The organism is Streptomyces sp. Ru71, assembly GCF_002920535.1.
Classification (GTDB): Bacteria; Actinomycetota; Actinomycetes; order Streptomycetales; family Streptomycetaceae; genus Streptomyces.
Genome location: NZ_PQSS01000045.1, coordinates 1 through 55,387 on the forward strand (window position 1 = coordinate 1; position 55,387 = coordinate 55,387).

Annotated in this window: 57 protein-coding genes and 1 pseudogene (1 of these 58 cut by a window edge); 36 read left to right on the plus strand and 22 right to left on the minus strand. The window is 72.2% G+C overall.

Features of this window, described 5'->3' with window-relative positions; genetic code table 11:
- From C3489_RS24110 to C3489_RS24120, 3 genes are all read left to right on the plus strand, one after another.
- The coding region (locus C3489_RS24110; RefSeq protein WP_258054928.1) for a hypothetical protein at window positions 1–1,009 on the plus strand (1,009 nt) is incomplete at its 5' end.
- On the plus strand, window positions 1,006–2,223 hold the full coding sequence (gene mycP, locus C3489_RS24115; protein ID WP_103784139.1) for a type VII secretion-associated serine protease mycosin: 1,218 nt from the start codon (window positions 1,006–1,008) through the stop codon (window positions 2,221–2,223). The genes C3489_RS24110 and mycP, both read left to right, overlap by 4 nt.
- 35 nt (window positions 2,224–2,258) lie before the next feature.
- Complete coding sequence (locus tag C3489_RS24120; protein ID WP_103784192.1) at window positions 2,259–2,990, plus strand: SseB family protein; 732 nt, start codon at window positions 2,259–2,261, stop codon at window positions 2,988–2,990.
- Window positions 2,991–2,994: 4 nt separating this feature from the next.
- On the opposite strand, the gene C3489_RS24125 is transcribed toward C3489_RS24120, so the two are convergent.
- A complete protein-coding gene (locus tag C3489_RS24125) occupies window positions 2,995–3,369 on the minus strand; it encodes a DUF1844 domain-containing protein (protein WP_103784140.1) in 375 nt (124 codons plus the stop codon).
- Between the two features lie 338 nt (window positions 3,370–3,707).
- Between C3489_RS24125 and infC the strand changes: the two genes are divergently transcribed.
- The 10 genes from infC (at window position 3,708) to C3489_RS24180 (ending at window position 14,673) form a co-directional block, all read left to right on the plus strand.
- Window positions 3,708–4,382, plus strand: coding sequence for a translation initiation factor IF-3 (gene infC, locus C3489_RS24135; protein ID WP_181139818.1), 675 nt, complete (start codon window positions 3,708–3,710; stop codon window positions 4,380–4,382).
- 132 nt (window positions 4,383–4,514) lie between these two features.
- Window positions 4,515–4,709 (plus strand): 50S ribosomal protein L35, encoded by a 195-nt coding sequence (rpmI, locus tag C3489_RS24140; protein WP_004933563.1) that lies wholly within the window; start codon window positions 4,515–4,517, stop codon window positions 4,707–4,709.
- A 97-nt stretch (window positions 4,710–4,806) separates the two neighbouring features.
- A complete protein-coding gene (rplT, locus tag C3489_RS24145; protein ID WP_016642495.1) occupies window positions 4,807–5,190 on the plus strand; it encodes a 50S ribosomal protein L20 in 384 nt (127 codons plus the stop codon).
- A 192-nt stretch (window positions 5,191–5,382) separates the two neighbouring features.
- On the plus strand, window positions 5,383–6,231 hold the full coding sequence (locus C3489_RS24150) for an RNA methyltransferase (RefSeq protein WP_103784141.1): 849 nt from the start codon (window positions 5,383–5,385) through the stop codon (window positions 6,229–6,231).
- A gap of 53 nt (window positions 6,232–6,284) precedes the next feature.
- The gene (locus tag C3489_RS24155) at window positions 6,285–7,427 is read left to right on the plus strand and encodes an ATP-binding protein (RefSeq protein WP_103784142.1); all 1,143 of its coding nucleotides are present in this window, start codon (window positions 6,285–6,287) and stop codon (window positions 7,425–7,427) included.
- 127 nt (window positions 7,428–7,554) lie between these two features.
- Window positions 7,555–8,676: a phenylalanine--tRNA ligase subunit alpha gene (gene pheS / locus C3489_RS24160; protein ID WP_103784143.1), complete on the plus strand. Its 1,122-nt coding sequence runs from the start codon at window positions 7,555–7,557 to the stop codon at window positions 8,674–8,676.
- On the plus strand, window positions 8,676–11,189 hold the full coding sequence (gene pheT, locus C3489_RS24165) for a phenylalanine--tRNA ligase subunit beta (RefSeq protein ID WP_103784144.1): 2,514 nt from the start codon (window positions 8,676–8,678) through the stop codon (window positions 11,187–11,189). The genes pheS and pheT overlap by 1 nt, the downstream gene beginning before the upstream one ends.
- Before the next feature lie 231 nt (window positions 11,190–11,420).
- Window positions 11,421–12,488, plus strand: coding sequence for a PP2C family protein-serine/threonine phosphatase (locus C3489_RS24170; RefSeq protein WP_103784145.1), 1,068 nt, complete (start codon window positions 11,421–11,423; stop codon window positions 12,486–12,488).
- Between the two features lie 223 nt (window positions 12,489–12,711).
- Entirely contained in the window at window positions 12,712–14,052 is a 1,341-nt protein-coding gene (locus C3489_RS24175) for a transcriptional regulator (RefSeq protein WP_103784146.1), read from the plus strand.
- Between the two features lie 84 nt (window positions 14,053–14,136).
- Window positions 14,137–14,673 (plus strand): NUDIX hydrolase, encoded by a 537-nt coding sequence (locus tag C3489_RS24180; RefSeq protein WP_103784147.1) that lies wholly within the window; start codon window positions 14,137–14,139, stop codon window positions 14,671–14,673.
- Here C3489_RS24180 and C3489_RS24185 read toward each other — a convergent pair.
- Together C3489_RS24185 and C3489_RS24190 are read right to left on the minus strand one after the other, a co-directional pair.
- Window positions 14,670–14,927 carry a hypothetical protein gene (locus C3489_RS24185; RefSeq protein ID WP_103784148.1) on the minus strand — a complete coding sequence of 86 codons (258 nt, stop codon included), beginning with the start codon at window positions 14,925–14,927 and terminating at the stop codon, window positions 14,670–14,672. The genes C3489_RS24180 and C3489_RS24185 overlap by 4 nt on opposite strands.
- Window positions 14,928–15,121: 194 nt before the next feature.
- Window positions 15,122–15,997 (minus strand): 3-hydroxybutyryl-CoA dehydrogenase, encoded by an 876-nt coding sequence (locus C3489_RS24190; protein WP_103784194.1) that lies wholly within the window; start codon window positions 15,995–15,997, stop codon window positions 15,122–15,124.
- 170 nt (window positions 15,998–16,167) lie between these two features.
- Here C3489_RS24190 and C3489_RS24195 point away from each other — a divergent pair, with 170 nt between their 5' ends.
- Entirely contained in the window at window positions 16,168–17,415 is a 1,248-nt protein-coding gene (locus tag C3489_RS24195) for a glycoside hydrolase family 10 protein (protein ID WP_103784149.1), read from the plus strand.
- Between the two features lies 1 nt (window position 17,416).
- Here C3489_RS24195 and C3489_RS24200 read toward each other — a convergent pair whose 3' ends face one another.
- On the minus strand, window positions 17,417–17,632 hold the full coding sequence (locus C3489_RS24200) for a DUF1918 domain-containing protein (protein ID WP_103784150.1): 216 nt from the start codon (window positions 17,630–17,632) through the stop codon (window positions 17,417–17,419).
- Between the two features lie 176 nt (window positions 17,633–17,808).
- Between C3489_RS24200 and C3489_RS24205 the strand changes: the two genes are divergently transcribed.
- A complete protein-coding gene (locus C3489_RS24205; protein WP_103784151.1) occupies window positions 17,809–18,246 on the plus strand; it encodes a GNAT family N-acetyltransferase in 438 nt (145 codons plus the stop codon).
- Between the two features lie 66 nt (window positions 18,247–18,312).
- Entirely contained in the window at window positions 18,313–18,906 is a 594-nt protein-coding gene (locus C3489_RS24210) for a histidine phosphatase family protein (protein ID WP_103784152.1), read from the plus strand.
- Here the strand turns inward: C3489_RS24210 and C3489_RS24215 are convergent.
- Window positions 18,888–19,334, minus strand: a complete 447-nt coding sequence (locus C3489_RS24215; RefSeq protein ID WP_103784153.1) for a DUF6314 family protein — start codon at window positions 19,332–19,334, stop codon at window positions 18,888–18,890. The genes C3489_RS24210 and C3489_RS24215 overlap by 19 nt on opposite strands.
- Before the next feature lie 131 nt (window positions 19,335–19,465).
- Between C3489_RS24215 and C3489_RS24220 the strand changes: the two genes are divergently transcribed.
- On the plus strand, window positions 19,466–21,940 hold the full coding sequence (locus tag C3489_RS24220) for an alpha-L-arabinofuranosidase C-terminal domain-containing protein (RefSeq protein ID WP_103784154.1): 2,475 nt from the start codon (window positions 19,466–19,468) through the stop codon (window positions 21,938–21,940).
- On the opposite strand, the gene C3489_RS24225 is transcribed toward C3489_RS24220, so the two are convergent.
- The 4 genes from C3489_RS24225 to C3489_RS24240 all read right to left on the minus strand — a co-directional run bounded on the left by C3489_RS24225 (window position 21,927) and on the right by C3489_RS24240 (window position 24,801).
- On the minus strand, window positions 21,927–22,373 hold the full coding sequence (locus tag C3489_RS24225; RefSeq protein WP_103784155.1) for a carboxymuconolactone decarboxylase family protein: 447 nt from the start codon (window positions 22,371–22,373) through the stop codon (window positions 21,927–21,929). The genes C3489_RS24220 and C3489_RS24225 overlap by 14 nt on opposite strands.
- Before the next feature lie 44 nt (window positions 22,374–22,417).
- The gene (locus tag C3489_RS24230) at window positions 22,418–23,008 is read right to left on the minus strand and encodes a hypothetical protein (protein ID WP_103784195.1); all 591 of its coding nucleotides are present in this window, start codon (window positions 23,006–23,008) and stop codon (window positions 22,418–22,420) included.
- Between the two features lie 23 nt (window positions 23,009–23,031).
- Window positions 23,032–24,237, minus strand: coding sequence for an SMI1/KNR4 family protein (locus C3489_RS24235; RefSeq protein WP_258054929.1), 1,206 nt, complete (start codon window positions 24,235–24,237; stop codon window positions 23,032–23,034).
- A gap of 81 nt (window positions 24,238–24,318) precedes the next feature.
- Window positions 24,319–24,801: a hypothetical protein gene (locus tag C3489_RS24240; protein WP_103784157.1), complete on the minus strand. Its 483-nt coding sequence runs from the start codon at window positions 24,799–24,801 to the stop codon at window positions 24,319–24,321.
- A gap of 96 nt (window positions 24,802–24,897) precedes the next feature.
- Here C3489_RS24240 and argC point away from each other — a divergent pair, with 96 nt between their 5' ends.
- The 7 genes from argC to C3489_RS24275 all read left to right on the plus strand — a co-directional run bounded on the left by argC (window position 24,898) and on the right by C3489_RS24275 (window position 31,166).
- Window positions 24,898–25,926, plus strand: a complete 1,029-nt coding sequence (gene argC / locus C3489_RS24245; protein WP_103784158.1) for an N-acetyl-gamma-glutamyl-phosphate reductase — start codon at window positions 24,898–24,900, stop codon at window positions 25,924–25,926.
- On the plus strand, window positions 25,923–27,074 hold the full coding sequence (gene argJ, locus C3489_RS24250; protein ID WP_103784159.1) for a bifunctional glutamate N-acetyltransferase/amino-acid acetyltransferase ArgJ: 1,152 nt from the start codon (window positions 25,923–25,925) through the stop codon (window positions 27,072–27,074). The genes argC and argJ overlap by 4 nt, the downstream gene beginning before the upstream one ends.
- The gene (gene argB, locus C3489_RS24255; protein ID WP_103784160.1) at window positions 27,071–27,979 is read left to right on the plus strand and encodes an acetylglutamate kinase; all 909 of its coding nucleotides are present in this window, start codon (window positions 27,071–27,073) and stop codon (window positions 27,977–27,979) included. The genes argJ and argB overlap by 4 nt, the downstream gene beginning before the upstream one ends.
- Window positions 27,976–29,172: an acetylornithine transaminase gene (locus C3489_RS24260; protein ID WP_103784161.1), complete on the plus strand. Its 1,197-nt coding sequence runs from the start codon at window positions 27,976–27,978 to the stop codon at window positions 29,170–29,172. The genes argB and C3489_RS24260 overlap by 4 nt, the downstream gene beginning before the upstream one ends.
- Window positions 29,173–29,179: 7 nt before the next feature.
- On the plus strand, window positions 29,180–29,722 hold the full coding sequence (locus C3489_RS24265) for an arginine repressor (RefSeq protein ID WP_103784162.1): 543 nt from the start codon (window positions 29,180–29,182) through the stop codon (window positions 29,720–29,722).
- 96 nt (window positions 29,723–29,818) lie between these two features.
- Window positions 29,819–30,406, plus strand: a complete 588-nt coding sequence (locus C3489_RS24270) for an RNA polymerase sigma factor (RefSeq protein WP_103784163.1) — start codon at window positions 29,819–29,821, stop codon at window positions 30,404–30,406.
- The gene (locus C3489_RS24275) at window positions 30,396–31,166 is read left to right on the plus strand and encodes a hypothetical protein (protein WP_103784164.1); all 771 of its coding nucleotides are present in this window, start codon (window positions 30,396–30,398) and stop codon (window positions 31,164–31,166) included. The genes C3489_RS24270 and C3489_RS24275 overlap by 11 nt, the downstream gene beginning before the upstream one ends.
- Window positions 31,167–31,182: 16 nt before the next feature.
- Here C3489_RS24275 and C3489_RS24280 read toward each other — a convergent pair whose 3' ends face one another.
- The 8 genes and pseudogenes from C3489_RS24280 to C3489_RS24310 all read right to left on the minus strand — a co-directional run bounded on the left by C3489_RS24280 (window position 31,183) and on the right by C3489_RS24310 (window position 38,816).
- Complete coding sequence (locus C3489_RS24280) at window positions 31,183–32,061, minus strand: serine/threonine-protein kinase (RefSeq protein ID WP_103784165.1); 879 nt, start codon at window positions 32,059–32,061, stop codon at window positions 31,183–31,185.
- The gene (locus tag C3489_RS24285) at window positions 32,058–33,893 is read right to left on the minus strand and encodes an ABC transporter ATP-binding protein (protein WP_103784166.1); all 1,836 of its coding nucleotides are present in this window, start codon (window positions 33,891–33,893) and stop codon (window positions 32,058–32,060) included. The genes C3489_RS24280 and C3489_RS24285 overlap by 4 nt, the downstream gene beginning before the upstream one ends.
- 81 nt (window positions 33,894–33,974) lie before the next feature.
- Window positions 33,975–34,118 carry a hypothetical protein gene (locus C3489_RS38780; RefSeq protein ID WP_181139819.1) on the minus strand — a complete coding sequence of 48 codons (144 nt, stop codon included), beginning with the start codon at window positions 34,116–34,118 and terminating at the stop codon, window positions 33,975–33,977.
- 146 nt (window positions 34,119–34,264) lie between these two features.
- The gene (locus tag C3489_RS24290) at window positions 34,265–35,047 is read right to left on the minus strand and encodes an FAD:protein FMN transferase (RefSeq protein ID WP_181139820.1); all 783 of its coding nucleotides are present in this window, start codon (window positions 35,045–35,047) and stop codon (window positions 34,265–34,267) included.
- Between the two features lie 10 nt (window positions 35,048–35,057).
- A pseudogene (locus C3489_RS24295) lies at window positions 35,058–35,516 on the minus strand (FMN-binding protein); the annotation flags it as partial.
- 17 nt (window positions 35,517–35,533) lie between these two features.
- Complete coding sequence (locus C3489_RS24300) at window positions 35,534–36,916, minus strand: ferric reductase-like transmembrane domain-containing protein (RefSeq protein WP_181139821.1); 1,383 nt, start codon at window positions 36,914–36,916, stop codon at window positions 35,534–35,536.
- A gap of 60 nt (window positions 36,917–36,976) precedes the next feature.
- Window positions 36,977–37,426, minus strand: a complete 450-nt coding sequence (locus tag C3489_RS24305) for an FMN-binding protein (RefSeq protein ID WP_103784169.1) — start codon at window positions 37,424–37,426, stop codon at window positions 36,977–36,979.
- Window positions 37,427–37,463: 37 nt separating this feature from the next.
- The gene (locus tag C3489_RS24310; protein ID WP_103784170.1) at window positions 37,464–38,816 is read right to left on the minus strand and encodes a ferric reductase-like transmembrane domain-containing protein; all 1,353 of its coding nucleotides are present in this window, start codon (window positions 38,814–38,816) and stop codon (window positions 37,464–37,466) included.
- A gap of 153 nt (window positions 38,817–38,969) precedes the next feature.
- On the opposite strand from C3489_RS24310, the gene C3489_RS24315 reads away from it, so the two are divergent.
- Entirely contained in the window at window positions 38,970–39,713 is a 744-nt protein-coding gene (locus tag C3489_RS24315) for a response regulator transcription factor (RefSeq protein ID WP_103784171.1), read from the plus strand.
- Window positions 39,710–41,173, plus strand: a complete 1,464-nt coding sequence (locus C3489_RS24320; RefSeq protein WP_103784172.1) for a cell wall metabolism sensor histidine kinase WalK — start codon at window positions 39,710–39,712, stop codon at window positions 41,171–41,173. The genes C3489_RS24315 and C3489_RS24320 overlap by 4 nt, the downstream gene beginning before the upstream one ends.
- Window positions 41,174–41,226: 53 nt before the next feature.
- On the opposite strand, the gene C3489_RS24325 is transcribed toward C3489_RS24320, so the two are convergent.
- Both C3489_RS24325 and C3489_RS24330 read right to left on the minus strand, forming a co-directional pair.
- The gene (locus C3489_RS24325; RefSeq protein ID WP_103784173.1) at window positions 41,227–41,928 is read right to left on the minus strand and encodes a L,D-transpeptidase; all 702 of its coding nucleotides are present in this window, start codon (window positions 41,926–41,928) and stop codon (window positions 41,227–41,229) included.
- Window positions 41,929–41,931: 3 nt separating this feature from the next.
- Window positions 41,932–42,519 carry a pyridoxamine 5'-phosphate oxidase family protein gene (locus C3489_RS24330; RefSeq protein ID WP_103784174.1) on the minus strand — a complete coding sequence of 196 codons (588 nt, stop codon included), beginning with the start codon at window positions 42,517–42,519 and terminating at the stop codon, window positions 41,932–41,934.
- Window positions 42,520–42,661: 142 nt separating this feature from the next.
- Between C3489_RS24330 and C3489_RS24335 the strand changes: the two genes are divergently transcribed.
- From C3489_RS24335 to C3489_RS24360, 6 genes are all read left to right on the plus strand, one after another.
- Complete coding sequence (locus tag C3489_RS24335; RefSeq protein ID WP_103784175.1) at window positions 42,662–43,855, plus strand: argininosuccinate synthase; 1,194 nt, start codon at window positions 42,662–42,664, stop codon at window positions 43,853–43,855.
- Between the two features lie 103 nt (window positions 43,856–43,958).
- Window positions 43,959–45,392 (plus strand): argininosuccinate lyase, encoded by a 1,434-nt coding sequence (argH, locus tag C3489_RS24340; RefSeq protein WP_103784176.1) that lies wholly within the window; start codon window positions 43,959–43,961, stop codon window positions 45,390–45,392.
- A gap of 195 nt (window positions 45,393–45,587) precedes the next feature.
- Entirely contained in the window at window positions 45,588–46,415 is an 828-nt protein-coding gene (locus C3489_RS24345; RefSeq protein ID WP_103784177.1) for an alpha/beta fold hydrolase, read from the plus strand.
- Between the two features lie 60 nt (window positions 46,416–46,475).
- Entirely contained in the window at window positions 46,476–47,447 is a 972-nt protein-coding gene (locus C3489_RS24350) for an aldo/keto reductase (protein WP_103784178.1), read from the plus strand.
- A 94-nt stretch (window positions 47,448–47,541) separates the two neighbouring features.
- The gene (locus C3489_RS24355) at window positions 47,542–48,108 is read left to right on the plus strand and encodes a TetR/AcrR family transcriptional regulator (RefSeq protein ID WP_219821975.1); all 567 of its coding nucleotides are present in this window, start codon (window positions 47,542–47,544) and stop codon (window positions 48,106–48,108) included.
- Window positions 48,105–49,622 carry an MFS transporter gene (locus tag C3489_RS24360; RefSeq protein ID WP_103784180.1) on the plus strand — a complete coding sequence of 506 codons (1,518 nt, stop codon included), beginning with the start codon at window positions 48,105–48,107 and terminating at the stop codon, window positions 49,620–49,622. Before C3489_RS24355 ends, C3489_RS24360 begins: the two co-directional genes overlap by 4 nt.
- A 171-nt stretch (window positions 49,623–49,793) precedes the next feature.
- Here C3489_RS24360 and C3489_RS24365 read toward each other — a convergent pair whose 3' ends face one another.
- A complete protein-coding gene (locus C3489_RS24365) occupies window positions 49,794–50,468 on the minus strand; it encodes a 1-acyl-sn-glycerol-3-phosphate acyltransferase (RefSeq protein WP_103784181.1) in 675 nt (224 codons plus the stop codon).
- 344 nt (window positions 50,469–50,812) lie between these two features.
- Here C3489_RS24365 and C3489_RS24370 point away from each other — a divergent pair, with 344 nt between their 5' ends.
- The 3 genes from C3489_RS24370 to C3489_RS24380 all read left to right on the plus strand — a co-directional run bounded on the left by C3489_RS24370 (window position 50,813) and on the right by C3489_RS24380 (window position 53,109).
- Window positions 50,813–51,994 (plus strand): glycerophosphodiester phosphodiesterase, encoded by a 1,182-nt coding sequence (locus tag C3489_RS24370; RefSeq protein ID WP_103784182.1) that lies wholly within the window; start codon window positions 50,813–50,815, stop codon window positions 51,992–51,994.
- Between the two features lie 68 nt (window positions 51,995–52,062).
- Window positions 52,063–52,554, plus strand: coding sequence for a sigma-70 family RNA polymerase sigma factor (locus C3489_RS24375; RefSeq protein WP_103784183.1), 492 nt, complete (start codon window positions 52,063–52,065; stop codon window positions 52,552–52,554).
- Window positions 52,555–52,611: 57 nt separating this feature from the next.
- Complete coding sequence (locus C3489_RS24380; RefSeq protein ID WP_103784184.1) at window positions 52,612–53,109, plus strand: GNAT family N-acetyltransferase; 498 nt, start codon at window positions 52,612–52,614, stop codon at window positions 53,107–53,109.
- Between the two features lie 4 nt (window positions 53,110–53,113).
- Here C3489_RS24380 and C3489_RS24385 read toward each other — a convergent pair whose 3' ends face one another.
- Together C3489_RS24385 and C3489_RS24390 are read right to left on the minus strand one after the other, a co-directional pair.
- A complete protein-coding gene (locus C3489_RS24385) occupies window positions 53,114–53,527 on the minus strand; it encodes a hypothetical protein (protein ID WP_103784185.1) in 414 nt (137 codons plus the stop codon).
- Between the two features lies 1 nt (window position 53,528).
- The gene (locus C3489_RS24390; RefSeq protein ID WP_103784186.1) at window positions 53,529–53,888 is read right to left on the minus strand and encodes a hypothetical protein; all 360 of its coding nucleotides are present in this window, start codon (window positions 53,886–53,888) and stop codon (window positions 53,529–53,531) included.
- Between the two features lie 576 nt (window positions 53,889–54,464).
- Between C3489_RS24390 and C3489_RS24395 the strand changes: the two genes are divergently transcribed.
- Window positions 54,465–55,387, plus strand: partial view of a methionine ABC transporter ATP-binding protein gene (locus C3489_RS24395; RefSeq protein ID WP_374936774.1) — the 5' portion only. The gene runs 112 nt beyond the window's last position; 923 of the gene's 1,035 nt are visible here — the first part of the coding sequence; its start codon is at window positions 54,465–54,467; its stop codon lies off the right edge, out of view.

Consider the following 55,387-nt stretch of genomic DNA (forward strand, 5'->3'; position numbering starts at 1 on the left):
TCCGGCCCGGCAGCCGGCCGGAGCCCGGCGTTCCGGGCGCGCGCGCCGGGGCCGCCCGGCCCCGGAGGTCCGTCGGCCCCCCCGCATCCCCCGGCCCGTCCCCGTCGCCCACCGACCCCGCACCGCGCCCCCGCCCCCGGCGCCCCCCGGCCTCCCGCCCGGCCCCGGCCAGGTCTGGGGCGCGACGGGGGAGGCGCGGCCCCGGGTGTCGCTCGGCGAGCCCGAGTTCTTCGACGACCGTGCCTACCGCGGCCGTCCACGGCCCCGGCGGCACGCGGTCGCGGCCACCGTCTGTCTCGTCCTCGGCCTCGGGCTCATCGGCGGGGCCGTCACCGGCGCCTGGCTGACCGGGGACTCCGAGGAGGAGGGCGCCGCCGCCACCTACGTCGCGGCCTCCGGCCTCTGGCACAACGTGCCCGTCGACACCCTCTTCCCGCCCACCGTGACCGGCCCCGACGCCGGCCCCGGCGGCGCCGACCGCACCTGGACCCGGATCGCGGTCGCCCCCGACGGCGACTGCGCCGACGCCTTCGACCCGCTGCTGCGCAAGGCCCTCGACCCCGTCGGCTGCGCCCGCCTGCTGCGCGCGACGTACACCGACGCCACCCAGAGCCATGTCACCACCGTCGGCCTGCTGTTCACCAAGGCCGACCCGGCCGCCATGCGCGCGCTGAGCACCCGGTTCCGTACCGAGGGCCTCGGCACCCGCCCCGACCTGCTGCCCCGCCCCTACGCCCAGGCCGGCACCCCCGCCGCGGGCTTCGGCGACCCGCAGCGCGCCGCATGGACGATCACCGTGCTCACCGACGTCCCCGTGGTCGTCTACGCCGTCACCGGCTGGGCCGACGGCCGCACCGTCGACACCCCGCAGCCCGCCGGGGCCACCGGTTCCGGCGCCACCACGGCCCCCATCCAGGCCGGCCTCGGCAACGAGGCGCAGGGTCTGGCCGACCGCATCGAGAAGAACCTGCGCGGCAGCGCCGTAACGCCCACGGAGAAGACGTCATGAGCCGCCCCACCACCGTCGCGCGCGCGAGCCGCACGGGGCTGCTGGCCTGCCTGCTCGCCGGCTCCCTCGCACTGCTGCCCGCCACCCCCGCGCAGGCCGACGGCATACGGAGCCGGCAGTGGGCCCTGGACGCGCTGCACGCCCAGCAGGTCTGGCGCACCACCCAGGGCCGGGGCGTCACCGTCGCTGTCCTCGACACCGGCGTCGAGGCCGACCACCCCGACCTCGCCGGCAACGTCCTGACCGGCACCGACCTCGTCGGCTTCGGCGCCCGGGAGGGCAGCCGCTCCTGGGCCCGGCACGGCACCGCGATGGCGTCGATCATCGCCGGGCACGGCCACGGCCCCGGCGGTGCCGACGGCGTCATGGGCATCGCCCCGAAGGTGAAGATCCTTCCCGTGCGGGTGATCCTGGAGGACAGCGACCCCGACCGCGACCGGGCCCGCCGCACCCGCGGCAACGCCCTCGCCGAGGGCATCCGCTGGGCCGCCGACCACGGCGCCGACGTCATCAACCTCTCCCTCGGCGACGACTCCGCCTCCGCGCACCCCGAGCCCGCCGAGGACGAGGCCGTGCAGTACGCCCTGAAGAAGGGTGCCGTCGTCGTCGCCTCGGCCGGCAACGGCGGCGAGAAGGGCGACCACATCTCCTACCCGGCCGCCTACCCCGGCGTCATCGCCGCCACCGCCGTCGACCGGTTCGGCACCCGCGCCTCCTTCTCCACCCGCCGCTGGTACGCCACCGTCAGCGCGCCCGGCGTCGACATCGTCATCGCCGACCCCGACCACCGCTACTACCAGGGCTGGGGCACCTCCGCGGCGTCCGCGTTCGTCTCCGGATGCGTCGCCCTGATCAAGGCGGCCCACCCCGGGCTGACCCCGGCCCAGATCAAGCAGCTGCTGGAGCGGACCGCCCGCAGCGCCCCCGTCGGCGGCCGCGACGACTCCCGCGGCTTCGGCTTCGTCGACCCGGCGGCCGCCATCAAGGCCGCCGCAGGACTGAGACCCGAGGGCCTGCACTCGGCGGCCTACGGGCGGAAGTACTTCGGGGACGGGCCCGAGGCCGTGCGCGAGGAGAGCGGCACCAGCGACTGGGCGGCCCCGCTCGCGGGCAGCGTCGGCGGAGTGCTGCTGGTCGCCGCCGCCGTCCTGTGGCGCGGCCGCCGCCAGGAGTACGACGTGCGGGGCCGCCACGAGGAGCACGACGCCCTGTGAGCAGCGGCGCGGCCGCACCGCGTAGGGTCGGGGCCGTGGCGAACAAGAACATCCCCGATCCCGGCTTCTCCGACGACGACGGCTCCGCCGACCCCCGCCTGAGCGCCGCGCTCGCCGCCTGGGCCGAGGACCGCACGGCCGTCGGGCCCGTCCTGGCCGCGCTCAAGGGCGCCCGGCTGCTCGTCCCCGTCGTGGCCGTGCTCGGTGAGGTGGAGGAGGACGAGAACGGGCTGCGCCGCGAGAAGACCTCCGACATGGCCGTGCCCACGCTGAAGGCCGGCCACCGCACCGCGCTGCCCGCCTTCACCTCCACGGACTCGCTGGCCCGCTGGGACCCGGCCGCCCGCCCCGTCGCCGTACCCCTGCACCAGGCGCTGCAGGCCGCCGCGCACGAGAAGGCCGACACGGTCGTGCTCGACCTGGCCGGGCCCGTCCCGTTCGAGCTGACCGGACCCGCGCTGCTCGCGCTCGCCGAGGGCCGCACCTCGACCGACCCGCTCACCGACCCCGCGGTGATCGAGGCCGTGCGGGCCGCCGTCGCCGCCGAGCCACGGGTGCTGCGCGCCCATCTCGGACCGGGACAGGCCGACGGCACCCTCGCCCTCGTCCTCGGCCCGGACGCCGCGCCCGCCGAGGCCGCCCGCGCGGTCGCCGAGCGGCTCGCCGCCGACGAGACACTCAGGGCCCGCCTGGTGCGCGGCCTCGACCTGGCAGTGCTGCCGGCCGAGGCGACGCCCCCGGGCGAGCCCCTGTATGTACGCGGATGAGCTGCTAGCCGTAGACCGGGCCGGTGTACTTCTCGCCCGGCCCCTGGCCCGGCTCGTCCGGGACGATCGACGCCTCGCGGAAGGCCAGCTGCAGCGACTTCAGGCCGTCGCGCAGCGGCGCCGCGTGGAAGGAGCTGATCTCGGTCGCGGACGCGTCCAGCAGACCGGCGAGGGCGTGCACCAGCTTGCGGGCCTCGTCCAGGTCCTTGTACTTGTCGCCCTCCTCGGTCAGGCCGAGCTTCACGGCGGCGGCGCTCATCAGGTTGACGGCGACCGTCACGATCACCTCGACGGCGGGGACCTCGGCGATGTCGCGGGTCATCTCGTCGAAGTCGGGAGCCTCGGGCGATTCGGGGGACTCAGGAGGGGTGTCACTCATGTCCCACACGATAGGCCCCGGACCACGGCGGTTCGCACCACCCCCGGGCAGCTGCTAACCTTGTGTGACGACCGGCCGGACACCCCCATGTGTACGGCCCACAAGTGGAGGCTCCGAACTCCCACCTGACCGTCCTCCGGGACGGCGGGTCATCCGGTCAGGCGGCCACCATCGTTCCGTACGGACGATGGAGTCGCCCGATAGTGCGCCCCGCGGTCACCGCGATGGTGCTCCGGTAGTGCGAGGAGCCCCGCCTGTGATCGTCCGGGGCATTTTTTCTGCTTCGGCGCGGTTAGGTCTCACGAAAACAGACGTACGCGGCTGTCCGCCAGACGGTCGTGTGGTGCTACCGAGGAGGATCCATCAGCGCCGAGCCCCGCATCAACGACCGGATTCGCGTTCCCGAGGTGCGACTTGTCGGTCCCAGTGGCGAGCAGGTCGGCATCGTGCCGCTCGCGAAGGCACTGGAGCTTGCTCAGGAGTACGACCTCGACCTGGTTGAGGTCGCGGCGAACGCCCGTCCGCCCGTGTGCAAGCTCATGGACTACGGGAAGTTCAAGTACGAGTCGGCCATGAAGGCCCGTGAGGCGCGCAAGAACCAGGCGCACACGGTCATCAAGGAGATGAAGCTCCGGCCGAAGATCGACCCGCACGACTATGACACCAAGAAGGGTCACGTCGTCCGGTTCCTCAAGCAGGGCGACAAGGTCAAGATCACGATCATGTTCCGTGGTCGCGAGCAGTCCCGGCCCGAACTGGGCTACCGACTGCTGCAGCGGCTCGCGGAGGACGTCCAGGACCTCGGTTTCGTCGAGTCGAACCCGAAGCAGGACGGCCGCAACATGATCATGGTTCTCGGTCCGCACAAGAAGAAGACCGAGGCGATGGCCGAGGCCCGCCAGGCGCAGGAGGCCCGCAAGGCTTCTGCGAAGGCCAACCCCGGCCGGTCGCAGAACCCCGCCGATGCCGAGGTCGAGGCCGAGGCGTCCGCCGAGGAACCTGCCGAGGCGTGATCCCGGGGACTGTGCCCGGGGACACCCGGGACGTACGTCCCAGGAAGTAACCGAAACAAGAGCGACGTTCCGATCGTGCCCGGTTTTCGCGACCGGGCACCGGAGCGCCACCGACGAGGAGAGAACGGCGCTATGCCGAAGAACAAGTCGCACAGCGGTGCCAGCAAGCGCTTCAAGGTCACCGGCTCCGGCAAGGTGCTCCGTGAGCGCGCCGGCAAGCGCCACCTGCTCGAGCACAAGTCGTCCCGCGTGACGCGTCGCCTCACCGGCAACGCCGAGATGGCCCCGGGCGACGCCGCGAAGATCAAGAAGCTTCTCGGCAAGTGACGTACGGGCGCCACTGAGCGCCGTACGGCACAACCGGGACCCAATCGATTCCGGGCCGTGTGAGGACACCCACGGCCCCGCTACAAGGAGTTAAAAAGTGGCACGCGTCAAGCGGGCAGTCAACGCCCACAAGAAGCGCCGGGCGATCCTGGAGCAGGCCTCCGGCTACCGCGGTCAGCGTTCGCGCCTGTACCGCAAGGCCAAGGAGCAGGTCACCCACTCGCTGGTCTACAACTACAACGACCGCAAGAAGCGCAAGGGTGACTTCCGCCAGCTGTGGATCCAGCGCATCAACGCCGCTGCCCGCGCCAACGGCATCACCTACAACCGCTTCATCCAGGGTCTGAAGGCCGCGAACATCGAGGTCGACCGCAAGATCCTGGCCGAGCTGGCGGTCAACGACGCGAACGCCTTCGCGGCGCTCGTCGAGGTCGCGCAGAAGGCGCTGCCTTCGGACGTCAACGCGCCGAAGGCCGCGTGACGCTGCGCTGGCTTTAGCCGACGTTCACCGCAGGACCCGCAGGCTTTCAGCTTGCGGGTCCTGTCGTTGGGCCGGTTCTGTCGTCGGTCGGCTGCGGGTTCGTCGTGGCTGGTCGCGCAGTTCCCCGCGCCCCTGTCGGGGCGCGACCCCCCGGCGTTCCACAGACAAGACTTCCTGAAGGTGAAGAAGAGCATGCCTCCCGTCAGCCCCGAGCTGATCTCGGCCCGGTCCCCCCGTGTCTCCGCCGCTCGGCGGCTGGCCAAGCGGAACTTCCGGGGGAAGGAGCGGCTGTTTCTCGCCGAGGGGCCGCAGGCCGTGCGGGAGGCGGCCGGGCACGCGGACACGCTGGTCGAGCTGTTCGCCACCGTCGAGGCCGCGGAGCGCTACGCCGACATCATCGGTGAGGCCCGCACCGCGGGGGCCCGCGTCCACCTCGCCTCCGAGCAGGTCATCGAGGACATCTCCACCACCGTGACCCCGCAGGGGCTGGTGGGTGTGTGCCGGTTCCTCGACACGCCGTTCGAGGACATCCTCACGGCCCGGCCGAAACTCGTCGCCGTGCTCGCCCACGTCCGCGACCCCGGGAACGCCGGCACCGTGCTGCGCTGCGCCGACGCCGCCGGCGCCGAGGCCGTCGTGCTCACCGACGCCTCCGTCGACCTGTACAACCCCAAGGCCGTGCGCGCCTCCGTCGGCTCGCTCTTCCACCTGCCCGTGGCCGTCGGCGTCCCCGTCGAGCAGGCCATCGACGGCCTCAAGGCGGCCGGCGTGCGCATCCTCGCCGCCGACGGAGCCGGGGACCGGGACCTGGACGAGGAACTGGACAAGGGCAGCATGGGCGGGCCGACCGCCTGGGTCTTCGGCAACGAGGCCTGGGGCCTGCCCGAGGAGACCCGCGCGCTGGCCGACGCCGTCGTGCGCGTGCCCATCCACGGCAAGGCCGAGAGCCTGAACCTCGCGACCGCCGCGGCCGTATGTCTGTACGCGTCCGCGCGTGCACAGCGCGCCTCCGGAGGGTGCCGCTCCGTCACCGGGAGCTAGTAGGGTGACCAGCTCGGGGGCCTACTCAGTCGCCTGAGAGGTGGGATACGGGGATGAGCGTCGGCACCAGCAACGCACCGGGAGCAGGGGACGTGCGGCGGCGACCGCCCGCGCCCCGGCCGTCCGGTGACCCCGCCGCGCTCGGCATCGACCCCGACGACCTGCCCGACGGCCTCGTCGTCGCCGACGAGCACGGACACGTCGTCTGCTTCAACAGCGCCGCCGAGCGCATCACAGCCGTCCGCGCCGACGACGCCCTCGGGCAGCCGCTGGAGAAGGTCCTGCCGTTAGAGGACCTGGAGGGGCGGCGCTGGTGGCAGCTGACCGACCCCTACGGCGGCCTCGCCACCCGCACCCGGCAGCCCGAGCGCAATCTGCTCCTGCCCGGCGGGCGCGAGGTGCTGGTCACCGTGCGCTATGTGCGCACCGAGCCCACCGGGCCCGTCCACCGCCTCGTCGTCCAGCTGCGCGACACCGAGGCCCGGCGCCGCACCGAGCGCAGCCACGCCGAGCTGATCGCCACCGTCGCCCACGAGCTGCGCTCCCCGCTCACCTCGGTCAAGGGCTTCACCGCGACCCTGCTCGCCAAGTGGGAACGCTTCACCGACGACCAGAAGCGGCTGATGCTGGAGACCGTCGACGCCGACGCCGACCGGGTCACCCGCCTGATCGCCGAGCTGCTGGACATCTCCCGGATCGACAGCGGGCGGCTTGAGGTGCGCCGCCAGCCCGTCGACATCGGCGCCGCCGTCGGACGGCACATCCAGGCCTACGTCGCCGCCGGCCAGCCCGCCGACCGCTTCCTGCTGCGCCTGGAGCAGCCGCTGCCCGCCCTGTGGGCGGACCCCGACAAGATCGACCAGGTGCTCAGCAACCTCATCGAAAATGCCGTGCGGCACGGCGAGGGAACCGTCACCATTGGCATCACGGCCACGGCGTCCCCCCGCGAAGGGGAGGAGACCGGCACGTCGGTCACGGTGAGCGACGAGGGGCCCGGCATCCCGGAGGAGTCCATGAACCGCGTCTTCACCCGCTTCTGGCGGGGCAGCAAGCGCGGTGGCACCGGCCTCGGGCTGTACATCGTCAAGGGCATCGTCGAGGCCCACGGCGGGACGATCACGGTCGGCCGCGCCCAGCAGGGCGGCGCCGAGTTCCGATTTACCCTGCCCGTGGCAGCGCCGGCGTATCTCGCCTGACGGCCCACGGGCTCTTCGTATACCTCCACCCCGTTAGACTCGGCCTTTGGCACCTTTGCGTCCTCACGCGGCCCACACGAGTCGGTGACGGGGACCGTCAGCCAGCCAATCGGAAGCACGGGAAGAGATGTCGGCACCGAATAAGTCGTACGACCCTGTCGAGGTCGAGGCGTTGAAACCGGAAGAGATCGAGCGCATGCGGGACGAGGCGCTCGCCGCCTTCGCCGCCGCGGACTCCCTCGACGCGCTCCAGGAGGCCAAGGTCGCCCACACCGGCGGCACCTCCCCGCTGGCGCTCGCCAACCGCGAGATCGGCGCGCTGCCCCCGCACGCCAAGGCGGCCGCGGGCAAGCTGGTCGGCCAGGCCCGAGGCGCCGTGAACAAGGCCCTCGCCGCCCGCCAGGTGGAGCTGGAGGCCGAGCGGGACGCGCGCGTGCTGGTCGAGGAGGACGTGGACGTCACCCTGCCGTACGACCGCGTGCCGGCCGGCGCCCGCCACCCGCTGACCACGCTCTCGGAGCGCATCGAGGACATCTTCGTGGCCATGGGCTACGAGGTCGCCGAGGGCCCGCAGGCCGAGGCCGAGTGGTTCAACTTCGACGCGCTCAACATCGGCCCGGACCACCCGGCCCGCGGTGAGCACGACACGTTCTTCGTGGCCGGCCCCGAGGGCGGCACCGAGTCCGGCGTGGTGCTGCGCACCCACACCTCGCCCGTGCAGATCCGCTCCCTGCTGGAGCGCGAGCTGCCGGTCTACGTGATCTGCCCCGGTGTCGTCTACCGCACCGACGAGCTGGACGCCACGCACACCCCGGTCTTCCGCCAGGTCGAGCTGCTCGCCGTGGACGAGGGCCTGACCATGGCCGACCTCAAGGGCACCCTGGACCACATGGTCCAGTCGCTGTTCGGCGAGGGCATGAAGACGCGGCTGCGCCCGAACTTCTTCCCGTTCACCGAGCCGTCCGCCGAGATGGACATGGTGTGCTACGTCTGCCGCGGCGAGTCCGTCGGCAACCCGGACCGCCCCTGCCGCACCTGCTCCTCCGAGGGCTGGATCGAGCTGGGCGGCTGCGGCATGGTCAACCCGCGGGTGCTGACCGCCTGCGGTGTCGACCCGGAGAAGTACAGCGGCTTCGCCTTCGGGTTCGGCATCGAGCGGATGCTGATGTTCCGCCACAACGTCGAAGACATGCGAGACATGGTCGAGGGTGACGTCCGGTTCACCCGGCCCTTCGGGATGGAGATCTGATGCGGGTCCCGCTTTCTTGGCTGCGGGAGTACGTCGACCTGCCGGCGACGGAAACCGGCCGTGACGTCCAGGAGAAGCTGGTCTCGGCCGGTCTTGAGGTGGAGACCGTCGAGCGGCTGGGCGCCGACCTCAAGGGCCCCCTGGCCGTCGGCCAGGTGCTGACCATCGAGGAGCTGACGGAGTTCAAGAAGCCGATCCGCTTCTGCACCGTCGACGTCGGCCAGGCCAACGGCACCGGCGAGCCCCAGGAGATCATCTGCGGCGCCCGCAACTTCGCCGTCGGCGACAAGGTCGTCGTCGCGCTCCCCGGCGCGGTGCTGCCCGGCGACTTCCAGATCGCCGAGCGCAAGACCTACGGCCGGATCTCCCGCGGCATGATCTGCTCCAGCGACGAGCTGAACATGGGCGACGACGGCAGCAAGGGCATCATCGTGCTGCCGCCGGAGACCGAGGTCGGCAAGGACGCCGTCGAGCTGCTGGAGCTGGTCGACGAGGTGCTGGACATCGCCGTCACCGCCAACCGCGGCGACTGCCTGTCCATCCGCGGCGTCGCCCGTGAGACCGCCATCGCCTACGGCCTGCCGCTGCGCGACCCGGCGCTCATCGACGTGCCCGCCCCGAACGCCTTCGGCTACCCGGTGCAGGTCGGCGACCCGGTCGGCTGCGACCGCTTCACCGCGCGCACCGTCACCGGCCTGAGCCCCGAGGCCCGCTCCCCGATCTGGCTGCAGCGCCGTCTGCAGAAGGTCGGCGTGCGCCCGATCTCGCTCGCCGTCGACGTCACCAACTACGTGATGATGGAGCTCGGCCAGCCGCTGCACGCCTACGACCGCAAGCTGGTCCAGGGCACCATCGGCGTGCGCCGCGCGGAGCCGGGCGAGAAGCTCGTCACCCTCGACGGCGTGGCCCGCACGCTGGACGCCGAGGACCTCGTCATCACCGACGAGCGCGGCCCCATCGGCCTGGCCGGCGTCATGGGCGGCGCCAACACCGAGATCGCCGACCACGACGACGTCGAGAACGCCACCACCGACGTGGTGATCGAGGCGGCCCACTTCAACGCGGTCTCCATCGCGCGCACCGCCCGTCGCCACAAGCTGTCCTCCGAGGCCTCCCGCCGCTTCGAGCGCGGCGTCGACCCGGCTGCTGCCGCCGCGGCCGCACAGCGCACGGTCGACCTGCTCGTGATCCTCGCGGGCGGCACCGCCGAGGCCGGCGTCACCGAGATCGCCGCCCCGTCCGCGCCGCGCACGATCACCATTCCGGCCGACCACCCGGACAAGGTCGCGGGCGTCACCTACGGCCGCGAGACCGTGGTGCGCCGCCTGCAGGAGATCGGCTGCGACGTCTACGGGCAGGACGAGCTGGTCGTCACCGTCCCGTCCTGGCGGCCCGACCTCACCGACCCGAACGACCTGGCCGAAGAGGTCATCCGGCTGGAGGGCTACGAGAACCTGCCCTCCACGCTGCCCAAGCCGCCGTCCGGCCGCGGCCTCACCCACCGCCAGCGCCTGCACCGCCGCGTCGGCCGCGCGCTGGCCGGGGCGGGCTACGTCGAGGCGCCGAACTACCCGTTCATCTCCGAGCAGGTCTTCGACCAGCTCGGCCTGGACGCCGACGACCCGGCCCGCCGCGTCGTCAAGCTCACCAACCCGCTCAACGACGAGGAGCCCGCGCTCCGCACGTCGCTGCTGCCGGGCCTGCTGGGCGCCCTGCGCCGCAACGACGGCCGGGGCTCGCACGACCTCGCGCTGTTCGAGACCGGCCTGGTCTTCCACCCGCGCGCGGAGCAGAAGACCGCCGCCGCGCTGCCCGTCGACCGGCGTCCCACCGACGAGGAGATCGCCGAGCTCGACGCCGCGCTGCCCGAGCAGCCGCGCCACGTCGCCGTCGTCCTCGCGGGCGCCCGCGAGCGGGCCGGCTGGTGGGGCAAGGGCCGCCCGGCCGACTGGGCCGACGCCGTCGAGGCCGCCCGGGCCGTCGCCCGCGAGGCCGGTGCCGAGCTGATCGTCCGCAAGGGCGCGTACGGCCCGTGGCACCCCGGCCGCTGTGCCGAGCTCGCCGTCGTGGCCGACGGCGAGGAGCAGGTCATCGGGCACGCGGGCGAACTGCACCCGCGTGTGCTGAAGGCCCTCGGCCTGCCCGAGCGCACCTGTGCGATGGAGCTGAACCTCGACGTGGTGGAGCGGGTCGGCGACGACACCCCCCAGGCGCCGCGGATCTCCACGTTCCCGGTCGCCACGCAGGACGTCGCCCTCGTCGTCGACAAGCCGGTCCCGGCCGCCGAGGTCGAGGCCGCGCTGCGCGAGGGCGCGGGTGAGCTCCTTGAGTACATCCGGCTGTTCGACGTGTACGAGAACGACGATCAGCTCGGTGAGGGCAAGAAGTCGCTGGCGTATGCGCTGCGCTTCCGCGCGGGTGACCGGACGCTGACGGTTGACGAGGCGTCGGCTGCTCGGGATGCGGCGGTGGCGCTGGCCGCTGAGCGTACGGGGGCTGTGTTGCGCGGCTAGTCGCTGCGCGGCTGGTCGCCGTGGGGGGACTGCTTGTTCGACGGGTGCGGATTGTGCCTGGTTGAGCGCGCAGTTCCCCGCGCCCCTTTCGGGGCGCTTCAGTCCCGTCACTCATCCGGGTGAGGTATCCGGCGGACCCCGTTCTTCCGGGGCTTGCGGCGACAGAATCGGACCGGCCTTTCGGGGCCGGTCCGTTCTGCGCTGTCAGGGCCTGATTGGGGGGCCGAGGACATGTTCCGCATCAGGCTGCCGCTGCGCCGGGCCGCCGCGCTGGGGCTGCCCACCGCCTGGGGCGCCGTGGCGGTCACCTACAAGCTGGCGTGTCCGCTGGCCCAGCAGGACGGGCTCGGGGCGCGGGTCGCCACCAGTGCCGTCTTCTTCGCCGTCGGCTCCGGGATCGTGGCGCATGTGCGCGGGACCCTGCTGAAGGAACTGACGCAGGTGCGCCGTGTCGCCCGCGCCGCGCAGCGGGTCCTGGTCCGGCCGCTGCCGCCGTGCATCGACGGCCTGCACCTCGCGGCGGCGCACCTGTCCGCCGAGCGCGGCGCCTCGCTCGGCGGCGACCTGTACGAGGTGGTCGCCACGGAGCACGGCGTACGTGCCGTCATGGGTGACGTCCGCGGTCACGGGCTCGCCGCGCTCGACACCGTCGCCGCGGTCCTCGGCAGCTTCCGCGAGGCCGCCCACGACGAGCCCGACCTGGCCGGCGTCCTGCGCCGCCTGGAACGGGCGCTGGCCCGGCGTCTGCGCGAGCGGGCCATCGCCGAGCATCCCTCCGCGGGTCAGGCGGCCCTGGAGCCGCCGGTCGCCGAGGAGTTCGTCACCGTACTGCTGCTGGAGATCGCCCGCGACGGCCGGGTACACGCCCTGAACTGCGGCCACCCGTGGCCGTACCGCCTCAGCGGCCCGCGCGTCGAGCCCCTGGCCCGGACCGATCCTTTGCCACCGCTGGGCCCTTTCCCGCTCCCGGCCACTCTCCCGGCCCTGGACTGCGGCCATCTGGTGCCGCGCGAGATGCTCGTCCTCTTCACGGACGGCGCGGAGGACGCCCGCGACCGCCAGGGCCGCTTCTTCCCGTTACGGGCAGCCTTGGCCGGAGCGGTTCGGGCATCGCCCATCACTCCCGAGAAGGTCCTGCGTACGGTCCTCGCAGCGCTCCTACGCCACACAGCGGGGACCCCAACGGATGACATCGCCCTACTGGTCCTGCGCAACGAGCGTGTGCACAAACGCTCTGAAGGGGCGCGGGGAACTGCGCGACCAGCCACGAAGTACCCGCAGCCGACGAACCAGCCGTAGTCCAGCGGCGCCGATTCGCAACGCCAAGCCGCCGGAGGCCGGGCCGCCGCTGTATGAGGGGGAGCCGGCGGCCCGGCCGGCCCTCTTGCGAGGGGGTCAATTCAAGCCGCCGGACACGCGGAGCGACACCGCGCGCACACCCTGAATACGCGTACTCCGAACACACCCCGTGTGAAGCGGGACACACTACTCTGTCGGGCACCGAGCCACCGGGGGGCCACCCATGCAGCCCAACACACTGCTCGACGCGATCCTGGACGAGGCGGGGATCTCGCACGCCGGCCTGGCCGCGCACGTCAACCAGGCGGGCCGCCGCCGCGGACTCGCCCTGCGCTACGAACACACCGCCGTGGCCCGCTGGCTGAAGGGCCAGCGGCCGCGCGGCCAGGTCCCCGACCTGATCTGCGAGGTGCTCGCCGCCCGGCTGCGGCGCCCCGTCACCCTGGACGACATCGGCCTCGGCGTGCCGGGCGAACCGCAGACCCCGCACGCGGGCTCCCTGTCCGGCTTCGTGGAGCGGGCCACCGCCCTGTGGCGGTCGGACGAGCAGCAGCGCCCGCATCTGCTGGGCGCTCCCGCGGTGACCGGCACGCCCGCCGTGATGCCCGTATGGGAGTGGGAGAACCCGCCGGAGGACGTGGACGTCTCGCGCGGCGGCCGGCACCGGGTCACCCCGGCGGACATCGAGATGCTGCGGGCCGCCCGCGCCCACTACGAGCAGATGTACCGCAAGACGGGCGGTGTGGCGACCCGCTCCCGGATCGTCGGGTTCCTCAACGCCGAGGCCGCGCCGCTGCTGCGCGGCGGCTACACCGACGCCACCGGCCGCCAGCTGCACCGCGCGACGGGCGGACTGGTGGCGATCGCGGGCATCTGCGCGTACGACTCCGACGCGCACGGCCTGGCCCAGCGCTACTTCCACCAGGCGCTCAGGCTCGCCAAGGCCAGCGGCGACCGGGGGCTCGGCGCGTATGTCATAGCGCTGCTGGTCAACCAGGCGCTGTTCATGCGGGAGTACCGGCAGGCCGTCGCCTTCGCGGAGGCCGCGCTGCGCACCGCCGGCCGGCACATCACTCCGGCGCTCGCCTCCGATCTGTACGCGATGCAGGCCAAGGCGTACGCGCACCTCGGTGACGGCGGCAGCGCCCTGTCCTGCATCCGCCGGGCCGAGCAGGCCGCCGAACGCATCCGGCGGGGCCATGAGCCCGACGAGACCGGCTATGTCCAGCCGGGCCTGGTCAACGTGCAGGTGGCGGAGGCGCTGCTGAGCCTCGGCGAGCTGCGGGCGGCGGGTGAGCACGCGGCGGCGGCCGTGGACAACCCGGCGCACGACCGGGGCCGGGTGCACCGGCTGGCCATGCTGAGCACGATCGAGCTGCGCCAGGGCAACGCGGACAAGGCGGTGGCCGCGGCCGTGCAGATGGCCGAGCAGGCCCGGGGGATGGAGTCGCAGCGGCTGCGCGACCGGCTCAGAGCGGTGCGCGAGCATCTGGTGCGCAGCGGCTGTGCGGGTACGGCCGAGGCGGCGGAGCTGATCGACGGGGCGCTGCGCGTGCCGCTGTGACCCGGGGCCGGGTTCTCCGGCGCGGTGGGCCGGACAAGTCCCTGCTGCGATATTGCCACTTACTCGACGGAAGGTGGCAGAACCGTGCAGTGGACGAAACAAAGCGAACAAACCGTGTATGCGAACCGCTGGTTCAGTGTGAACCTCGCCGATGTCGAACTGCCGGACGGCCGGCACCTGGACCACTTCCTGATCCGGCTGCGGCCCGTCGCGGTGGCCACGATCGTCAACGAGGCGGACGAGGTACTGCTGTTGTGGCGCCACCGCTTCATCACCGACAGCTGGGGATGGGAACTGGCGGCCGGGGTCGTGGAGGACGGTGAGGACATCGCCCGGGCGGCGGCCCGGGAGTTGGAGGAGGAGACCGGCTGGCGGCCGGGGCCCCTGCACCACCTCATGAGCGTGGAGCCGTCCAACGGCCTCACCGACGCCCGGCACCACATCTACTGGTCCGCCGGCGGCGAGTACGTCGGGCATCCCGTGGACGACTTCGAGTCCGACCGCCGGGAATGGGTTCCGCTCAAGCTCGTCCCCGACCTGATCGCCCGTGGGGAGGTCCCGGCCGCCAACATGGCGGCCGCGTTACTCCTGCTGCACCACCTCAGGCTCGCCGACGCCTAACGGGCCAGCGCCTGCCAGATCGCTGTGACGAGTGACCCGAGGGCGACGAGCGCGGCCACCGAGGGCAGGGGCCAGCGGGTGTGCTCCAGGCCGGTGAGCCGGGAGTTCAGCTCGTCCACCTCCTTCGCGGTCTCCTCGGTGCGATGACTGAGCAGGGCCAGCCCGCCCTCGACGCGGGCACAGGCCACGTCGAGCCGGCGTCGTAACTCTGCGAGTTCTCCTTGGGCGACGGGATGGCCGGAGTCGGCGCTCACGTGTCCACTCCTTTCCGTGGTCGAAGGGAGGCGGGGTGCGTCCCTTGCATGCGCATGAAGAGTGAACTCGCCTGGTCGGCGCCTGGGGAGAGTGTGCGAGGGGCATATGCGTGCCCGGGGCGCACACGGTGTGTGAAACGGGCGGGCCCGGCACTCCTCGAAGTGCCGGGCCCGCTCGGGGTCGCGCAGAGTAATCAGCTGTAGGTGTAGAAGCCCGAGCCGGTCTTGCGGCCCAGCCGGCCCGCCTCCACCATGCGCTGGAGCAGCGGGGGAGCGGCGTACAGCGGCTCCTTGTACTCGGCGTACATCGAGCCCGCGATCGAGACGATGGTGTCCAGGCCGATGAGGTCGGCCAGCTTCAGCGGGCCCATCGGGTGGGCGCAGCCCATCTCCATGCCGTTGTCGATGTCCTCGCGCCCGGCGATGCCCGACTCGAACATCCGGATCGCGGACAGCAGGTAGGGCACCAGCAGCGCGTTGACGATGAAGCCGGAGCGGTCCTGGGCCCGGATGGTGTGCTTGCCGAGGACCTTCTCCGCGAACAGCTGGGCGCGGCTCAGCGTGCCCTCCGACGTGGTCAGCGCCGGCACCAGCTCGACCAGCGCCTGCACGGGGGCCGGGTTGAAGAAGTGGATGCCGACCACGTGGTCGGGCCGCGAGGTGGCGACGGCGAGCTTGACCAGCGGGATCGAGGACGTGTTGGACGCCAGGATCGCGTCCGGGCGGGTCACGACCTGGTCGAGCACCTGGAAGATCTCGGTCTTCACCTGCTCGTTCTCCACGACCGCCTCGATCGTGAGGTCGCGGTCGGCGAACTCGCCGAGGTCGGTGGTGAAGCTCAGACGCGCCTGGGTCGCGTCCCGCTCCTCCTCGCTGATCTTGCCGCGCTCGGCGGCCTTGGCCAGGGAGTTGAACAGCCGGGTACGGCCGATCTCCAGGGCCTCGCCGTTGGTCTCGGCGACCTTCACGTCCAGTCCGGCGCGTGCGCACACCTCGGCGATGCCCGCGCCCATCTGGCCGCAGCCCACGACTCCGACGCGCGAGATGTCTCCCGATGGGAAGTCCGTCACATCGACCCCTTCGCTGATCCACGGCACTGGCAGGTTTCCCCGGGTCGGGTCCCTGCTCCGATCGTGCACGTTACCGCGAAGTATCGATGATCGATCGACGGGGTGCGGCATCCTGAATGGTCGGTGACGATCTGTGACCGAACGGATTCAGGACGTAGGGGGTGCCCCGGATGGGACGACTCACCAGGCGGGCGTTCGCCGCGGCGGCGCTGTCGACACTGACGCTGGGCGCGGCACCGGCACGGGACGGGCGGAGCACCGCCGCCGGGCCGCGGGGCGACCGGCGGGCCGCCGCCGAGCTGCGGGGCGTCTGGGTGGCGACGGTGGAGAACCGCGACTGGCCCTCCCAACCGGGGCTGAGCGCGGCACAGCAGCGGGCGGAGCTGCTCGCCCACCTGGACACGGCGGTGCGGCGGCGCCTGAACACGGTGATCCTCCAGGTCCGGCCGACCGCCGACGCCCTGTGGCCCTCCCCGTTCGAGCCGTGGTCGCAGTACCTCACCGGGACCCAGGGCCAGAACCCCGGCTGGGACCCGCTGGGCACCGCGGTCACCGAGGCCCACGCCCGGGGCCTGCAGCTGCACGCCTGGTTCAACCCGTACCGCGTCGCCAACCACACCGACCCCGGCCGGCTGGTCGCCGGGCACCCGGCCCGCAGGCACCCCGACTGGGTGGTGAGCTACGGCGGCAGGCTCTACTACAACCCGGGGCTGCCCGAGGTCCGCGCCTTCGTGGAGGAGGCCATGCTCGACGCGGTGCACCGCTACCCGCTCGACGCCGTCCACTTCGACGACTACTTCTATCCCTACCCCGTGGCCGGCCAGACCTTCGACGACGACGACGCCTACGACCGGTACGGCGGCGACTTCCCGAGCCGCGCCGCCTGGCGCCGGCACAACATCGACACCCTGATCCGTGAGATGGGCTCACAGATCAAGGCGATCCGGCCCACCACCCGGTTCGGCGTCAGCCCGTTCGGCGTGTGGCGCAACTCCTCCACCGACCCGCTCGGCTCCGGCACCGAGGCCGGTGTGCAGTCGTACGACGACCTGTACGCCGACACCCGCACCTGGGTCCGCCGGAACTGGGTCGACTACGTGGTGCCGCAGCTGTACTGGAACATCGGCCTGGAGGCCGCCGACTACGCCGTGCTGGTGCCCTGGTGGGCCGAGGCCGCCAAGGGCACGGCGACCCGGCTGTACGTGGGCGAGGCGCTGTACAAGGCGGGAGACCCCGCGCAGCCCGCGGCCTGGCAGGACCCGGCGGAGCTGTCCCGCCATCTGACGCTGGCGAAGAAGTACCCGCAGGTGTGCGGGCACGTCTTCTTCGCCGCGAAGGAGGTCGCCGCCGATCCGATCGGCGCGATGACACGGGTGGTCGCCGACCACTACGGGCAGCCGGCGAGTCCCCCGCGCTGAGTTACTGCATCTTCGGCATGTCCGGCATGCTCGTCGCCCGGTGGCGGATCTCGGTGTCCGGGCCGGGCGAGCACACGCCCTCGTGGCCGTCCTCGAAGCGGACGCGGTAGGGCGGGTTGCCCTCCTGGCCCATGACTTCGACGATCTCGCCGACCTTGTCGTGTTGACCGACCACCCTGCCGTGCTGGACAAGCTGGTCGCCCACGGTTGCACGCATCTGTGGGGCCTCCTCACCAAGTGCGCAAGCAGCGGTCCGTGGCCTCGAATCGGGCGCTCGCCGCGCAGCGGCACCGACGACACCAGTGTGGGCAGCGGCCGGGCCGACTGCAACCGGCTCACGGGCACCGCGAAACTCCCAGGCGGCCGCCCGTGCGGTTCTGCGAGGATCCCGGCATGACCGACACCCCGCCGCTCGCCGACGGCTACGAAGTCTCCACCGACCCCTCCCGCCTGGACACCGCGCGCGTGCACCAGTGGCTGTCCACGGACGCCTACTGGGCGCTCGGCCGCCCGCGCGAGAAGCAGGAACGGGCCATCGCCGGCTCGCTGAACTTCGGCGTCTACGACACCGCCTCGGGGGAGCAGGTGGCGTACGCCCGGGTCATCACCGACCGGGCGACCTTCGCCTGGCTGTGCGACGTGTACGTCGACCGCTCGGTGCGCGGCAAGGGCATCGGCACGGCGCTCGTGGGCGCCGTACGCGACCAGCTGCGCCCCCACGGGCTGCGGCGCATCCTGCTGGCCACGCACGACGCGCACGGCGTGTACGAGAAGCTCGGTTTCGGGCCGCTGGAGCGGCCCGACCAGTGGATGGCGCTCAGCTTCGAGTGAGACACCCTGGGTAACTGCCCGGTAACACCTCTTGACCTGGCCACTCGCACGGCTCACGATCCCGGCATGCCACTTCGGGTCACGTTCGTCGCAGCCGCCCGCAGCGCGCCGCTGCTGGCGGAGCGGTTCCAGGACGACCGGCCGCTGGACCAGGCCGGCTGGGAGGAGGTGACGCGCGTCGCCGGCGAGCTGCTGCCCCTCGCGGCCGCCGAGCTGCGCTACTGTTCGCCGACCCCGCGCAGCCGCGCCACCGGCGACGCCCTCGGCTACGCCCCGCTGGTGCAACTCGCCCTGCGCGACTGCGACATGGGCCGCTGGCGCGGGCTGACCCTGGGCGAGGCCATGGCCCGTGAGCCGCAGGCCGTGGACGCCTGGCTCGCCGACCCGCGCCACACCCCGCACGGCGGGGAGTCGCTGCTCGCGTTCATCACCCGCGTCGGCGGCTGGCTCGACACCAGGCCCGTCGAGGACGGGGGCCGGATCGTCGCCGTGGCCGAGCCGTCCGTGATCCGCGCCGCCCTGGTGTACGTGCTCAAGGCGCCGCCGTCGACGTACTGGAACATCGACGTCCGCCCGCTGTCGACGACCACGGTGACCGGGCGGCCGGGCCGCTGGAACCTGCGCCTCGACGCGGAGCGCGCTCACCCCTCGCGGGTGTAGTCCGTCGTCAGCACCAGGTCCTTGGCGGGGCCGCGCACCCGCCACACCGTCCGCCAGTGGCCGGCGTCCCGGACCGTGAATTCGCCCCGGTAGAGGTCGGCCGCGCACGGGTGGTCGGCGATGTACCGGCCGCTGCCCAGGTCCAGGTCGTGGAACGGGCGGCCGTCCGCGAAGCGCACGTCGGCGGTCCCGGGCGGGTCGCCGGGAAGAAAGCGCAAGGTGCGCTCGGCGGGCCGGGCGACGCCCTGCCAGACGAACGTGCCGGACTCGGTGTGCAGCAGCCCGCCGCCCTCGCCCAGCGGGGCGAAGTCCGTGACGCCGGTGAACCGGCCCTCGTCGCCGCTCGCCAGGTCGCGCACCGACCGCTCGACCTGCCAGCTTCCGGCCAGGTAGGCCAGGACGTCCGGAACCGGCCAGAACTCACCCATCACGCCGTTCTCCGTGGTTGCCGCTTGACCCATTGACGCGTACGCGCCCCCTCCCTATCTTGCCGTTCGAAGTGCTGACCATTGTCCGACATTTCGAACAGCTCCTCTGGAGCAAGAGCCGCGGAGTTCTCATGTCACGCACCCGCCTCAGACTCGGTCTGGGCGCCACCGCCCTGCTGACCGCGACCGCCGTGCTGCCCGTCCCGGCGCACGCCGCGCCCGTCGCCGACTACACGATCACCGTCGACCCCACCGCACGGGGAGCGGCGATCGACGACACGATGTACGGCGTCTTCTTCGAGGACATCAACCGCGCCGCCGACGGCGGCCTGTACGCCGAGCTCGTGCAGAACCGGTCCTTCGAGTACTCCACCGCGGACAACCGCTCCTACACCCCGCTCACCGCCTGGACGGTCGACGGCAGCGCGCAGACGCTGGACGACGACGGCCGCCTGAACGACCGCAACCGCACCTATCTCTCCCTGGCCGCCGGCTCGTCGGTCACCAACGCCGGCTACAACACCGGCATCCGCGTCGAGGCGGGCAAGGCGTACGACTTCTCGGTGTGGGCCCGCGCCGAGGGCGGCACCACCCTCACCGTCGGCCTCCAGGACGCCGCCGGCCCGCTGGCCAGCGCCCGCAAGGTCGCCGTCCGGGGCGGCTGGGCCAAGTACACGGCCACCTTCACCGCCGGCCGCACCAGCAGCTACGGCCGGCTCACCGTGGGCACCTCGGCCGCCGCAGCGCTCGACATGGTCTCCCTCTTCCCCCGCGACACCTACCGGCACGAGCCCAACGGCCTGCGCAAGGACCTCGCCGAGAAGATCGAGGCCCTGCACCCGGGCTTCGTCCGCTTCCCCGGCGGCTGCCTGGTCAACACCGGCTCCATGCAGGACTACAGCGAGGCATCCGGCTGGCAGCGCACCCGCGCCTACCAGTGGAAGGACACCGTCGGACCGGTCGAACAGCGCGCCACCAACGCCAACTTCTGGGGCTACAACCAGAGCTACGGCCTCGGTTACTACGAGTACTTCCGGCTCGCCGAGGACATCGGCGCCATGCCGCTGCCCGTCGTACCGGCCCTGGTGACCGGCTGCGGCCAGAACAAGGCCGTCGTCGACGACGCGCTGCTCAAGCGGCACGTTCAGGACACCCTCGACCTGATCGAGTTCGCCAACGGCCCGGCCACCTCTACCTGGGGCAAGGTGCGCGCGGCGATGGGCCACCCCAGGCCCTTCCACCTCACCCACATCGAGGTCGGCAACGAGGAGAACCTGCCGAACGAGTTCTTCGCCCGCTTCCAGCAGTTCCGCACCGCGATCCAGGCGAAGTACCCGGACGTCAGGGTCATCTCCAACTCCGGCCCCGACGACAGCGGCACCACCTTCGACACCGCGTGGAAGCTGAACCGCGAGGCGGGCGTCGACCTGGTCGACGAGCACTACTACAACAGCCCGCAGTGGTTCCTGCAGAACAACGACCGCTACGACTCCTACGACCGCAACGGGCCGAAGGTCTTCCTCGGCGAGTACGCCTCCCAGGGCAACGCCTGGAAGAACGCCCTGTCCGAGGCCGCGTACATGACCGGCTTGGAGCGCAACGCGGACGTCGTCAAGCTCGCCTCCTACGCCCCGCTGTTCGCCAACGAGGACTACGTGCAGTGGCGGCCCGACCTGGTGTGGTTCAACAACCACGCGTCCTGGGGCTCGGCCAACTACGAGGTCCAGAAGCTGTTCATGAACAACACCGGCGACCGGGTGGTCCCGTCGACGGCGTCCGGCACGCCGAGCGTGAGCGGGCCGATCACCGGTGCGATCGGCCTGTCGACCTGGGCGACGAGCGCGGCGTACGACGACGTGAAGGTCACCTCGGCCGACGGTACGGCCCTGTTCGGCGACGACTTCTCCGCCGGCGCCTCGCGGTGGACCCACACCGGCGGCGGCAGCTGGAGCGTCCAGGACGGCCAGTACGTCCAGACCGACGCGAGCGCCGAGAACACCATGGTCCAGGCCGGCGACCCCGCCTGGCACGACTACGACCTGCATGTGAAGGCCACCAAGAAGTCCGGCAAGGAGGGCTTCCTCGTCGCCTTCGGCGTGAAGGACACCGGGAACTACTACTGGTGGAACCTGGGCGGCTGGAACAACACCCAGTCGGCTGTCGAGCAGGCCACCGACGGCGGCAAGAGCACGCTGCTCACCAAGGCCGGATCGATCGAGACCGGCCGCGCCTACGACATCGACATCAAGGTGCGCGGCCGCCAGGTCACCCTCTACCTGGACGGGCAGCAGTGGGGCAGCTTCACCGACGACAAGCCGGCCGAGCCGTTCCGCCAGGTGGTGACCCGGGACGCGGCCACCGGTGACCTGATCGTGAAGGTGGTCAACGCCCAGGACACCGCGGCCCGCACCGCGGTCGACCTGGGCGGCGCGCAGGTCGCCTCCCGGGCGACGGCGACGACCCTGGCCGCCGCGGCGGACGCGGTGAACAGCGAGACGAACACCCCGGTCACGCCCGTGACCTCGACGGTCACCGGGATCGCCGCGAAGTTCAGCTACACCTTCCCGGCGAACTCGGTCACCTTCCTGCGGATCAGGCAGAGGTAGCCGGGGGCTCCTGCGCGGGCTGCTGTCCCTGCGGCAGCAGCCCGCGCTCGGCGAAGACCTTCTTCGCCACGAACGTGGCGTTCAGGGCCCTGGGGAAGCCGCAGTACCCGGCGGAGTGCAGCAGCGCCTCGACGATCTGCTCGGGGGTGAGGCCCACGTTCAGGGCCGCGTTGACGTGCACCTCCAGCTGCGGCTCGCAGCCGCCGAGCGCGGTGAGCATCCCCAGGGTCACCAGCTGGCGGTCGCGGGGGGCGAGCTGGGGCCGGTCGTAGATCTCCCCGAAACCCCAGGCGACGATCTGGTGGCCGAGCTCGGGGCTGATGTCGGCGAGCGAGTCGATGACCCGCTGCCCGGCCTCGCCGTCCACACGCCGGAGGACCTCCAGGCCATGGGCGAAGCGCTCGTCACGGGTGGTGCTGTGCTGATCGGTCATGACCGCAACCGTAGGAGTTGGAGCGTGCTCCAACGCAAGGCGCGTCAGGCGAAGGCCGGGAGCGCCTTGAACTGCTCGTGCAGCGTGACGGTCGGGGTGATCCGGTGCAGCGCCGCGCGCACGAGCGTGAGCGGGTGGTCGGGGAAGTGGGCGTCCCACTCCTCGTGGTCGGCGACGTGGTACGGCAGGGGGCCGCGCAGCGCGGGCGCGTAGGGGTGCGGCCGGAAGTAGGCGGCGGGGCCGACCCGCGCCATCACCGCCGCCTCGCGCACACCGGTGGTCGCGCCCTCGGCCGCCTGCACCTTGAGCACGGTGCTGCATCCGGCCCTCGGTATCGTCCAGGACCCCAGGAAGACCTGCCCGTGCGGTCCGCCCGGCCGCGGCACCTTGATCAGCTGGCGCAGCGCGGGCACGCCGTCCACCGCTCCGGTCACGGCCTCGACGAGCCCCGCGCCGGCCTGCGCGGCGCCCTGCGCGAGCCCGTGCCGCAGCGGTTCCAGCTGGTGCAGCGGGGCGGGCAGGTCGGGCACCAGGGGGAAGAAGTGCACCGAGAGCACCAGCCCCCGCTCGTCGGTCCACACCCCGGGCTCGCGCTCGGTGAAGCCGGTCAGATCCATGCCGGTGATCGGAGTCATGGAGATCATCATGCCGCCCGGCGTCACCAGTGGGCGCGGTCGTCCCAGGACTCGAACTCCGCGCTGTCCAGCGGGTCGTCGTATTCGTCCTCGATCAGGACGCACAGGCCGGGCGTGACCAGCCGGCCGCGCAGCCAGGCGAGGAGGGTGTCGACGAGACCGCCTTCCAGCGGGGGTTCCTGGTCGGCGTGGCGGGGCCAGAAGACCAGCGGCCAGGCGTCGGGGTCGGCGCCCTCGGTGAGCCAGCCCAGGTAGTCGCCGTCGATGGAGTTGGCGAAGGGCAGGAAGCCGCCGGGTTCGGGCCAGCAGGTGAGCGGGTGGTACTCCGGGTGGTGTTTCTTCAGGCTGCGGTAGGCGTCCAGGGTCTCGTGGACGTGTGTGGCGAAGCGCGGCTCGCCGGTCCTGAGCGGGGTGTGGAAGCGCAGCCAGTCGCTCCAGATGCCGGCGCCGTACACCTCCATGACCCGCACGTACTCCCCGGGGAGCCGGGTGCCCAGCTCGGTGAAGAGGCCCTCCCAGGTGCCGTCGCCGAGATACGGCCGCGGGGGTGGCGGGCACAGCAGGCGCAGCGCGTCGAGCCCGGTGCCGGTCTCCAGGGCGAGGCGGCGCTCGGCGCCGGACAGGCGGGGCGGGACCGGTGTGGGGGGCGGCCAGGGGCGGGCGGAGGTCAGGTCCTCGGGGCGGGCGAGGGTGCCGGGCAGCGGGCCCATGAGGGGGCCCGGCGGATCGGGGGTCTCCCAGCCGTCGCGGACGGTGTGCCGGAGATAGCCGGTCATCGTCAGGTCGTAGGCGTGCCAGGGGCGCAGGCCGCTGCCGGGGACGGCGCCGCAGTGGTGGACGACCACGGTCCAGGCGTCGGGGTCGTCGGACACCGAGGTGTCCCAGAACAGGATGTCGTCCCCGTGGCTGACACCCCAGGCCAGCAGCCCGCCCGGCGCGGGATGCACGAGGGGCCGCTCGCCGTCCGCCACCGCCTGCGCCGCGATCCGCGCCTCGCGGTGCGTACGGCCGAGCCAGTCGCCGTAGTCGAAGACGCCGTCCTGCACGCACGGCGCCGGGATGGTGAGGAACTCCCCGAACTCCACGCTCCCGTACCGCTCGGCCAGCGCCTTGTACTCACGGGGCAACCGCACCCCGAGCCACGCCTCGACGACACCCCAGTCGACGGGCACGGGGGAGGGCGGACAGCCGGGGTCCACCGTGGCGAAGTCACCGGGACCGAGGATCACGGGGTCCTTCCGGGAAGATCGAAAACAGGGCCGCCGCGATTCTGCCACCGCCCCGGAAGGCCGTGCGTCCCCCATGCCACCTCACCGGTGGCAGAACACGCACCCTTCCCAGTACGGCAGCGCACTGAACACCCGATGCGCCACACAGCAGGCGACGACCCCGCCCTCGGGCAGCACCCCGGCCTCCGGTTTGTCTCCCGCCGGCTCGAAGCCCTCGACGATCTCCCGGTACCGCCGCAGATACGCCGGCGCGTACGGCGGCTCGTACCCGAGCTCCTCCCAGCGGTACCGCCGAGCCGCGAGCGCGAGCACTCGCAGCACGAAGTCCTTGGCCGCGTCCCGCTCCGCCGCCGAGTCGCCCCAGTCGATGTCAGCGAGGTCGAATCCGACGGTGCCGCGTCCCATCACACTCTGGTCCTGCAGGGCCACCAGCGCCGCGAACCGGTACTCCCACGGGCGCCGGGCCAGGGCCGAGACGGCCAGGGTCAGTACCTCGACGAAGACCTCGGTGCCGCCGTTGGACAGGTAGAGGCTGTCGTCCCCCGCCCCGAACGTGTTGCCCATGGCCGGTCATGCTAAGGCCGGGTCCGCATACTGATCCGCAGGATTGCATAAACGTGCAGCGATACGTATAGTCATGCCATCCACGAGGAGGATTCCATGGCAGTACGCGCGGCAGTCGCCGGAGCGAGCGGATATGCAGGTGGGGAGCTGCTGCGGCTGCTCCTGGCTCATCCCGAGGTCGAGATCGGTGCCCTCACCGGCAACTCCAACGCCGGTCAGAAGCTGGGCGCGCTCCAGCCGCACCTGCTGCCGCTGGCCGACCGCACCCTGCAGGAGACCACCGCCGACGTGCTCGCCGGGCACGACGTCGTCTTCCTCGCGCTGCCGCACGGCCAGTCCGCCGCCGTCGCCGAGCAGCTCGGCCCGGACGTCCTCGTCGTCGACATGGGCGCCGACTTCCGGCTCAAGGACGCCGCCGACTGGGAGGCGTTCTACGGCTCCCCGCACGCCGGCACCTGGCCCTACGGCCTTCCCGAACTTCCGGGTGGCCGCGCCGCGCTGGAGGGGTCCAAGCGCATCGCGGTCCCCGGTTGCTACCCCACCGCCGTCTCCCTCGCCCTCTTCCCCGCCTACGCCGCCCAGCTCGCCGAGCCCGAGGCCGTGATCGTCGCCGCCTCCGGCACCTCCGGCGCGGGCAAGGCGCCCAAGCCGCACCTGCTGGGCAGCGAGGTCATGGGCTCCATGTCGCCGTACGGCGTCGGCGGCGGCCACCGGCACACGCCGGAGATGATCCAGAACCTCAGCGCGGCGGCCGGCCGGCCCGTGAGCGTCTCCTTCACGCCCACCCTCGCGCCGATGCCCCGAGGCATCCTCGCCACCTGCAGCGCCAAGGCAGTCCCCGGCGTCACCGCCGAGTCCGTGCGTGCCGCCTACGCCAAGGCCTTCGCCGACGAGCCCTTCGTCCACCTGCTCCCCGAGGGCCAGTGGCCCGCCACGGCGTCCGTCTACGGCTCCAACGCCGTCCAGGTGCAGGTCGCGTACGACGAGGCCGCCGGGCGGATCATCGCGATCAGCGCCATCGACAACCTGACCAAGGGCACCGCGGGCGGTGCCGTCCAGAGCATGAACATCGCCCTGGGTCTCGACGAGACCACCGGGCTGACGACGATCGGAGTTGCGCCGTGAGTGTGACGGCAGCGAAGGGATTCACGGCGGCGGGCATCGCCGCCGGGATCAAGCAGAACGGCAACCCCGACCTGGCCCTCGTGGTCAACACCGGCCCCCGCCGCGCCGCCGCCGGCGTCTTCACCTCCAACCGCGTCAAGGCCGCCCCGGTCCTGTGGTCCGAGCAGGTCCTCAAGAGCGGGCAGCTGACCGCCGTCGTCGTCAACTCCGGCGGCGCCAACGCCTGCACCGGCCCCAAGGGCTTCCAGGACACCCACGCCACCGCGGAGAAGGTGGCCGAGGCGCTGAACATCGGTGCCGGCGAGGTGGCCGTCTGCTCCACCGGCCTCATCGGCACCCTGCTCCCCATGGACAAGGTCCTGCCCGGCGTCGAGACCGCCGCCGCCCAGCTCTCCGAGCACGGCGGCGAGAAGGCCGCCATCGCCATCAAGACCACCGACACCGTCCACAAGACGTCCGTCGTGACGAAGGACGGCTGGACCGTCGGCGGCATGGCCAAGGGCGCCGGCATGCTCGCCCCCGGCCTCGCCACCATGCTGGTCGTCATCACCACCGACGCCGACCTCGACAGCGCCACCCTGGACCGGGCCCTGCGCGCCGCCACCAAGGTCACCTTCGACCGCGTCGACTCCGACGGCTGCATGTCCACCAACGACACCGTGCTGCTCCTCGCCTCCGGCGCCTGTGGCATCACCCCCGAGTACGCCGAGTTCGCCGAGGCCGTCCGCACCGTCTGCGACGACCTCGGCCGGCAGCTCATCGGCGACGCCGAGGGTGCCAGCAAGGACATCAAGGTCGAGGTGATCAACGCCGCGACCGAGGACGACGCCGTCGAGGTGGGCCGCTCCATCGCCCGCAACAACCTCCTCAAGTGCGCCATCCACGGCGAGGACCCCAACTGGGGCCGGGTGCTCTCCGCGATCGGCACCACCAAGGCCGCCTTCGAGCCCGACCGGCTCAACGTCGCGATCAACGGCGTCTGGGTCTGCAAGAACGGCTCCGTCGGCGAGGACCGCGACAAGGTCGACATGCGCTACCGCGAGGTGCACATCGTCGCCGACCTCGCCGCGGGCGAGCAGACCGCCACCATCTGGACCAACGACCTCACCGCCGACTACGTCCACGAGAACAGCGCCTACTCCTCATGACCACGACGCGCAAACACACGGCCCTGCCCAAGGCCCAGATCCTCATCGAGGCGCTGCCCTGGCTGACCCGGCACCACGGCAAGATCGTCGTCATCAAGTTCGGCGGCAACGCCATGGTGAACGAGGACCTCAAGGCCGCCTTCGCCCAGGACGTCGTCTTCCTGCGCCACGCCGGCCTCAAGCCGGTCGTCGTGCACGGCGGCGGCCCCCAGATCAGCGCCGCGCTCGAAACCCACGGCATCGTCAGCGAGTTCAAGGCCGGCCTGCGGGTCACCACCGAGGACGCCATGGACGTCGTACGGATGGTGCTGGCCGGGCAGGTGCAGCGCGAGCTGGTCGGCCTGCTCAACCAGCACGGCCCGCTCGCCGTCGGCCTGACCGGCGAGGACGCGCACACCATCACCGCCACCAAGCACACCCCCGAGATCGACGGCGAGCTGGTCGACATCGGCCGGGTCGGCGAGATCACCGGCATCGACACCGGCGCGATCGAGGCGCTGCTCGCCGACGGCCGCATCCCGGTCGTCTCGTCGATCGCCCGCTCCCAGGACGACGGACATGTCTACAACGTCAATGCTGATACGGCGGCTGCGGCACTCGCTGCGGCACTGGGCGCCGAGACGCTGATGGTCCTCACCGACGTCGAGGGCCTCTACGAGGACTGGCCGAACTCCGACGAGGTGATCAGCCGCCTCACCGCTTCCCAACTGGAGAAGCTGCTGCCGGAGTTGAGCTCCGGCATGGTCCCGAAGATGGAGGGCTGCCTGCACGCCGTGCGCAACGGCGTGACCACCGCCCGCGTCATCGACGGCCGCGTCCAGCACTCGATCCTGCTGGAGATCTTCACCGACGAGGGCATCGGCACCATGGTCGTGCCCGACACGGACACCGAGGGGGAGTCATGAGCAACCAGGAGATGACCGCGCGGTGGCAGGGCGCGCTCATGAACAACTACGGCACCCCCCGCCTGCCCCTCGTGCGCGGCGAGGGCACGCGGGTGTGGGACGCCGACGACAACAGCTACCTGGACTTCGTCGGCGGCATCGCCACCAACGCGCTCGGCCACGCCCACCCCGCCATCGTCGAGGCCGTCAGCCGGCAGATCGGCTCCCTGGGCCACATCTCCAACTTCTTCATGGCCGAGCCCACGGTCGCGCTCGCCGAGCGGCTGCTGACGCTGTTCGGCCGCGAGGGCCGGGTCTTCTTCTGCAACTCCGGCGCCGAGGCCAACGAGGCCGCCTTCAAGATCGGCCGGCTCACCGGGCGCACCCACGTCGTCGCCACCGACGGCGGCTTCCACGGCCGCACCATGGGCGCCCTGGCCCTCACCGGCCAGCCCGCCAAGCAGGACCCCTTCCGGCCGCTGCCCGGCGACGTCACCCACGTGCCCTACGGCGACGCGCAGGCGCTCGCGGCGGCCGTGACCGAGGAGACCGCCCTCGTCGTCATCGAGCCCATCCAGGGCGAGAACGGCGTCGTCGTCCCGCCCGCCGGCTATCTGAAGGCGGCCCGCGCGATCACCGCGGCCACCGGCGCGCTGCTCGTCCTGGACGAGGTGCAGACCGGCGTCGGCCGCACCGGCCACTGGTTCGCCTACCAGGCCCACGAGGGCGTCCTGCCCGACATCGTCACCCTCGCCAAGCAGCTCGGCGGCGGCCTGCCGCTCGGCGCGACCGTCGCCTTCGGACGGGCCGCGGAACTGCTCCAGCCCGGCCACCACGGCACCACCTTCGGCGGCAACCCGGTCGCCTGCGCCGCCGGCCTCGCCGTCCTCGACACCATCGCGGACGAGGGCCTGCTGGAGAACGTCAAGCGGCAGGGCGAGAAGCTGCGCACCGGAATCGAGGCGCTCGGCCACCCCTTGATCGGTCATGTCCGGGGAGCGGGACTCCTCCTGGGTATCGTGCTCACCGGGCCGCACGCGCAGCAGGTGCAGCAGGCGGCCCAGGAGGCCGGGTTCCTGGTGAACGCGCCCGCCCCCGACGTCGTACGGCTGATGCCGGCTCTGAACCTGGGCGACGACGAGGTGGAGGCGTTCCTCGGGGCGTTGCCCGGCATCCTCGCGCAGGTGAACGGGGACGGACGAGCCGGAGAATGAGACGACGATGAGCCAGGCGCAGGACCACGGGAACGGGCTCGCCGGGCCTGCCGTGCCGCAGACCCGCACCGCCCGCCACCGACGGATCGTGGACATCCTCAACCGGCAGCCGGTGCGCTCGCAGAGCCAGTTGGCGAAGCTCCTCGCGGACGACGGGCTGAGCGTCACGCAGGCGACGCTCTCCCGCGACCTCGACGAGCTGAACGCGGTGAAGATCCGCAACACCGACGGCGACCTGATCTACGCGGTGCCGAGCGAGGGCGGCTTCCGCACGCCCCGCGCCCCGCTGGGCGAGTCGGCGAAGGAAGAGCGGATGCGGCGGCTGTCGCAGGAGCTGCTGATCTCCGCGGAGGCCTCGGCGAACCTCGTGGTGCTGCGCACCCCTCCGGGGGCGGCCCAGTTCCTGGCCTCGGCCATCGACCAGGCCGAACTGCACGACATCCTCGGCACCATCGCCGGTGACGACACCCTGCTGCTGATCAGCCGCGACCCGACCGGGGGCCAGGCACTGGCGGATCATCTGCTGAGGCTGGCACAGAACGGGCACTGAGCCCCTGCAGCCGGGGGCCCGTCGGCGGAGAATGGTCATGTGATCTTCCGCGGCGGGCGGGCAATCTCCTGGCGGCGGCCGGCCGTATACAGAGGTGTGTCGGGTTTCCGGTTCCCCGTGGGCCGCCTCCCGGACGAGGCCCTGCTGTCCGGGCTGGCCACCGGTGATCCGGAACTCGCCGTCACCTTCGTACGGAGGTTCCAGCACCGGGTCTTCGGTGTGGCCATGGCCGTCACCAGGGACCCACAGCTCGCGGAGGACATCGCCCAGCAGACGTTCGAGCGTGCGTGGCGTCATGCGCAGATCTACGACTCGCGCCGCGGATCGGTCACGACCTGGCTGACGACCATCGCGCACAACCTCGCCATCGATGCCGTCCGTGCGCGGCGGACGGAGCCGGTGGCACCCGAGGACCTCGACGCCCTCCTCGGCGTCGTCACCGAGACCCCCGAGCGCTGGGCACTGGTCGACGAGGCCTCGGCCCAGCTGAGGGCCGCCGTGGCGCGGCTGCCGCGGGAGCAGGCCCGTGCGCTGGTGATGGCGGGCATCTACGGAATGACGGCCCAGCAGATCGCCGACGCGGAGGCGATCCCGCTCGGCACGGCCAAGACGAGGATCAGGGCAGCGATGGCGAAGCTGCGCACCACACTCGGGTCTCCGGAGCGAGGCGGCCATGGCCAGTGACACCACCTGCGACATGCTGCGGGAGTACGACGCCGAACTGGCGCTCGGCATACTGTCCGGCCGGCAGCGGGCGGAGGCGGTCGGCCATCTGGAGCGGTGCGCCGGCTGCCGGGAACACGTGCGGCAACTGACCCTCGTCGGCGACCGGCTGGTCGGCCTGCTGCCGGACTGTGAGCCGCCGCTCGGCTTCGAGACCCGTCTGGCGCGCAGGCTGCCGCAGGAGGCGACGGCGTACGAGGGCCGGCCGAGCGCCCGCGGGGACCCGCACCGCCTGCGGGGGCGCGTGCGCCGGACCCGGCTGCGGCTCCTGGCGGTCGCGGCGGCGTTCGCGGTCGCCTTCGGATTCGCCGGCTGGGCGGTCGGCACGACCGTGGACCAGGGCACGGCCACCGCCCCGATCGCCACCGAGTCCGAGGCGGTGCTGGTCGGGGACATGACCTCGGCCGACGTGGCGCGGGGCGATCAGCCCGTCGGCGAGGTCTACGCCCATCCCGGCTCCCCCGGCTGGATCTTCGTCTCCGTCGATCTCGGCGGCCGGGCCGGCGCGTACGACGGCCGGGTCGACTGCCTCCTGGAGCGGTCGGACGGCACGGCCGTCAGGGTCGGTGCCTTCACCCTGCGCGACGGACGCGGATACTGGGGCGTGGCCGCCCACGTCGACCCCACGGTCCTCTCCGGCGCCCGCCTGACGTCCCCGGACGGCACGGTCCTCGCCACCGCCCACCTGCAGACACGCCACGTCGTGGTCCCCGCGGACTGAGACACGGCCGCCCGGCTCAGCCGGGGGGCTGCCCCTCGCCCACGACCGACTCCAGCGCGGCGGCCAGCTCGGCGACCGTCGGCCGGGCGGCCGGGTCCGGCCGCAGACAGGCGTCGACGGCGGCGGCGAGCGGGGCCGGCAGCCGCCGCCGGGAGCGGACCGGTGGGGCGCTCAGCTCCGCCTGCGGATACCACTCGTCCTGGCTGTCCGCGTCCCGGCCGTCCGCCGCGCCCGCTCGCTTGCCGCAGTCGAACGGCAGGTCGTCGCAGGCCACCTCGAACAGGGTGACGCCGATGCCCCAGACATCGGCGGCGGCCGTGAGCGGCCCGCCGCGCGCCTGTTCCGGGGACAGATAGCAGCAGGTGCCGAGCCCGGCGGGGGCGGGCCCGGGCGGCCGGGCGACGCTCAGGTCCAGCACCTTGGCATGACCGCGGTCCACCACCACGTTGGACGGCTTGAGGTCCAGGTGCAGCAGGCCCCGGCCGTGCAGATAGTGGACGGCGGAACACAGCTGGACGCCGAGGAGCGCCACGTCGGTGGCGGCCGGCCGGCGCCGCAGCCGGTCCAGCAGGTGGGACAGCGTCTCCCCGGTCAGCGTCTCCAGGACGACCAGGGGCTCGGGCGACTCGAAGGTCTCGTAGCCGCGCACCAGGTGCGGATGCGTGAAGTCCCGCAGCCACCGGCCCTCCCGCAGCAGCCGTGCCCGCAGCCGCTCCTCGCCCCGCCGGTCGGGACGCACCACCTTGATCACACACCGGCAGGCCCGCTCCTCGCTCCAGGCGTCGTACACGTCGAGCCAGCCCGTGCGGGTCAGCGGCGCCAGGATCTCGTAGCCCGGGACCGGCCGGGTGCCCGGTGCCAGGGGCGGGGCCTCGCCGGGCGCGGTGACGCTCATGACGGCACCGTCCCCGCCGGGTGGGTGCCGGTCACGGCACTGAGCCGGTGCAGCCGTGCGTACGTCCCGTCGCGCGCGAGGAGGTCGTCGTGGGCGCCGAGTTCGACGACCCGGCCGTGGTCGAGCACCACGATGCGGGTGGCGTCGCGGACGGTCAGCAGGTTGTGCGAGATGACGATGGTCGTGCGCCCGGCCATGAGCCGGCGCAGCGGGTCCATGATCCGCCGGCCCGAGCGGGCGTCGAGCCCGGTGGTCGGTTCGTCCAGCAGCAGTACGGGAGCGTCCCTGATCATCGCCCGGGCGATCGCCAGACGCTGGCACTGCCCGCCGGACAGGGTGCGGCCGCGCTGGCCGACCATCGTGTCGTAGCCCTCCGGGAGCCGTTCGACGAACTCGTGCGCGTCCGCGGCGCGCGCCGCCGCGACGATGTCCGCATCCGTCGCCCCGGGCCGGCCGTAGGCGATGTTCTCCCGCACGGTGCCGTGGAAGACCAGCGTCTCCTGCAGCACCACCGCGACGCTCTCCCGCACGTCGGACAGGCGCAGCCGGCGCAGGTCGACGCCGTCGAGGCGGACCGCGCCCCGGTCGGGGTCGTAGAACCGCAGCTGGAGCTTGGCGATGGTCGACTTGCCGGCGCCGCTGGCCCCGACCAGCGCCAGCGTCTCCCCGGGCGCCACATGGAAGGACACCTCCGACAGGGCCGGGCAGGAGGTGCCGGGGTAGCTGAAGCAGACGCCGTCGAACTCCACCTCGCCCCGCGCCCGGCCGATGTGCCGGGGATGCGCGGCGTCGGCGACCTGCGGCCGCTGGTCCAGCAGTTCGATGATCCGCTCGGCCGAGGCGGACGCCGTGTAGAAGGTGGTGCCGAGGCGGGACAGGCCGCGCACCGGGCTGTACATCTTGCCGATCAGCGCCAGGAAGACCAGCAGCTCGCCCAGCGTGAGGTGCCCCTGGGCGAGCTTCCAGGTGCCCAGGCCCATGACCGCGAGGCCGCCGGACACCTCGATGATCTCCACCACGGGCCCGTACACGGCGCGGATCCGGGCCGACGCCATCGACGCCCGGAACCTGCCGAGGTTCTCCCGCTCGAACCGCTGCTGCTCCCAACCCTGCCGGTTGTACGCCTGCACCAGGGCGACGTTGCCCAGCGACTCCTCGGCGATCGCGCTGATCGAGCCGCTGCGGCGCCTGCGCTCGCGCGAGGCCTTCTTGATCAGCCGTGAGAAGTGCCGCGCGGCGCCCCAGAACAGCGGCACGATGACCAGGGCGAGCAGGGTCAGGTCCCATTGCAGGTAGAACAGCAGGCCGAGGAAGACGCCCAGGCGGATCACGTAGTACAGGGCGTCCGCCACCCCGGACAGCAGGAAGGTCTCGACCGCGTCGACATCGCCCGTGACCCGGGACAGCACGTCTCCGAGCCGCCGCCGCTCGAAGAAGCCGAGCGACAGCCCCTGGACGTGCCGGAAGACATCGGCGCGCAGCGAGAGCAGAAACCGTTCGCTGACCCAGGTGGACGTGACGCCGTCGGCGAATCCCAGCACGCCGGAGCAGATGATCAGGCCCAGATAGGCCGGTGCGATCCACAGGAACGGCTTCAGGTCCCGGGGAACGAGCACATCGTCCACGACGATCTTGAACAGCCAGATCTCGGCGGCGTCGACGACGGGGCCGACCAGGCTGAACACGACCATGGGCACGAGCCAGCGCCGGCCACCGCGGGTGTACGGCCAGAACCGCCGGAACACCTCCAGCGGAGGCAGGGCGGGTGCGGCCGCGACCACGGCGTCGGAGGACTCGCTCACCGACAGCAGACGCCGCAGGACGTGCACCATGGCAGGCGTACCCAGGGGCCGGACGGTGGAGCGGACCGGGTCCTTGGATCTCCGGTCCGCTCGACCGCCGTAGGGAATCGGTTACTTGCGGCCGTGACCGTGGCTGCTGGTGCTGCTGCTCTTGTGGCCGTGACGGTGCCCATGCCGCGTGGAGGTGGTGGTGGTCGAGGTGTCCTTCCTCTTCTTGTGGTGCTTGGCGGGCATGAGAGCGGTGAAGATTGCCATTCCGTTCCTCCTGAAAAGTGCTCACTGGGGATACGGCCCAGGGCGGACGGTGGATGGCGTTCCTCGGTAAAAGATGGCGTTCTGCGGCAAAAAAGGAAAAAGTCGTTTCCCGATGCCCGTGCCCGGCGGACGATGGGGACCCGGCGTCAGCCCAGCCGCGCCGCCAGCCCCCCGGTGCAGCGGACCTCGTCGCCCGACGTGATCAGCAGCGCCTCCACCTCCGGCAGGGACTCCAGCCACTCCAGGGCCGCCTGCGACCCCATCGCGAACGCCGCCGTCGCCCAGCAGTCCGCCCAGGTCAGGGACGGGGCGGTCACCGTCACCGCGACCAGGTCCGTGACCGCCGGGCGGCCGGTGTGCGGATCGACGATATGGGCACCGCGTTCCGCAGTGCCGGACGTGGCGACCGCCAGCCGCTCGGTGCCCGCCGCCGAGATCACCGCGGCCAGCCCGCCGGGGCGCAGCGGGTCCGCGATACCGACCCGCCAGGGACGCTGCGGGCCCGGCGAGCCGTACATCTGCACATCACCGCCGCCGTTGACGCTCACGCCGCTCGCCCCCGCCTCGGCCAGCAGCCGGGCCGCCCGTTCGGCCGCCCAGCCCTTGACGATGCCCGTCGGGTCGAGCCGCCCTCGGTAGCGCGGGCTGAACCAGCCGTCGCTGACCAGCTCCGCCTGCGCCGCCAGCTCCAGCACCGAGGCGACCTCGGGATCGCAGGCGTCGACGGTCACCTCGCCGCGGGCCAGCCGGGAGAGCTGGCTGTCCTCGCGGTAGGTGCTGAACACGGCGTCCGCCCGGTGCAGCCCGGCGACGGCCTCGTCGAGCGCCGCCCGGACGGCTTCGGGGTTCCCGCCGCGGACGTCGAAGGAGAAGACCGTCCCCATGACCTCCTCCGTCCGGCGCACCGCGGCGGGAGTCTGTTCGGCCATCGGCTCAGCCACCGGCCCGGCCGGCCTGGTCCAGGGCCGACTGCAGTGACTTCCGGTAGCCCTCGCTGGTGTACGTGGCACCGGACACGGCGTCGATGTCCGCGCTGCCCGCGGCGACGGCCTCCTGGTTGAGCCGGGGCACGGCCAGCGCCGTCTTCTGATCGCTGCGCCCGCCCTTGGGCGCCTGGACCGCCTCGGCCCGGACGATCCTGCCGTCGCTCACGGTGATGCGGACCTGGACCGGCCCGTACTGGGTCCGCGCCACATCTCCGGTCAGCGTCCTGCTGCCGGGAGCGGCGGCGCCGCCCTGCGGGCCCTTGGGCGCGGCCGCGGAGGGCGGCGGCGCGACCGCGTCCGCGGCCGCTGAGGCCGGGTCCGTGGCGGGTTTCAGGGTCAGCAGCAGGACGACACCGGACACGGTGGCCGCGGTGGCCAGCACGATCCGCCGTACGGGGTGGCTCTTCCTCATGTGTGTGCGGCTCCCGGTCACATCTCGAACGACTCGTGGTGGATACGGCGGGCCGGCACCCCGGCGCCGCGCAGCGCCTCGTACACCGACTGCGCGAACCCGGGCGGGCCGCACAGGAACACGTCGTGCCGGTCCAGGTCCGGGATCTTGCGGCGCAGCGACTCGGGCGAGATGTCGGGTCGTTCGCCGTCGGGACTGTTCACGGCGTACATCAGCCGCGCCCCGCGCTCGTCGGCGATCTTCGCCAGCTCGTCCCACAGCGCGAGGTCCTGGGTGCTGTTGGCCCGGTACAGCAGCGTGAGGTCGCCGGCCGCGCCGGGCAGCGTCTCGAACAGGGCCCGCATCGGCGTGATGCCGACGCCGCCGGCGACCAGCAGCACCTTGCCGCGGCTGCGGCGCTGCGCGGTCAGCGCGCCGTACGGCCCCTCGGCCCACACCCGGGTGCCGGGCTGCAGCTCGCGCAGCCGGGAGCTGTGGTCGCCGATCGCCTTCACAGTGATCCGCAGCATGCCGGGGCGCGGCGCCGCCGACAGCGAGTACGGGTGCGAGCTGAACCGCATCCCGGGCGCCAGGAACCGCCAGCGGAAGAACTGCCCGGCCTCCGCGCCCATCCGGTGCAGCTTGGTGCCGCTGATCAGGACCGACACGATGCCCGGCGTCTCCTCGATCACCGCCTCGACCCGCATGCGGTGCCGCAGGTTCAGCCGGACCGGGGTGAGGACGCGGTACCACAGCACCAGCGCGGTGACCGTGCCGTACAGCCCGTACCAGAAGGTCTGCGCGGCCGGTTCGACGGCGAAGTCGTTGCCGTCGCTGATCTGGTGCCAGAAGGTCAGGAACACCGCCGCGTACGTCAGCAGATGGATGTGGTACCAGGTGTCGTACCCCAGCCGGCGGCGCACGCCGCCCACCGACAGCAGCCCGATGACCAGCAGCAGCCCGGTGCCGATGGCGGCCTTGCCCAGATCGGGCAGCTCGGTGACCGAGTCGATGGTCTGCCGCACGATGTCCGTGACCGGCCGGCCCGCCTGCAGGGTGTAGCCCCACATGGTCAGGACGATGTGCGCGAGCACCAGGCAGAGCGTGTAGCGGCCGCTCATCGCGTGCCAGCGGGCCACCCGGTCGGAGCCCACCCGCCGCTCCAGCGCGGGCACCCGGGCCATCTGCAGCACCACCAGCGCCATCAGATAGCCGGCGAGCAGGCCGGTGATCCGGCCCGCGCCCAGAACCCTTCCGGTGTCGTCGGCGATGGACGGGGTGTTGCGCCACCACAGCCACAGCACGCCCGCCGCGCCCGCCCCCACGGCGAGCAGCAGCACGGCGGCGGGGGAGCGGCGCGGTCGGATGCGGCGCATCGTCTGGCGGCGGGCGGCACGGCCGCCGGCGAGCGTGGTGCTCACGGTTCCTCCGGGGGGACGGGACCCTGTGGCCCACAGATACGGGCCGCCCCGCGGGAGTGTTCAGAGGCCCGCCGAGTCCAGCGCGGACTGCAGCGACTGCTTGTACCCGTCGCTGGTGTAGGTGGCGCCGGAGACGGAGTCGATGTCCGCGCTCTGCGCGTCCAGTGCCTCACGCCGCAGCTGGGGTATCGCGTAGCTGTTGATCTCCTGGTCGCGGGGGTTCTCCGTCGGGTAGACCACCGCGGTGATGTCGGTCAGCCTGCCGCCGCTCACGGTGACCCGGACCTGGACGGGACCCCAGCGGGTGTCGACGGAGTCGCCGGTGACGGTCCTGGTGCCGGTCGCGCCGGGAGCGGCGGACGAACTCACCGACGGGCGGGGCGAGTTCGCGGTCGCCGGCGCCGGGGTGGCGTGCGGCTTCAGCGACAGCAGCAGCACCATCCCGGAGACGGTGGCGGCGCTCGCCAGCACGATCCGGCGCAGCGGGCGGTTCTTCCTCAACGCGTGCACGTCGACGGCCTCACAGTTCTCGCTCTTGTCGCTGTTCTCACAGTTCGAACGACTCGTGGTGGATACGCCGGTCCGGCACCCCGGCGGCGCGCAACTGCCCGTACACGTACGCGGCGAAGCCGTGCGGGCCGCACAGGTACACGTCATGCCCCGCGAGGTCGGGGAACGCCGCGCGCAGGGCGGCGGCCGACAGGTCGGGACGCTCGCCGTGCGGGCCGTTGAGCGCGTACCGCACCCGGGCGCCGCGCCAGCGCGCCAGCGCCTCCAACTCCGTGCCCAGCGCCAGGTCCTCGGCGCGGCGGGCCCGGTACAGCAGCGTCACCTCGCCCGGCAGCGTCTCGAACAGGGCGCGCAGCGGGGTGATGCCGACACCGCCCGCGATCAGCAGCGACTTCGCCGCCGTGCCCCGCTCGGCGGTCAGCGAGCCGTAGGGGCCCTCCGCCCACACCCGGGTGCCCGGCCGCAGCAGCGCCACGGCCGCGCTGTGGCCGCCCAGCGCCTTCACCGTGATCCGCATCCGGTCCGCGCGCGGCGGCGCCGACAGGGAGTACGGCGTCGACGTGCGGCCCAGCCGAGCGTCGAGGAACCGCCACCGGAAGAACTGCCCCGGCCGCGCCCCCAGTTCGTCCAGGTGCCGCCCCCGTACGACGACGGAGTACACGCCCGGCACCTCCTGCTGCACGGACTCCACCCGGAGCCGGTGCCGGGCGTTGAGCCGCCACGGGGTCAGCAGGCGGAACCACACCACCAGTGCCGCGACCCCCAGGTACAGCGCGTACCAGAAGGCCGTGGCGGCCGGCTTGCCGTTGAAGTCGTTGCCGAGGGCCAGCTGGTGGCCGAACGCCAGGAACACGGCGGCGTACGTCAGCAGGTGGACGTGGTACCAGAACTCGTAGCTGGTGCGGCGCCGCACCGCGCGCACCGAGGTGACGCCGACCGCCAGCAGGATCACCGTGCCCGCGGTCGCCTTCAGCATCTCCGGGTAGTCCAGGACCACCGTGACCGTCTCGTGCAGCAGCGAGGCGCGGTCCTGCGCCGCGTACCCGGCGAGGATCAGCACGATGTGCGCGAGCAGCAGGCAGATCGTGTACCGGCCGGCCATCGCGTGCCAGCGCGCCACCCGGTCCGAGCCGATCCGCCGCTCCAGCAGCGGCACCCGGGCCATCAGCCCCACCACCACCGCGCACGCGTACCCGCACAGCAGCCCGGCGATCCGCCCGGCACCGGTCAGCCAGCCCGCCGTGCCGACCACGGAAGCGGTGTCCGACCACCACAGCGCGATCACCGCCGCGGCCCCCGCCCACACCGCGGCCAGCACACCGGCCGCCGGGGAGGGCCGGGCGGGCGGCGCCGCGTGCGGGGCGAGCCGCCGCTCGTCCACCGTCGTCATCAGTCGTGTTCCTTTCGCCTGTCCGAAGAGCAACTGTGCGGGGCGAACCTCTGAGGACCCTCTGAAACGGCTCCCCTCAGCGCGGACTCAAAGGAAACTCAGAGCCGCCGGCGTCACCCGCGCCCCGCACCAGGGGCGATCCTGGAGGCAGCCATGAACACCACCACCCGCTCCGGCCGCCCCGCCCTCACCCGCCCCGACGGCACGCCCCTGCGCGTCCTCGTCGTCGACGACGACCCCGACCTCGCCGAGGTCCTCTCCGGCGCCCTGCGCTACGAGGGCTGGCGGATCCGCACGGCCGGCGACGGCGCCTCCGCGCTCACCGCCGCCCGCGAGCTGCTGCCCGACGCGGTCGTCCTGGACGTGATGCTCCCCGACACCGACGGCTTCGCCGTGCTGCGCGGGCTGCGCGAGGTCCGCCCGGACGTGTGCGTGCTGTTCCTCACCGCACGCGACGCCGTGGAGGACCGCATCGCCGGCATCACCGCCGGCGGGGACGACTACGTCACCAAGCCGTTCAGCCTGGAGGAGGTCGTCGCCCGGCTGCGCGGACTGCTGCGCCGCGCCGGCATGGCCGGCCGGGCCGACGAGGGCCCGCGGCTCGTCGTCGGCGACCTGGTCATGGACGAGGAGGCCCGCGAGGTCACCCGCGCCGGCGAGCTGATCGAGCTGTCGCCCACCGAGTTCGAACTGCTGCGCTTCCTCATGCGCAACCCGCGCCGGGTGCTGAGCAAGGCCCGGATCCTGGACCGCGTGTGGTCCTACGACTTCGGTGGCCGCGCCCATGTCGTCGAGCTGTACATCTCCTACCTGCGCAAGAAGGTCGACGCGGGCCGCGAGCCGATGATCCACACCGTGCGCGGCGCCGGGTACGTGCTCAAGCCGGTGACACCGTGAGCCGGCCGGGGCGGCGTCTGCCGTGGCCGCGGACGCTGCGGGCCCGCCTCACCGCCGGTCTGGTGGTGCTGCTGGCGATCAGCTGCGCCGCGGTGGGCGTGGCCGCCGTCGTCGAACTGGACGGCTTCCTGACCCGCCGGGTCGACCAGCAGCTCACCGACGTCGGCCCCCGGTTCCCGGCCAGCCTGGAGCACGCCGGGAAGCTGCCCGACGACAACGACGGCGACGAACACGGCGACACCCGCCGCCAGGCCACCGGCACCTTCGGCGCCCGCCTGGTGGACGGCACGGTCACCAACGCGGCCGTGGTCCGCTCCGGCGACGTGACGACCGACCTGGGCGTCACCCTCTCGCCCCGCGACGAGCGGACGCTGGCCGCCGTCCCGGCCGACGGCCACGGCCACAGCGTCCACCTGTCCGCCCTGGACGACTACCGGGTGCTGGCCGGCCGCGGCCGGGACGGCGACGTGCTGATCACCGGGCTGCCGCTGGAGCCCGTGGAGGCCGCCGTGCACCGGCTGGAGGCGGTCGCCGCGATCGTCTTCGGCGTCGCGCTCGCCGCCACCGGCGTGGCCGGGGCGCTGTGGGTGCGCTGGTCGCTGCGGCCGCTGAGCCGGGTCGCCGCGACCGCCACCCGGGTCAGCGAGCTTCCGCTGGCCAGCGGGGAGGTGGCGCTGCCGCCCAGGGCGCCGGAGTCCGACCCGCGCGGCGAGGTGGGACGGGTCGCCGCCGCCTTCAACCGCATGCTCGGCCATGTCGAGGACGCGTTGACCAAGCGGCACGCCAGTGAGGAGCGGCTGCGGCGCTTCGCCGCCGACGCCAGCCACGAGCTGCGCACTCCCGTGGCCTCCGTGCGCGGCCACGCGGAGCTGGCCCTGCTGCACCCCGGGCCGGTGCCGCCGGAGGTCACGCGCGCCCTGGAGCGGATCGCCGCCGAGTCCTCCCGGATGGGCGAGATGGTCGATGAGATGCTGCTGCTGGCCCGGCTGGACGCGGGCCGCCCGCTGGAGAGCCGCCCGGTCGACCTCACCCGCCTGGTGCTGGACGCGGTCACCGACGCCGGTGCGGCCGGCCCCGGCCACCGCTGGACCCTGGACCTGCCGGAGGAACCGGTCACGGTCCCCGGCGACGCCCACCGGCTGCAACAGGTGCTGGCCAACCTGCTGGCCAACGCGCGGGGCCACACGCCCGCCGGTACCGAGGTGACGGTGTCCCTGGCCACCGACGGCCCGGAAGCGGTCCTCACCGTCCAGGACGACGGCCCCGGCATCCCCGCGGACATCCAGCCCGACGTCTTCGAACGCTTCACCCGAGCCGACCACCGCCGCACGAAGACCCCCGGCGGCGGAGCGGGCCTGGGCCTGTCGATCGTGTCGGCGGTGGTGAGGGCACACGGGGGCAGGGTGGGGCTGGAGAGCCGCCCGGGCTTCACGGAGTTCCGGGTGCACATACCGACCTAAAGGGGCGCGGTGCTGTATCGATGTGCGGCTCCGCCGCGCGGGCGCGCAGCACCTCAGTACCGCGTAACAGCCGTAACGCCGCTCACTGTCCCGACAGCGATGTGCGGGTTGTTCCGAGGCGTCACCCACCGCAGAATCCGCCGCATCGTGTCCTCGGGGACGGACACACACCCAGCCGTAGGGCCGGCCCCGTTGACGTGCAGAAAAATGCCGGCGCCGCGATTCCGCACGGGCGCTGCGTAGTTGAACCCGACGACCAGCGCGTACGCGTACTGCGCCCGGTACGACACAAGACGCTCGGCCTCCGAGGCCCGGCAGTCGGAGGCCAACGGCTCGCTCCACCGGTTGTACGCACGGGAGTCGTTGTCCTGGCACCACCAGGAGTCCCGCCGAACCGCCCGGTACGGCATCCGCGTACCGCTCGGGGCCGCCTCGACCCCGAAGGCGAAGGGCAGGCCGTACAACCCGGTGGGCGTCGTGTTCGTGCCCTGGCGCCGCTTCGCCCCCTCCACGAGCCCCTTGGCCCCGAACCGCGCCGGCGCCGAGCCGGCCCGCACCCACCGGCCGTCGCGCAGGTCCCACCAGCTGACCGTGCCCGTGGTGGAGCCGGTGCTCGGCGCCTGGGCGATGATCAGCTGCGTGCCGCCGCCGGTGTCCCGCATCCGCTCGGGCAGCGGGGCCTCGCCGCCGGGTGCGGCACCGAGGGCGAGCAGGGAGGCGGAGGCGAGGGCGGCGGCGACGGCACGGGGGCGCATGGCTCAGACCGTAGACGGGGGCAGCGGCAGCGGCAGCCCGGGTAGGCCGTCCAGGCTGGTCGCGATGTGCTCCTTCTTGGCGAAGTACGCGCCGAGCGAGGCGTCGTCCTCCCGGGCGAACCGCTTGCCGTGCAGATCGCGGTCGGCGTCGTACGTCATGAACGGCACCGCGTATCCGCAGGTGTCGCGGACGAGTTCGGCGTGCACGACGATGATCGCGCGCAGACCGTGCGCGGTGTGGTCGATGTCCGGGAAGCGGGCGAGCAGTTCGGGGAAGCGGGGGTCGTCGCGGAAGACGGGCTCGCCCCGGCCGTGCACGCGCACGATGTTGGGCGGGCCCTGGAAGGCGCACCACATCAGGGTGATCCGGCCGTTCTCCCGCAGATGGGCGATGGTCTCGGCGTTGGACCCGGCGAAGTCCAGGTAGGCCACGGTGTGCTCGTCAAGCACCGCGAAGGAGCCCTTCAGGCCCTTGGGGGAGAGGTTGACCGTGCCGTCGCCGGACAGCGGGGCGGTCGCCGTGAAGAAGAGGGGCTGTTCCTCGATGAAGGTGCGGAGCCTGCCGTCGATGCGCTCATAGGTCTTTCCCATGTCTAACGATTATTGGGCAGATTCGTTCGAGTGTCTAAGGAATTTGCGGCTCCGTTTGCCGCCGCGCAAGCCCTGGATTGACGAACCATGCAGAGTTCTGCATACTCATGCATGTCAGCGAATGCACTGTGAGGAGAAACCCGTGACCGAGCGCGTCGTACTCGCCTACTCAGGCGGTCTGGACACCTCCGTCGCCATCGGCTGGATCGCCGAGGAGACGGGCGCCGAGGTCATCGCCGTTGCGGTCGACGTCGGCCAGGGCGGCGAGGACCTGGACGTCATCCGCAAGCGCGCGCTCGCCTGCGGTGCCGTCGAGGCCGAGGTCGCCGATGCCAAGGACGAGTTCGCCGACGAGTACTGCCTCCCGGCGATCAAGGCCAACGCCCTCTACATGGACCGCTACCCGCTGGTCTCCGCCCTCTCCCGGCCGACGATCGTCAAGCACCTCGTCGCCGCCGCCCAGAAGCACGGCGCCACCACCGTCGCCCACGGCTGCACCGGCAAGGGCAACGACCAGGTCCGCTTCGAGGCCGGCATCGTCGCCCTCGCCCCCGACCTGAAGTGCATCGCCCCGGTCCGCGACTACGCGATGACCCGGGACAAGGCCATCGCGTTCTGCGAGGAGAAGAACCTCCCGATCGCGACCACCAAGAAGTCCCCGTACTCCATCGACCAGAACGTCTTCGGCCGCGCCGTCGAGACCGGCTTCCTTGAGGACATCTGGAACGCCCCGATCGAGGACATCTACGAGTACACCCAGAACCCGGCCGTCGCCCGCGAGGCCGACGAGGTGATCATCTCCTTCAAGGAGGGCGTCCCGGTCGCCATCGACGGCAAGCCCGTCACCGTCCTGCAGGCCATCCAGCAGCTCAACGAGCGCGCCGGCGCCCAGGGCATCGGCCGGATCGACATGGTCGAGGACCGCCTCGTCGGCATCAAGTCCCGCGAGGTCTACGAGGCCCCTGGCGCGATCGCCCTGATCACCGCCCACCAGGAGCTGGAGAACGTCACCGTCGAGCGCGAGCTGGCCCGCTACAAGCGCCAGGTCGAGCAGCGCTGGGGCGAGCTGGTCTACGACGGCCAGTGGTTCTCCCCGCTCAAGCGCGCCCTGGACGGCTTCATCAACGAGGCCAACCAGCACGTCACCGGCGACATCCGGATGACCCTGCACGGCGGCCGCGCGGTCGTCACCGGCCGGCGCTCCACGGAGTCGCTCTACGACTTCAACCTCGCCACCTACGACACCGGCGACACCTTCGACCAGTCCGCGGCCAAGGGCTTCATCGACATCTACAGCCTGTCGTCGAAGATCGCCGCCAAGCGGGACCTCGCCTGACCCCGTACGGGTTCACCTCACCCGCATCTGCCTGACAGCCGCCTCCCCGCCTGGAAGTGTGGGGAGGCGGTGGCACATCCGTACCTTCTCTAGGAGCAACGCAGTGAGCAGCAACAGCGGTGACGTACGGCTCTGGGGCGGCCGTTTCGCCGACGGTCCCGCCGACGCCCTGGCGAAGCTGTCCGCATCCGTCCACTTCGACTGGCGGCTCGCGCCCTACGACATCGCCGGCTCGCGTGCCCACGCGCGCGTGCTGCACAAGGCGGGGCTCCTCACCGAGGACGAGCTGACCCGGATGATCGCCGGGCTCGACCAGCTCGAAGCCGACGTGGCCGCCGGCACGTTCGTCGGCACCATCGCCGACGAGGACGTGCACACCGCCCTGGAGCGCGGCCTGCTGGAGCGCCTCGGCCCCGACCTCGGCGGCAAGCTGCGCGCCGGCCGCTCGCGCAACGACCAGGTCGCCACCCTGTTCCGGATGTACCTGCGCGACCACGCCCGGATCATCGGCGGCCTGATCGCCGAGCTGCAGGAGGCGCTGATCGGCCTCGCCGAGGCCCACCCGGACGTGGCGATGCCCGGCCGCACCCACCTCCAGCACGCCCAGCCGGTGCTGTTCGCCCACCACGTCCTCGCGCATGTGCAGTCGCTGTCCCGGGACGCCGAGCGGCTGCGCCAGTGGGACGAGCGCACCGCCGTCTCCCCGTACGGCTCCGGCGCCCTCGCCGGCTCCTCCCTCGGCCTGGACCCGGAGGCGGTCGCCAGGGACCTGGGCTTCGAGCACGGCAGCGCCGGCAACTCCATCGACGGCACCGCCTCACGGGACTTCGTCGCCGAGTTCGCCTTCATCACCGCGATGATCGGCGTCAATCTCTCCCGGATCGCCGAGGAGATCATCATCTGGAACACGAAGGAGTTCTCCTTCGTGACCCTGCACGACGCGTTCTCCACCGGCTCGTCGATCATGCCGCAGAAGAAGAACCCGGACATCGCCGAGCTGGCGCGCGGCAAGTCCGGCCGCCTCATCGGCAACCTGACCGGCCTGATGGCCACGCTGAAGGCCCTCCCGCTCGCGTACAACCGCGACCTGCAGGAGGACAAGGAGCCCGTCTTCGACTCCTGCGACCAGCTGGAGGTGCTGCTCCCGGCCTTCACCGGCATGATCGCCACCCTGACCGTCAACCGCGAGCGCATGGAGGAACTGGCCCCGGCCGGCTTCTCCCTCGCCACCGACATCGCCGAGTGGCTGGTCAAGCAGGGCGTGCCGTTCCGGGTGGCGCACGAGGTCGCCGGCGAGTGCGTGAAGGTCGCCGAGGCCGAGGGCAAGGAGCTGGACGACCTCACGGACGAGCAGTTCGCGAAGATCTCCGCCCACCTCACCCCCGAGGTGCGCTCGGTCCTCAACGTCCCCGGCGCCCTGGCCTCCCGCAACGGCCGCGGCGGTACGGCGCCCAGCGCGGTCGCCGTCCAGCTGGCCGAGGTCAAGGCGGACGTGGCGGCGCAGCAGGAGTGGGCGAACGCGAAGAAGCCGGCCTAGCCGCCGGAAACACAGCAGGTCGAAGGGCCCGGACGCCTCGTCCGGGCCCTTCGTGCTGCCCGGGCCGCTCGATAACAGATGGGATTCGGCCACTGGCCGAAACCTTGACGACGCCCTACTCGGAAGTAACTATTCCGGTACTCGTTCGGCATTGCCGAACGCCGGTCGATCTTCCCCGCGCACGAAAGGGACGTCATGCGCGCAACCCGTACCAGACGAGCCGTCCGCCTCCTCGCCGCAACCGCGGTCGCCGCGCTCTGCACCCTCGGCCTCACGGCGCCGGCCTCCGCCGCCGACACCCCGCCGCCCGGCGCCAACGACTGGTCCTGCAAGCCGGACTCCGCCCACCCGGAGCCGGTGATCCTGGTCAACGGCACCTTCAAGACCTCGTACGAGAACTGGCTGACCCTGTCGCCCGCGCTCGCCGGCGCCGGGTACTGCGTCTTCTCCTTCGAGTACGGCGACGCGGAGACGGCCCCGATCGCGGACTCGGCCGCGCAGCTGCGCGACTTCGTCGGCGCCGTGCTCGGCGCGACCGGCGCCAAGAAGGTCGACATCGTGGGCCACAGCCAGGGCGGCATGATGCCCCGCTACTACGTCAAGTTCCTCGGCGGCGCCAAGAAGGTCGACGACCTCGTCGGGATCGTCCCGTCCAACCACGGCACCAGCAACCCGCTCGCCCTCGCGGCCGGCGCCACCGTGTGCCCCTCCTGTGTCGACCAGACCGCCGGCTCGGACTTCCTGGCGAAGCTCAACGCCGATCCGGAGGCCCCGGTCGGCCCCGACTACACGGTGATCGCCACCAAGTACGACGAGGTCGTGCTGCCGTACACCAGCGCCTTCCTCGACGGCCCCGGCTCCTACGTCACCAATGTGCTGCTCCAGGACCGCTGCCCGCTCGACGCCACCGAGCACGACCAGGCGCCCAAGTCCCCGCTCGTCCAGCAGTGGGTGCTCCACGCCCTGGGCCGCGGCGGACCGGCCGACCCCGCCTTCGTGCCGCGCTGTGTGAGCACGGGCTGAACCGTCCGCACCTGGGTAGATTGGGCGGGACCCGCCCCGCCGCGCAGGGAGTTGTTTTCCATGCCGTTCAGCCGCCTGGCCGCCGCGACCACCCCCACCTGCCACATCGGGCTGGGGCTCGCCGCCGTCGGGCGGCCCGGCTACATCAACCTCGGACGGGACCGGGACCTCCCGGACGACCGCAGTGTCGAGGCGCTGCGCGCACGTACCCATGAACTCCTCGACGCCGCCTACGCCCAGGGCGTGCGCTACATCGACGCGGCCCGCTCCTACGGCCGCTCCGAGGAGTTCCTCGCCGACTGGCTGAAGGCCCGGCCCGGCGTCCAGGACGTCGTCGTCGGCAGCAAGTGGGGGTACACCTACACCGCCGACTGGTCCACCGACGCCGAACAGCACGAGGTGAAGGACCACAGCCTCGCCACCTACGAGCGGCAGCGCGCCGAGACCGACGCGCTGCTCGGCGACCGGCTCGACCTCTACCAGATCCACTCCGTCACACCCGACAGCCCCGCCCTCGCCGACAAGGGCCTGCACGCCCGGCTCGCCGAGGCCGCCGCCCAGGGCATCACCGTCGGGTTCTCCACCAGCGGCCCGGCCCAGGCGGACGCCGTCCGTGCCGCCCTCGCCGTGACCGTCGACGGCGAGCCGCTGTTCAGGACCGTCCAGTCCACCTTCAACCTGCTGGAGACCTCGGCCGGACCCGCCCTCGCCGAGGCGCACGCCGCCGGGCTCACCGTGATCGTCAAGGAGGGCATGGCCAACGGGCGCCTCGCCGACCCGCAGGCCCCGGACGCCCTGAAGGCCGTGGCCGCCTCCGTCGGCCTCGGCTGCGACGCGGTGGCTCTGGCGTTCGTCCTGCGCCAGCCGTGGGCCGGAGTCGTCCTGTCCGGCGCCGCGACCACGGGGCAGCTCGCCTCCAACCTGCACGCGCCCGCCGTCGACCTGGACGACGAACAGCTGAGCCGGCTCACCGGCCTCGCCGAGGAGCCCCGCGCCTACTGGGAGGGGCGCGGCAGCCTGCCCTGGCACTGACGCGCATCCCTGGGGAGCCCCTGGTGACCCCTCCAGGTGAGTCACGCACGCCCATTATGAGACATCAATGTCTCACATGGCTTATGCTTGTCTCATGGCTGTCGATCGTGACCAGGTGCTGCGCAGCGCCGCCGCTCTGCTGACCCGGAAATCCACCGCGACCATGGACGAGGTCGCCAAGGCGGCCGGGATCAGCCGGGCCACCCTGCACCGCCAGTTCGCCGGGCGGGACGCGCTGGTCCGGGCGCTGGAGGCGCTCGGCATCGCCGAGTGCGAGGCGGCCCTGGACGCGGCCCGGCTCGACGACGGCCCGGCCGCCGACGCCGTTCACCGGCTCGTGCGGGAGATCGAGCCCGCGGCCGGGCTGCTCGCCTTCCTCTACACCGAGAACCAGCTCTTCGAGGGCGAGGAGCAGAACGCCGGCTGGGCCCGCATCGACGGCCGCATCGCCCAGCTGTTCCGGCGGGGCCAGCGCAGCGGCGAGTTCCGCATCGACCTCACCCCGGCCTGGCTCACCGAGGCACTCTTCGGCCTGCTCGCCTCCGCGGCCTGGGCCGTGACCGAGGGCCGCGTGGCCCCCAAGGACTTCACCTACATGATCGTCGAGCTGTTGCTCGGCGGCGCACGACGCAACGACCCGATCAGAAGAGAGGGATCATGACCAGCACCCTGCAGCCGGCCGGCACGACGGAGGCGGTGAAGCGCCCGGGCCGCTGGCTCGCGCTGTCCGTCCTCGTCCTGGCCGTGCTGCTGGTGGCCGTCGACGCCACCGTCCTCGGCCTGGCGACCCCCTACATCAGCGAAGACCTCAAGCCGTCCGGCACCCAGCTGCTGTGGATCGGCGACGTCTACTCCTTCGTCATCGCCGGTCTGCTGGTCTCCATGGGCAGCCTCGGCGACCGCATCGGCCGCAAGCGGATCCTGCTCGTCGGCGCCACGGCGTTCGGCGCCGTCTCCGTGCTGAACGCCTACGCCACCACGCCCGAGCTGATGATCCTGGCGCGTGCGCTGCTCGGCGTCGCCGGCGCGACCCTGATGCCGGCCACCCTCGCCCTGATCCGCAACATCTTCCACGACCCGCGTGAGCGCAGCCTCGCCATCGGCATCTGGGGCGCCACCGCGTCCGCCGGCACCGCCGTCGGCCCGATCACGGGCGGCTTCCTGCTGGAGCACTTCTGGTGGGGTTCGGTCTTCCTCATCAACCTGCCGGTGATGGCGGTGCTGGTGCTGGTGGGTGTCCGCACGCTGCCGGAGTCGCGCAACCCGCGGCCCGGGCCCTGGGACCTGCTCAGCGTGGTCCTGTCCCTGGTCGGCATGATCGGCGTCGTGTACGCGGTGAAGGAGGCCGCCACCCACGGCTTCACCTGGCTCACGCTCGCCGTGGGCCTGCTGGGCACGGCCGCCCTGTACGGCTTCGTCCGCCGTCAGCTCACCATGCCGACCCCGCTGCTGGACATGCGGCTGTTCCGCAGCCGTGGCTTCAGCGGCGCGGTGCTGGCGGACCTGCTGACCGTGCTCGGCATGTCCGGCCTGGTGTTCTTCCTGTCCCAGTACCTTCAGCTGGTCCAGGGCAGGCGCCCGTTCGAGGCGGGGCTGGCCGAACTCCCCGCCGCCGTGGGCGCGGTGGCGGCCGGTCTCGTGGCCGGGCGCGTGGCCCGCCGCTTCTCGGTGCGTGCCGTGGTCTCCGGCGGCCTCGCCGCGGTCGGTGTCGCGCTCGCGGCGCTGACCATGCTCGGCCAGTCCACCGGCTACCCGGTGCTGGGTGCCGCGCTGCTGGTCGTCGGCATCGGCGCCGGCTTCTCTTTCACGGTGACCGCCGACGTGATCCTCTCCAGCGTCCCCAAGGACCAGGCGGGCGCGGCCTCCGCGGTCTCCGAGACGGCGTACGAACTCGGCGCGGCCCTGGGCATCGCGGTCCTCGGTTCCATCGTGACGGGCGTCTACCGGGACTTCGCAGCCCCGGCGGGCACCCCGGCCCAGGCCCACGAATCGCTGGGCGGCGCGGTGGAGGCGGCCCACGCCCTGCCGGCCGACACGGCCCAGTCCCTGCTGGACTCGGCCAGAGAGGCCTTCGTCAACGGCCTGGGCATGGCATCGGGAGCAGGAGCAGCGGTCCTCCTCACGGCATCAGCAGCGGCCTGGTTCCTACTCCGAGACCAACGGCTGGGAAACTGACCCGAAGGGGCGCGGGGAACTGCGCGACAAGGCGCCGGTGAGAAGCAGATCTCCCCACCAACGGCGCGGAAGCCAACCCAAGGGGCGCGGGGAACTGCGCGACAAGCCACAACGACGCCGCAGCCGCCGTACGTCAACAGACGACACGGCGGCTGGGCGCACGCAGAAAACCTAGGCCGCTTCCTTGGCCTTGCTCGCGTACATGTCCACGTACTCCTGCCCCGACAGCCGCATCACCTCGGCCATCACCGAGTCCGTGACGGCCCGCAGCACATACCGGTCCCGGTCCATGCCCTCGTACCGCGAGAACTCCATGGGCTCACCGAAGCGAACCGTCACCTGACCGGGCCGGGGCATCCCCGCCCCGCCCGGCTGCAGCCGGTCCGTGCCGATCATGGCGAACGGCACGACCGGCGCCCCGGTCATCAGGGTCAGCCGGGCGATGCCCGTGCGGCCCCGGTACAGGCGGCCGTCGGGGGAGCGCGTGCCCTCGGGGTAGATCCCGAAGACCCTGCCCTCCTCCAGCACCCGGCGCCCGGTCATCAGCGCGGCGACACCGCCCCGGCCTCCGTCGCGGTCGACCGGGATCATGCCGACCCCGGTGAAGAACCAGGCCATCAGCCGGCCCTTGAGGCCCTTGCCGGTGACGTACTCGTCCTTGCCGATGAACACGACCTGACGGTCGCAGACCAGCGGCAGGATCATCGAGTCGATGAAGGTGAGGTGGTTGCCGGCGAGGATGACCGGGCCGTCGCCCGGGATGTGCTCGGCGCCCTCGACCCGGGGACGGAACATCAGGCGCATGACCGGTCCTAGCACTGCCTTGATGATCGCGAAGCGGGACAACGGGCCCTCCGGTGTCAAGGGATTCGGTATGAGTCTGTGCAGGTGAGGACGATACTCGCGGGTGCGGGCCTGGCGCACATCGGGTTCACCCAGGTCTTACGCACTGTTGACGTGGGTTCACCTGCGCGGCCGTCGCGCGGACGGCGGATGACGCGCCGGTGACGGTGTGACCGACGGCTCAGCCGGACCCTGTCCGGCTACCCCGACGAGCGGTCACCAGCCCCGGGACCGACCGGAATACGACATCCGCAGTCATCCGCGTGTTCCGGCCGAGGTCTCCCACTCGTCATGTGCACGCCCCTACGATCGCCGCGCACGGACACCCGAGGGGCAGGAGGTCGCACATGGGCACACAGGGGTCGCGGGAGACCGAGGAGCAGACGAGCGGGGGGACCGGCCGGCGGGCCCTGCTCGGCGCCGCGGTGTTCGGCGCGGGCGCCACCGTGCTGGGGCTGGCCGGTTCCGCGCAGGCGGCCGGCGGTGCGGCCCGGCACGGCGGCGGCCTGGGGAGCCTGCCCGTGCCGACGGTCATCGGGCACCGCGGGGCCAGCGGCTACCGGCCGGAACACACCTTCGGCTCCTACCAGCTCGCCCTGGACCTGGGCGCCGACATCGTCGAGGCCGGCGACCTGGTCCCCACCAAGGACGGTCACCTGGTGTGCCGGCACGAGCCGGAGATCGGCGGCACGACGGACGTCGCCGACCACCCCGAGTTCGCCGACCGCAGGACCACCAAGACGCTCGACGGGGTCCCGACCACCGGCTGGTTCACCGAGGACTTCACCCTCGCCGAGCTGAAGACGCTGCGCGCGATCGAGCGCATCCCGGCCAACCGCCCGCACAACACGCTCTACAACGGCCGCTGGGAGATCCCCACCTTCGAAGAGGTCCTGAAGTGGCAGGACGAGCAGACCCGCAAGCGCGGCAAGCAGGTCTGGATCTACCCGGAGACCAAGCACCCCACCTACTTCCGCAAGCTGGGCCTCGGCCTGGAGGAGCGGGTGGCCAAGCTGCTGCACAAGTACGGCAAGGACAAGCGCACCTCGCCGGTCATCCTGCAGTCCTTCGAGCCGACCAGCATCCAGCGGCTGAACAAGCTCGTCGACAACCCGCTGGTCGTGCTGCTGTCCTCGGCGAACAGCCGGCCGTACGACTTCGTCGAGGCCGGTGACCCGCGCACGGTCGCCGACCTGATCACCCCCAGGGGCCTGCGCGAGATCGCCGGGTACGCGCAGGGCATCGGCCCCACCCTGGACCTGGTCATCCCCAAGGACGCGAACGGCAACCTGACCACGCCGACCACCCTGGTCGCCGACGCGCACAAGGTCGGGCTGATCCTGCACCCGTACACCATGCGCAACGAGAACCCGTTCCTGCCGGCGAACTTCCGCAAGGGCGCCGACGCCGACGGCTACGGCGACTCCTTCGGCGCCTTCCGGACGTACTTCGCCACCGGCATCGACGGTGTCTTCACCGACAACCCGGACACCGGGCTGCTGGCCCGGGAGGACTTCGTCAACGGCTGACCGACTCGTTGGAGTGGGCCTGCGGCCGCCCGGGCAACCCTTGCCCGGGCGGCCGTGTCGTGCGGTGCGTGACGGACGACCTGCTCCTGATGTTGCGCCCGCTGCTCGCCGCCGAGGCCGCGGCCGAGGCATCCGCCTGCCACGCCGAACCCGCCGATCTGGAACAGGCGGTGTGGCTGCGGCTGCTCGAACGCCTCGCCGCCGCCGGTCCGCCGCCCGACCCGCAGCGCTGGCTGCGCCGGGCCGTCCGCGCCGAAGCGCGCCGGGTGCGCCGTACGACGCGGCGGGAGTGGCCCTACGACGGTGAGCCGGCCGGCGGCGGCCATGATCCGGAAGGACTGGCGCTGGCCGCCGCGCGGGGGCGGGCCCTGCGGGCCGCGGTGCGCCGGCTGCCCGGGCGGTGCCCGCGGCTGCTGGGGGCGCTGCTGTCGCCACGGGACCTGACATACCGGGAGATCGCGGGGGAGTTGGGTATCTCACAAGGCAGTCTCGGTCCGGAACGCTCCAGATGTCTGGGATGTCTGCGTCGTTTGCTCACACCGGAGGTTGCGGCTCGCTGACCGCGGGGATAGGAGTGGGGGACGACAGGTGATCAGGTGAGCGGGAGGCGTGCGCACATGGGCATGAGCGTGACCATCTCTGCGGCGACCGAGCAGGATGCCGAGCAGATCTTCAGGCTGCAGTACCTCTGCTTCCAGAGCGAGGCCGCTCTCTACGGCAACTACCGCATCGACCCGCTCGTCCAGCCCCTGGACTCGGTGCGCGAGGAGGTCGTACGCGACTGCGTGTTCGTGGCGCGGCTCGGCGACGAGGTGGTCGGGTCCGTGCGCGGCCGGGTCACCGAGGACGGCGCCGCCACCATCGGCAAGCTGTGCGTCCACCCGCGGCTGCAGGGCCACGGCATCGGCGCCCGGCTGCTGCGCACGGCCGAGACGGCGCTCGCCGAGGAGCACGGGGTCACGCGCTTCCGCCTGCACACCGGTCACCGCAGCGAGGGCAACCTGCGGCTGTACCGCCGGGTCGGCTACCAGACGGTCGGCACCGCCGAGGGCACCGACGGCGTCACGATGATCGTGCTGGAGAAGCCGGCCGGGGCGTACGCGCAGACGGCGTGAGACGTCAGGGCTGCTGCCGCGACTTGCGCAGCCAGTAGATCGCCGAGAGCGGCAGCAGCACCGGGATGAAGATGTAGCCCATGCCGTAGTCGGACCACACCGTCGCGTCCGGGAACGCCGACGGCTCGATCAGGGTCCACGTGCCGACCGTCAGCACCCCGGCCAGTTCGGCGGCACAGCACCACAGCGCCGCCCGGCGGGCGGTCTCACCGCCGCGCACCAGCGAGTAGGTGATGAAGCCGTAGACGACACCCGCCACCGCCGACAGCGAGTAGGCGAGCGGGGCCCGGTCGAACTCGGTCGCGATCTGGTACACCGACCGCGACACCGCGCCGACGACCATCACGCCGTACAGCCACACCAGCAGCATGCCGGGCCCGCTGATCAGCCGGGCCGGCTTCTCCTCCACCGCCGTCATCTCAGCCTCCCCAGATGTCGTAGAGCCGTACTTCGAGCACGGCGAGCACCACGCCGCCGGCGGCGACGGTCACCGAGCCCCACCGGGTGCGCTCGGCAAGCGACATGAAGCCGGCCGCCGGAACGCAGGCGAACGCGCCGAGCAGATACGCCACGAAGATCGTCGTGCCCTGATCCGGCTTCTCGCCCCGCGCCAGCTGCACGATCCCGATCACCAGCTGGACCACCGCGAGCAGCGAGACCACGGCCATACCGATGAAGTGCCAGTCCTTCGTCGGCTGGTCACGGTAGGCCGCCCAGCCGCACCAGGCGGCGAGCAGCAGCGCGGCGACCCCGGTCACCAGCGTCAGGACATCAAGCATGGGGCGACTGTATTACGGCCCGGACGCCGGAGAGTCCGCGCCCCCGGCCCCACCCGGACACCGTGGCGTTGGCCACAGCCACCGCGCCGGCGAGCTCGGCGCCCAGCTGCTGGTCCACGACCCGTCGGCCTTGTCCGCACAGGTCATCGCGGACCGCGTCGACATCTGCGTACGGGCCGGTCCGTGCCCGGCGCCGTCCCACCGCTGTCCACTATCCGGACATCGGTGACCGGTCAGGACCGTAGGTCTGCTTTACTGATCGCATGACCACGACGAGCGACCGCATCCCTGCGACCGAGGCGACCATGACGCCCGGTGCTCGTTGTATGTGTCGTACGCGCCGAATGTGCGCCTGCTAGAGGGCCCCTGCACCACCTGCGCCTCGCGCCCCGAAGCGAGTGCCCGCTCGTGTCCCGCCCGTACGCCCCGCGTACGCGACCGAGCCGCCGCCCCCGCGCGCACGTTCCCCCCAAGGTCGCGACCAAAGACGTGCCGCACCCCGGCTGCCTTCGACCATCCATGCCCCGTGCCCGGCGCCCACGACGTGCCGCGCACTCGACAGCGACGGAAACCCACGTGATCACCACACAGGGCCTCACCAAGGTCTACCGCTCACGCGGCCGCGAGGTCACCGCCCTGGCCGGCGTCGACCTGCACGTCCGCGAAGGCGAGGTGTACGGCGTCATCGGCCAGTCCGGCGCCGGCAAGTCCTCCCTCATCCGCTGCGTCAACCTGCTGGAGCGCCCCACCTCCGGCACCGTGACCGTCGACGGCCAGGACCTCACCGCCCTGGCCGGGCGCGGCCAGCGGGCCGGCCGTGAGCTGCGGCAGGCCCGCAGCCGCATCGGCATGGTCTTCCAGCACTTCAACCTGCTGTCCTCGCGGACCGTGCAGGACAACGTCGAGCTGCCGCTGGAGATCCTCGGCCGCTCCGGCAAGGACCGCTCCCGCAAGGCGCTGGAACTGCTCGACCTCGTCGGCCTCGCCGACAAGGCGGGCGCCTACCCCGCCCAGCTCTCCGGCGGCCAGAAGCAGCGCGTCGGCATCGCCCGCGCCCTGGCCGGCGACCCCAAGGTGCTGCTCTCCGACGAGGCCACCAGCGCCCTCGACCCGGAGACCACCCGCTCCATCCTGACCCTGCTGCGCGACCTCAACCGCGAACTGGGCCTGACCGTCCTGCTCATCACCCACGAGATGGACGTCGTGAAGACGGTCTGCGACTCGGCGGCGCTCATGGAGAAGGGCCGCATCGTCGAGTCCGGCACGGTCAGCGAACTGCTCGCCACCCCCGGCAGCAAGCTCGCCACCGCGCTGTTCCCGGTCGGCGGAGAGGCCTCCGCGGACGACCGCACCGTCCTCGACGTCACCTTCCACGGCGAGGCCGCCACCCAGCCCGTCATCTCCCAGCTCTCGCGCACCTACAACATCGACATATCGATCCTCGGCGCCGCCATCGACACCGTCGGCGGCCTCCAGATCGGCCGGATGCGCATCGAACT

What these genes read in the sequence shown, in the direction of transcription:
- mycP (WP_103784139.1), top strand. Translation starts at nt 1,006, where the DNA reads ATGAGCCGCCCCACCACCGTCGCGCGCGCGAGCCGCACGGGGCTGCTG.
- C3489_RS24125 (WP_103784140.1), bottom strand. Translation starts at nt 3,369, where the DNA reads ATGAGTGACACCCCTCCTGAGTCCCCCGAATCGCCCGAGGCTCCCGAC.
- rpmI (WP_004933563.1), top strand. Translation starts at nt 4,515, where the DNA reads ATGCCGAAGAACAAGTCGCACAGCGGTGCCAGCAAGCGCTTCAAGGTC.
- C3489_RS24150 (WP_103784141.1), top strand. Translation starts at nt 5,383, where the DNA reads ATGCCTCCCGTCAGCCCCGAGCTGATCTCGGCCCGGTCCCCCCGTGTC.
- C3489_RS24155 (WP_103784142.1), top strand. Translation starts at nt 6,285, where the DNA reads ATGAGCGTCGGCACCAGCAACGCACCGGGAGCAGGGGACGTGCGGCGG.
- pheS (WP_103784143.1), top strand. Translation starts at nt 7,555, where the DNA reads ATGTCGGCACCGAATAAGTCGTACGACCCTGTCGAGGTCGAGGCGTTG.
- pheT (WP_103784144.1), top strand. Translation starts at nt 8,676, where the DNA reads ATGCGGGTCCCGCTTTCTTGGCTGCGGGAGTACGTCGACCTGCCGGCG.
- C3489_RS24170 (WP_103784145.1), top strand. Translation starts at nt 11,421, where the DNA reads ATGTTCCGCATCAGGCTGCCGCTGCGCCGGGCCGCCGCGCTGGGGCTG.
- C3489_RS24175 (WP_103784146.1), top strand. Translation starts at nt 12,712, where the DNA reads ATGCAGCCCAACACACTGCTCGACGCGATCCTGGACGAGGCGGGGATC.
- C3489_RS24195 (WP_103784149.1), top strand. Translation starts at nt 16,168, where the DNA reads ATGGGACGACTCACCAGGCGGGCGTTCGCCGCGGCGGCGCTGTCGACA.
- C3489_RS24200 (WP_103784150.1), bottom strand. Translation starts at nt 17,632, where the DNA reads ATGCGTGCAACCGTGGGCGACCAGCTTGTCCAGCACGGCAGGGTGGTC.
- C3489_RS24205 (WP_103784151.1), top strand. Translation starts at nt 17,809, where the DNA reads ATGACCGACACCCCGCCGCTCGCCGACGGCTACGAAGTCTCCACCGAC.
- C3489_RS24210 (WP_103784152.1), top strand. Translation starts at nt 18,313, where the DNA reads ATGCCACTTCGGGTCACGTTCGTCGCAGCCGCCCGCAGCGCGCCGCTG.
- C3489_RS24215 (WP_103784153.1), bottom strand. Translation starts at nt 19,334, where the DNA reads ATGGGTGAGTTCTGGCCGGTTCCGGACGTCCTGGCCTACCTGGCCGGA.
- C3489_RS24220 (WP_103784154.1), top strand. Translation starts at nt 19,466, where the DNA reads ATGTCACGCACCCGCCTCAGACTCGGTCTGGGCGCCACCGCCCTGCTG.
- C3489_RS24225 (WP_103784155.1), bottom strand. Translation starts at nt 22,373, where the DNA reads ATGACCGATCAGCACAGCACCACCCGTGACGAGCGCTTCGCCCATGGC.
- C3489_RS24230 (WP_103784195.1), bottom strand. Translation starts at nt 23,008, where the DNA reads ATGACTCCGATCACCGGCATGGATCTGACCGGCTTCACCGAGCGCGAG.
- C3489_RS24240 (WP_103784157.1), bottom strand. Translation starts at nt 24,801, where the DNA reads ATGGGCAACACGTTCGGGGCGGGGGACGACAGCCTCTACCTGTCCAAC.
- argC (WP_103784158.1), top strand. Translation starts at nt 24,898, where the DNA reads ATGGCAGTACGCGCGGCAGTCGCCGGAGCGAGCGGATATGCAGGTGGG.
- argB (WP_103784160.1), top strand. Translation starts at nt 27,071, where the DNA reads ATGACCACGACGCGCAAACACACGGCCCTGCCCAAGGCCCAGATCCTC.
- C3489_RS24260 (WP_103784161.1), top strand. Translation starts at nt 27,976, where the DNA reads ATGAGCAACCAGGAGATGACCGCGCGGTGGCAGGGCGCGCTCATGAAC.
- C3489_RS24265 (WP_103784162.1), top strand. Translation starts at nt 29,180, where the DNA reads ATGAGCCAGGCGCAGGACCACGGGAACGGGCTCGCCGGGCCTGCCGTG.
- C3489_RS24275 (WP_103784164.1), top strand. Translation starts at nt 30,396, where the DNA reads ATGGCCAGTGACACCACCTGCGACATGCTGCGGGAGTACGACGCCGAA.
- C3489_RS24280 (WP_103784165.1), bottom strand. Translation starts at nt 32,061, where the DNA reads ATGAGCGTCACCGCGCCCGGCGAGGCCCCGCCCCTGGCACCGGGCACC.
- C3489_RS24285 (WP_103784166.1), bottom strand. Translation starts at nt 33,893, where the DNA reads ATGGTGCACGTCCTGCGGCGTCTGCTGTCGGTGAGCGAGTCCTCCGAC.
- C3489_RS38780 (WP_181139819.1), bottom strand. Translation starts at nt 34,118, where the DNA reads ATGGCAATCTTCACCGCTCTCATGCCCGCCAAGCACCACAAGAAGAGG.
- C3489_RS24290 (WP_181139820.1), bottom strand. Translation starts at nt 35,047, where the DNA reads ATGGCCGAACAGACTCCCGCCGCGGTGCGCCGGACGGAGGAGGTCATG.
- C3489_RS24310 (WP_103784170.1), bottom strand. Translation starts at nt 38,816, where the DNA reads ATGACGACGGTGGACGAGCGGCGGCTCGCCCCGCACGCGGCGCCGCCC.
- C3489_RS24315 (WP_103784171.1), top strand. Translation starts at nt 38,970, where the DNA reads ATGAACACCACCACCCGCTCCGGCCGCCCCGCCCTCACCCGCCCCGAC.
- C3489_RS24325 (WP_103784173.1), bottom strand. Translation starts at nt 41,928, where the DNA reads ATGCGCCCCCGTGCCGTCGCCGCCGCCCTCGCCTCCGCCTCCCTGCTC.
- C3489_RS24330 (WP_103784174.1), bottom strand. Translation starts at nt 42,519, where the DNA reads ATGGGAAAGACCTATGAGCGCATCGACGGCAGGCTCCGCACCTTCATC.
- C3489_RS24345 (WP_103784177.1), top strand. Translation starts at nt 45,588, where the DNA reads ATGCGCGCAACCCGTACCAGACGAGCCGTCCGCCTCCTCGCCGCAACC.
- C3489_RS24350 (WP_103784178.1), top strand. Translation starts at nt 46,476, where the DNA reads ATGCCGTTCAGCCGCCTGGCCGCCGCGACCACCCCCACCTGCCACATC.
- C3489_RS24355 (WP_219821975.1), top strand. Translation starts at nt 47,542, where the DNA reads ATGGCTGTCGATCGTGACCAGGTGCTGCGCAGCGCCGCCGCTCTGCTG.
- C3489_RS24360 (WP_103784180.1), top strand. Translation starts at nt 48,105, where the DNA reads ATGACCAGCACCCTGCAGCCGGCCGGCACGACGGAGGCGGTGAAGCGC.
- C3489_RS24370 (WP_103784182.1), top strand. Translation starts at nt 50,813, where the DNA reads ATGGGCACACAGGGGTCGCGGGAGACCGAGGAGCAGACGAGCGGGGGG.
- C3489_RS24380 (WP_103784184.1), top strand. Translation starts at nt 52,612, where the DNA reads ATGGGCATGAGCGTGACCATCTCTGCGGCGACCGAGCAGGATGCCGAG.
- C3489_RS24385 (WP_103784185.1), bottom strand. Translation starts at nt 53,527, where the DNA reads ATGACGGCGGTGGAGGAGAAGCCGGCCCGGCTGATCAGCGGGCCCGGC.
- C3489_RS24390 (WP_103784186.1), bottom strand. Translation starts at nt 53,888, where the DNA reads ATGCTTGATGTCCTGACGCTGGTGACCGGGGTCGCCGCGCTGCTGCTC.